The organism is Pseudomonas sp. Sample_21, from assembly GCF_004307525.1.
In the GTDB taxonomy this organism is placed as follows: Bacteria; Pseudomonadota; Gammaproteobacteria; order Pseudomonadales; family Pseudomonadaceae; genus Aquipseudomonas; species Aquipseudomonas atacamensis.
Map to the genome: position 1 here is coordinate 1 of NZ_RCNZ01000060.1, position 57,671 is coordinate 57,671.

The following is a 57,671-nucleotide window of genomic DNA, read 5'->3' on the forward strand; positions in this document are numbered from 1 at the left end:
GTTCTACGGCATGTCGACCTTCGAAGGGCCGATGATGGCGATCAAGACCGTCAACTCGCTCTCGCACTACACCGACTGGACCATCGGCCACGTACACGCCGGCGCCCTCGGTTGGGTAGCGATGATCTCGATCGGCGCGATCTACCACATGATTCCGAAACTGTTCGGCCGGGCGCAGATGCACAGCACCGGGCTGATCAATGCGCACTTCTGGCTTGCGACCATCGGTACCGTGCTCTACATCGCCTCGATGTGGGTCAACGGCATCACCCAGGGCCTGATGTGGCGTGCAATCAACGATGACGGCACCCTCACCTACTCGTTCGTCGAAGCGCTGCAGGCCAGCCACCCGGGCTTCATCGTCCGTGCGCTGGGCGGTGCTTTCTTTGCCAGCGGCATGCTGCTGATGGCTTACAACGTGTACCGCACCGTTCGTGCGTCGGATCCGGTTGAAGCCGAAGCCGCCGCCAAGATTGCCGTCGTTGGAGCTCACTGATGAAGCATGAAGCTGTCGAGAAGAATATTGGCCTGCTGGCCTTCTTCATGGTCATCGCCGTCAGCGTCGGTGGCCTGACCCAAATCGTTCCGCTGTTCTTCCAGGACGTCACCAACAAGCCGGTCGAGGGCATGAAGCCGCGCTCGGCGCTGGAACTGGAAGGCCGCGACGTGTACATCGCCAACGGTTGTGTCGGCTGCCACTCGCAGATGATCCGCCCGTTCCGCGCTGAAACCGAACGCTATGGCCACTATTCGGTTGCCGGTGAAAGCGTCTGGGACCACCCGTTCCTGTGGGGTTCCAAACGCACCGGTCCGGACCTGGCCCGCGTGGGCGGTCGTTACTCCGATGACTGGCAACGTGCGCACTTGTATAACCCGCGCAACGTGGTCCCCGAGTCGAAAATGCCGGCTTACCCGTTCCTCGTGGAAAACAAGCTCGACGGCAAGGAAACCGCGAAAAAAATGGAAGTCTTGCGCACCCTCGGCGTGCCTTACACCGACGAAGACATCGCCGGTGCACAGGATGCCGTGAAGGGCAAAACCGAAATGGACGCGCTGGTGGCCTATCTGCAAGGCCTGGGCACCATCATCAAAAGCAAACGGTGAATCTGATGGATATCGGGATGATTCGAGGCCTGGGCACCGTGGTCGTGATGGTGGCCTTCATCGGTCTGGCCTTGTGGGTGTTCAGCCCCAAGCGCAAGTCGGAATTCGACGACGCGACCATGCTGCCTTTTGCCGATGATCCCGAAGCCATCAAGCACGTCGAGCAAGCTTCTAGGAGTAACAAAGAATGACTACATTCTGGAGTCTGTACGTCACAGTCCTCAGTCTCGGTACGATCTTCGCCCTGACCTGGCTGCTGCTGTCGACCCGCAAGGGCCAGCGCAGCGAACAGACGGACGAGACGGTCGGCCACTCCTTCGACGGGATCGAGGAGTACGACAACCCGCTGCCGAAATGGTGGTTCATGCTGTTCGTCGGCACCATCATTTTTGCCCTGGGTTATCTGGTGCTGTACCCGGGTCTGGGCAACTGGAAAGGTTTGCTGCCGGGCTACAACTATCTGGATACCGAGAAGCAGACCGCGTTCGCCAACGGCCAGACCGGCTGGACCGGCGTCCACGAGTGGGAAAAGGAAATGGCCCGTTCGGACGCGCGCTTCGGTCCGATTTTCGCCAAGTTCGCGGCGATGCCGATCGAAGAAGTCGCCAAGGATCCGCAAGCACTGAAGATGGGCGGCCGTCTGTTCGCGTCCAACTGCTCGGTGTGCCACGGTTCCGACGCCAAGGGCGCCTATGGCTTCCCCAATCTGACCGACGCCGACTGGCGCTGGGGCGGTGAGCCGGAAACCATCAAGACCACCATCATGGGCGGCCGCCACGCGGTGATGCCGGCGTGGGCGGAAGTGATCGGTGAGCAAGGCGTGGCTGACGTAGCGGCCTTCGTGGTGACCAATCTCGACGGGCGCAAACTGCCGGAAGGCACCAAGGCCGACCCGGCCAACGGCCAGAAACTCTTCGCCGCCAACTGCGTGGCTTGCCACGGCCCTGCCGGTAAAGGCACCCCGGCCATGGGTGCGCCTGACCTGACCCATCCGGGCGCATTCATCTACGGCTCGAGCTTCGCGCAACTGCAGCAGACCATCCGCTACGGCCGTCAGGGCCAGATGCCGGCTCAGGAACAACTGCAGGGCAATGACAAGGTGCACCTGCTGGCGGCGTATGTTTACAGCCTGTCTCACGGTGAAAAAGCACCGGAGGCGAAGGCTGAGTAAGGCCAACGCTTGAAGCAAAAAAGGCCCCGCCAATGGGAATTGGCGGGGCCTTTTTTCATGCTGGCATTCACGATTCGAAACGCTTGCTCGATGGACCTGAGCTGAGATGCACGGTAGGTTTTTTTTCGCCCCGATAAGCCATATCGGCTCCACTTCAAGGATGAAGCCCCAATGTCGAAAGACGACCAAAGCACACTGCAAAATCAGCCTCAGCCCGGCTCGACCCATAGGGCAGGGTTCGAACGAATTGTGAAACCGTTACTCGAGGTATCGCAGAAAACCATTATCAGCCCCGGTAACGGTGGCGGACTCGACGGCCTCGGCGGCGGTAGATTGCTCTGACAAGGGCAGCAAAAAACACCGAATTTACGCCCTATATCCAGCGCCTCGCGTCTTGGCGGGAGGCATTTTCGCCGGTGCCCTTATGAAAGTGACAAACCGATCGTCCTCGACCCGCCTTTCCGATTGCAGGGGAAATCTCAAGGTAGTAACGTTCCTACATCAGAATTTCTGGAGGCCAAACATGATGGCCATCACCACTATTTCCAGCCGCGAGTTCAACCAGGACACCAGTGCAGCCAAAAAAGCCACGCATCAAGGTCCAGTGATCATTACTGACCGAGGCAGGCCTGCCCACGTGTTGCTCAGCATCGAGGAGTACCAGAAACTGACGGGTTGCCAGACCAGCATCGTTGAGCTACTGGCGATGCCGGATGCGCTTGAAATCGAATTCGAACCCGAGCGCGCCGTCATCACTCCTCGCAGCGTGGACCTTTCCTGATGTTTCTGCTGGATACCAATGTAGTTTCCGAGCTGCGGAAAAACCAAGCCGACAGGCATGTGGTGAAATGGGCAAACAGCATTTCCCCAGCCAGCCTGTATCTATCCGCAATCACTGTGCTGGAACTGGAAACGGGCGTCCTGCGTATCGAACGTCGTGACCCTTCACAAGGCCAACTGCTGCGCAACTGGCTGGAACATCACGTCAAACCGGCGTTCTCTGGCAGAATCCTGCCGGTCGATAGCAGCGTCGCCATCCGGTGCGCACGATTGCATGTTCCCGACCGCAGCAATGAATGCGACGCCTTGATCGCCGCCACCGCGCTTGTACACGGGCTTACGCTGGTAACTCGCAACATTGCGGACTTCCAACACAGCGGCGTCAATCTGATCAACCCATGGATCGCTGCCAACACCTGATTGATGAAGACCCCGCCCTATCAGCGGCGGGGCTTTTGTCAGGGGCGTTGGGCGAAGATTGAATGCACCACAGTGGTGTCGATCAACGTTCGATTGCGCCATTGGTTGTTCTTCACCAGGTACACCTGGAGTTGCTTGCGATCCTCAGTGAAACTGGCAATCAGATAGGTTTGCTGAGAGGTACTGCCGCTCAGGTACATGGGCACGTTACCTTGCTGATAGGCATCACCTCCGTCCTCGTGCAAATGGCCGGCAAAAATCGCCGTCACTCGATATTTGTTAACCATGTCGTAGAAGCGTTTCTGTTGCGCCTGGGTTCCCATGTGGTTCAACGGCTTATGCATGTTGATGATGATGGCGTAGCCCGACGCTCGCGCCAGCCTGAGATCCGTCTCGAGCCAGTCCAGAGCATCGTTGATTTCGAACGTCGTCGGGTTCAATGGATGAGCAATCCGGGCGGTATAGGTCGGTTCGTTGTTGAGCTGAACCATATGCACTTCACCGATATTTTTCGAATAGGCGAGACTGCCCGAATAGGTCTTGCTCAGAAAGCCACTGGTAATCTTCAGATCAAAGTTATCGACCTTACCCTCATGATGCTCCTTGAACTCGACGATACTTCCTGCCGCGCAGCTATTGCTAAAGCAATCATCGACATTGTTTTCATAGTCGTGATTACCAAGCCCGTAGAGATATTCGCCCTTGAAATGTTTATCCAGCAGATCCTTCATGAACGAGCGCTGCCAGCCATGTCCGAATGCGGTTATATCACCATTGATCATCAAGGGAACCTGCGCTTGAGAGCCGTGTTGATTTCTGAATTCGGCAATGCTCGCAAGTTGGGTTTCCACCAGCCATTTCGAGCGGTCCTTGAATTCGGAATCGGATTCGGGTATGCGGCGATCGGTCTTGTCCGTCCACGGATATTGAGTATCCGAAGCAAACACCATGTGTTTCGGCATGTCAGTAGCGGCCTGAGCGGTAATAGCCGAAGCTAACATCCAGGCACCCACAAAGATGCTCTTGAGATTATTCAAATTCATGCTTTTAAATTCCATTTAAGTTAACTATCAATACGCAAAAGAATTTCGCGAGAGCAAAACTTATGCGATCACAGCTAAAACTTCAAAGCATTCATAAACAACAATCAAGTTTATATATTTCAGACCCAACAACTTGTAACAGGCAGCCAATTCAATCTGTGGCTCTTGTAGCCGAAGTGGCAACGACGGACGGTTTGTCGTTCAACTTGCGACATCGACGGTTGTTGCTTGAACAAGCGATTGAAAAGATGAACTAGCCGCTTCGGCAAAACCGTCCATACTCAACAAGTCAATTGATCTGCGTCAGGCTTTTGCGCAATCGCTACACCATCCGCATTTTTTACCCAACGCGACCAAAGGTCGCACCCTTGAGCCAGAGCGGCAGGCGTATCATCACGCTACTGCAACAGCCCTTTTTGACTTCGGTTGGCACGTATCGACCGAGGCATTTTTCCACTGCCGTGGGATGCAATGATGAGCAATCAGATTCCGGTACACGACGTCACGCCGCCGAGCAAGAACGCGAACAACAGCGTCGACCTTTATGCCTCACGAGAAAAAATCTACACCCGTGCCTTCACCGGCTTGTTCCGCAATCTGCGGATGCTCGGCGGTGCGGCGTTGTTTCTGCTGTATTTCGGCACGGTGTGGCTGAACTGGGGCGGTCACCAGGCGGTGTGGTGGAACCTGCCGGAGCGCAAGTTCTTCATTTTCGGCGCGACCTTCTGGCCACAGGATTTCATCCTGCTCTCGGGGCTGTTGATCATTGCCGCGTTCGGCCTGTTCTTCATCACCGTGTACGCCGGGCGCGTCTGGTGCGGTTATACCTGCCCGCAGAGCGTGTGGACCTGGATTTTCATGTGGTGCGAAAAGGTCACCGAAGGCGACCGCAACCAGCGCATCAAGCTCGACAAGGCGCCGATGAGCGCCAACAAATTCCTGCGCAAACTGGCCAAGCATTCGCTGTGGCTGCTGATCGGTTTTGTCACCGGCATGACCTTTGTCGGCTACTTCTCGCCGATACGCGAACTGGTCATCGAATTTTTCACCGGTCAGGCCGATGGCTGGTCGTATTTCTGGGTCGGTTTTTTCACCCTCGCCACGTACGGCAATGCCGGCTGGTTGCGTGAGCAGGTGTGCATCTACATGTGCCCGTATGCGCGCTTCCAGAGCGTGATGTTCGACAAGGACACGCTGATCGTTTCCTACGACCCGCGCCGTGGCGAAAGCCGTGGGCCGCGCAAGAAAGGCATCGACTACAAGGCGCTGGGGCTGGGCGATTGCATCGACTGCACGATGTGCGTGCAGGTCTGCCCGACCGGCATCGACATCCGCGATGGCCTGCAGATCGAGTGCATCGGCTGCGCTGCGTGCATCGATGCCTGCGACAGCATCATGGACAAGATGGATTACCCGCGCGGGCTGATCAGCTACACCACCGAACACAACCTCTCCGGGCAGAAAACCCATAAACTGCGACCGCGCCTGATCGGCTACGCCGTAGTGCTGCTGGCGATGATCAGCCTGTTGGTCGCCGCGTTCTTCATGCGCTCACTGGTCGGTTTCGACGTCAGCAAGGACCGCGTGCTGTACCGCGAAAACGCTGAAGGCCGGATCGAAAACGTCTACAGCCTGAAGATCATGAACAAGGATCAGCGCGACCACACTTACCTGCTGCAAGCCGAGGGCCTGCCGGACCTGCGCCTGCAAGGCAAGCGCGAGATCAAGGTTGCTGCCGGCGATATCGTCAGCATGCCGGTCGAGTTGTCGAGCGCACCGGAACAACTGCCATCGAGTACCAATGAGGTGAAATTCATCCTCAAGGACGCCGATGACAACAGCGTCCACGTTGAAGCCAAGAGCCGATTCATCGGCCCACAAATCCGTTGAGAGAATTTTGAACATGCCCGCTGCAAACGCCGCAAGTCCCTGGTACAAGCACCTCTGGCCGTGGATCATCATCGCGATTCTGGCCTGCTCGGTGGCCTTGACCCTGTCCATGGTGACCATCGCGGTGAACAACCCGGACAATCTGGTCAACGACAACTATTACGAAGCGGGCAAAGGCATCAACCGTTCACTGGATCGCGAGCTGCTGGCGCAAACCCTGAAGCTGCGTGCGGCGGTGCATCTGGATGACGTGACCGGTGAAGTCGATCTGCGCTTGAACGGTGACAGCCAGCCGCAAACCCTGGAACTGAACCTGATCTCGCCGACCCAGCCGGAGAAGGATCGCAAGATTGTTTTGACCCGCAGTGGCAGCGAGAGCGGGCGCTACATCGGCCAGTTGAGCGACAAGGTTGAAGGGCGACGGTTTGTCGAGTTGCTTGGCAGCCAGGATGAGCACGTGTGGCGCATGTTTGAAGAAGAACTGGTCAGCCATGACAAGGAACTGCTGCTGGGTGATGAGCCATTGCAGGGTGCCGAAGACCTGAAAAACTAAGCCTTACTCTGATCGTTCCCACGCTCTGCGTGGGAACGCAGCCAGGGACGCTCCGCGTCCCAGCCGAAGCGGACGCGGAGCGTCCGGGGAGGCATTCCCACGCGGAGCGTGGGAACGATCATCGGAACGCGCACCATGACCAGCCCAACCCCCTGCTACCACTGCGCCCTGCCCGTCCCGTCCGGCAGCCGCTTCACCGCCGTCGTCCTCGGGCAGGCCCGCGAGTTCTGCTGCCCGGGCTGTCAGGCGGTGGCCGAAGCCATTGTCGCCGGTGGTCTGGAAAGCTATTACCAGCATCGCAGCGAAGCGTCGGCCAATCCCGAAGCGCTGCCGGTGCAACTGACTGATGAACTGGCGCTGTACGACCGCGCCGACGTGCAGCAACCCTTCGTGCGCCACGAAGGCGATCTGGCCGAAACCACCTTGTTGATGGAAGGCATCAGTTGCGCCGCCTGCGGCTGGCTGATCGAGAAACACCTGCGCACCCTCCCCGCCGTCGCCGAAGCGCGGTTGAACCTGTCCAACCATCGCCTGCACGTACGCTGGGCCGACGCACAATTGCCGCTGAGCCAGATCCTCGCCGAGCTGCGCCACATCGGTTACGCCGCCCACCCGTACCAGTCCGATCGCGCGAGCGAACAATTGGCCAGCGAGAATCGCCTGGCCCTGCGCCAGCTCGGCGTCGCCGGGTTGCTGTGGTTTCAGGCGATGATGGCGACCATGGCCACCTGGCCGGAATTCAACATCGATCTGAGCCCGGAGCTGCACACAATCCTGCGCTGGGTCGCGCTGTTTCTCACCACACCCATCGTGTTCTACAGCTGCGCGCCGTTCTTCAAAGGCGCAATGCGCGATCTGCGCACCCGCCACCTGACCATGGACGTCTCGGTGTCGCTGGCGATCGGCAGCGCTTACATCGCCGGGATCTGGACGTCGATCACCGGGGTCGGCGAGCTGTACTTCGATGCGGTCGGCATGTTCGCCCTGTTTCTTTTGGCCGGGCGCTATCTGGAACGCCGCGCCCGCGAACGCACCGCTGCTGCCACCGCGCAACTGGTCAACCTGTTACCGGCCTCGTGCCTGCGCCTGGATAGCGATGGCCAGAGCGAACGCATCCTGCTCAGCGAGTTGCGCGTGGGCGAGCGGATTCTGGTGCAGCCGGGCTCGATTCTGCCGGCAGACGGCAAGATCATCGACGGCCAGTCGAGCATCGACGAATCGCTGCTGACCGGCGAATACCTGCCACAGCCACGCACGCTCGGTGATGCGGTCACTGCGGGCACGCTCAACGTCGAAGGCGCATTGACCGTGCAAGTGCAGGCGCTGGGACAGGACACGCGTCTCTCCGCGATCGTGCGCCTGCTCGATCGCGCTCAGGCGCAGAAACCGCGTCTGGCGGAAATCGCCGACCGCGCCGCGCAATGGTTTTTGCTGCTGTCGCTGATTGCTGCGGCAGTGATCGGCCTGCTGTGGTGGCAGCTGGACTCAGCGCGGGCGTTCTGGATCGTCCTCGCCATGCTGGTAGCGACCTGCCCGTGCGCGCTGTCATTGGCGACGCCGACCGCCCTCACTGCCGCCACCGGCACCCTGCACAAACTCGGCCTGCTGCTGACACGCGGCCATGTGCTGGAAGGCTTGAACCAGATCGACACAGTGATCTTCGACAAGACCGGCACGCTCACTGAAGGCCGCTTGGTGCTGCGCTCGATTCGCCCGCTCGGCGCGCTCGACAGCGAGCAATGCCTGAGCCTTGCCGCTGCGCTGGAAAACCGTTCGGAACACCCGATTGCCCGCGCTTTCGGGCGTGCGCCGCTGGCCGCTGAGGACGTACACAGCACACCGGGGCTTGGCCTGGAGGGCGTGGTCGGTGAGCAACGCTTGCGCATCGGTCAGGCCGAATTTGCCTGCGCCCTGAGCGGCGCGGCACTGCCGTCAATGCCTGATGAAGCCGGACAATGGTTGCTGCTCGCTGACACCCACGGGCCGCTGGCGTGGCTAGTGCTCGATGATCGTCTGCGTGACGACGCTCCCGCCCTGCTCGCGGCCTGCAAAGCGCGGGGCTGGCGCACCTTGCTGTTGTCCGGCGACAGTTCGCCGATGGTCGCCAGCGTCGCCGCCGAACTGGGCATCGACGAGGCCCGTGGCGGCTTGCGCCCCGATGACAAACTGCAAGTGCTGCAACAACTGCACAAGGAAGGACGCAAAGTGTTGATGCTTGGTGACGGCGTCAACGACGTGCCGGTGCTGGCTGCGGCCGATATCAGCGTGGCCATGGGCTCGGCCACCGATCTGGCGAAAACCAGCGCCGATGCGGTGTTGCTTTCCAACCGCCTTGACGCTCTGGTGCAAGCTTTCACGCTGGCGCGACGCACGCGCCGGGTAATCATCGAAAACCTGCTGTGGGCAGCGCTGTACAATGGCCTTATGTTGCCGTTCGCCGCCCTCGGCTGGATCACTCCGGTGTGGGCGGCGGTCGGCATGTCGATCAGTTCGCTGACCGTGGTGCTCAACGCCCTGCGCCTGACTCGCCTGCCGAGCGCGCCGGCCGCCGGCAGCCCGACCCAAACCCGCCCGCTGCCGGCCTGAGCCGCGCGGGCCTGGAGTTACCGATGCCAGCTCTCTACGTGATGATTCCCGCTGCCTTGCTCATCGTCGCCATCGCCGTGTACATCTTCTTCTGGGCGGTGGACAGCGGTCAGTACGACGACCTCGACGGCCCGGCGCACAGCATCCTGTTTGACGATCAGGATCCCAACCACACCGCTGCGGTGGACGAAGCCAACGCCGGCAAACCGGACGACAAGGTGCCGCCCCATGCTTGAACTGGCGCCCCTGCTGGTCTCGGCGCTGATCCTCGGCCTGCTCGGAGGCGGCCACTGTCTGGGTATGTGCGGCGGCCTGATGGGCGCGCTGACCCTGGCGATTCCCAAGGAGCAGCGCAGCCGGCGCTTTCGTCTGTTGCTGGCGTATAACCTCGGGCGGATTCTCAGTTATGCCACGGCGGGATTGCTCATCGGCCTCGCCGGCTGGGCAGTCGCCAACAGCCCGGCGGCGCTGTTCATGCGCGTACTGGCCGGGTTGCTGCTGATTGCCATGGGCTTGTACCTGGCCGGTTGGTGGAGCGGGCTCACCCGTATCGAAGCGCTCGGGCGTGGCTTGTGGCGTTTCATTCAACCGGTGGCGAATCGCTTGCTGCCGGTTTCCAGCCTGCCGCGTGCCTTGCTGCTCGGCGCACTGTGGGGCTGGCTGCCGTGCGGGCTGGTTTACAGCACCTTGCTGTGGAGCGCGAGTCAAGGCAATGCGCTGGACAGTGCGTTGCTGATGCTCGCTTTCGGCCTCGGCACCTGGCCGGTGCTGCTCGCCACCGGGCTGGCGGCTGAACGGGTGACGGCGATCTTGCGCAAACGCAGCGTGCGCATGGCGGGGGGCTTGCTGGTGATTCTGTTTGGCTTATGGACCCTTCCCGGCCCGCATCAGCATTGGCTTATGGGCCATTAAATGTGTGACGCGGCCTTCGCGAGCAGGTTCGCTTTCACAGGTCTTGAGTACGCTGCAAATCCAATGTGGGAGCGAGCCTGCTCGCGAAGACGCCCGCACGAACAACACAAATCCTCGCCGTTGATGCAAATCAAGATGCCCTGTAACGCCCTCCCCTAGACTCGCCACACTGCCAGCCTATCCGGGGGAATGCCCGCATGCTCGACGCCATTCGTTGGGACTCTGATCTGATCCGCCGCTACGATCTGGCGGGGCCACGCTACACCTCGTACCCGACCGCCGTGCAATTTCACGGTCAGGTCGGCACTTTCGACCTGTTCCATGCCCTGCGCGACAGCCGCAAGGCGCAGCGGCCGTTGTCGCTGTACGTGCATGTGCCGTTCTGCGCGAACATTTGCTACTACTGCGCTTGCAACAAGGTCATCACCAAGGATCGCGGTCGCGCGCAACCGTATCTGCAACGGCTTGAGCAGGAAATCCAGTTGATTGCCTGCCACCTCGACCCGGCGCAAACCGTCGAGCAACTGCATTTCGGTGGCGGCACACCGACCTTTCTCAGCCACGACGAGTTGCGTCAGTTGATGGCGCACCTGCGCAAGCATTTCAACTTGCTCAACGATGATTCGGGCGATTACGGCATCGAAATCGACCCCCGCGAAGCCGACTGGTCGACCATGGGCCTGCTGCGCGAACTGGGTTTCAACCGGGTCAGCATTGGCCTGCAGGATCTTGACCCGGCGGTGCAGCGCGCGGTCAATCGCCTGCAAAGCCTGGAAGAAACCCGCGCGGTGATCGATGCGGCGCGCACTTTGCAGTTTCGCTCGATCAACATCGATCTGATTTATGGCCTGCCAAAGCAGACACCGGACAACTTCGCTCGCACCGTCGAGGAAGTGATCAGTCTGCAACCGGATCGCCTGTCGGTGTTCAACTATGCGCACCTGCCGGAACGCTTCATGCCGCAACGGCGGATCAACAGCAGCGACTTGCCGAGCCCGGCGCACAAGCTGGAAATGCTCCAGCGCACCATCGAGCAACTGACCGCTGCTGGCTACCGCTACATCGGCATGGACCACTTCGCCCTGCCCGATGACGAACTGGCGATTGCCCAGGAAGAACACACCCTGCAACGCAACTTCCAGGGCTACACCACCCACGGCCATTGCGACCTGATTGGCCTGGGCGTGTCGGCGATCAGCCAGATCGGCGATCTGTACTGCCAGAACAGCAGCGACCTCAACGCGTATCAGAACAGCCTCGCCAGCGCGCAGTTGGCGACCAGTCGCGGCCTAGTGTGCAACGCCGACGACCGCTTGCGCCGCGCAGTGATTCAGCAACTGATCTGCAATTTCAAACTTGAGTTCGCCGAGATCGAGCAGCAGTTCAACATCGATTTTCAAGGCTACTTCGGCGCGCTGTGGCCGCAGTTGCAAGGTATGGCCGAGGATGGCCTGATCAGGTTCGAGCGCGAGCGCATTGAGGTGCTGCCGGCGGGCCGATTGCTGGTGCGCTCGGTGTGCATGGTCTTCGATGCGTACCTGGAGCAGCAGAACCGCCAGCGTTTCTCGCGAGTGATTTAAGGCTTGGTCAGCAACGAGCCGACCTTGAGGTTCTGATCAGGGTTGAGCGCCGACTGGTTCATGACTTTCGACAAGGAAAGGTTGGCGGTGATCAGGCCGCTGTTGAGGGCGGCGATGGCGCCACGTAATGCGGCGAGCTTGTTGATCTTTTCCTCGTTGGAGAGGGTTCTGTCTGACATGACCGCCGCCATGCGGGCTTTTTTCTCGATGATTTCTTTTTGGATCTTGCGAATCATCTTCAGCAACTGCTGGATGTTCTCCGGCAAGCCACTGTTGTCGATGTCGCTGTTTTCGCCGCCGACAGCGGCGGATTTGGCGATGGCCGCGCCGGACAGCGACACTTTGACGCCCTCGACCAAGGTCGGGGTTGCCGTATTCGACAATGCGTCGTCGCGGTCGATTGCAGCGTCGGGACCGGTTACCTCCGGCGAAGCAGCAATGCCGCTGCTACCGGGGCTTAGCGTGCCAATGGCGGTCATCGGGGCCTTCCTTGGATGAGTACTGATAGTGGGTTATCGGCCGCCGGTGCTGCGGCTTTATGTCTGTAGGACAACGCCGCCGCGTGCTGGCCTGAATGTCCTTCCGTGGGTTACCCTTACGGCTTATGTGTGTTTTCCCACAAGGATTGAAGAAATGTCCGAGCCAGTCAAACTGCGCGCTCACAACCAGGCCCACTGCAAGGATTGCAGCCTGGCCCCGCTCTGCCTGCCACTTTCTCTGAATCTGGAAGACATGGATGCGCTCGACGAAATCGTTAAACGCGGCCGCCCGCTGAAGAAAGGCGAGTTCCTGTTCCGCCAGGGCGACACCTTCGATTCCGTTTATGCAGTCCGCTCCGGCGCGCTGAAAACCTTCAGCCTGAGCGATGCCGGCGAAGAGCAACTGACCGGCTTCCACCTGCCGAGTGAACTGGTTGGCCTGTCGGGCATGGACACCGAAAAACACCCGGTCTCGGCCCAGGCGCTGGAAACCACTTCGGTCTGCGAAATCCCCTTCGAACGCCTCGACGAACTCGCGCTGCAATTGCCACAATTGCGCCGCCAGTTGATGCGGGTGATGAGCCGCGAGATTCGCGACGATCAGCAAATGATGCTGCTGCTGTCGAAGAAGACCGCCGACGAGCGCATCGCCACTTTTCTGGTCAACCTGTCGGCACGTTTCCGTGCTCGCGGCTTCTCGGCCAACCAGTTCCGGCTGAGCATGTCGCGCAATGAAATCGGCAATTACCTGGGCCTGGCGGTGGAAACCGTGTCGCGGGTGTTCACCCGTTTCCAGCAGAACGAGCTGATTGCCGCCGAGGGCAAGGAGATCCACATCCTCGACCCGATCCAGTTGTGCGCGCTGGCTGGCGGGTCGATCGAAGGCTGATCACGACCCGCGGTTGAGCGAATCGTTTCAGCCGCGGGTATACTGCGCCGTTTGCAGCCCTGCCAGGACACCCCGATGGTCTTCGACTCCTTCCACATCAAATCCCTGATCCGCCCCGTGATCGACTTTCCGAAACCGGGCGTGATCTTTCGCGACATCACCCCGCTGTTCCAGTCGCCGACGGCCCTGCGCCTGGTGATGGACAGCTTCGCCCACCGCTATGTCGAAGCCGACTTCACCCACATCGGCGCCATGGATGCCCGTGGTTTTCTGATCGGTTCTGTACTGGCCTACCAGTTGAACAAGCCGCTGGTGCTGTTCCGCAAGCAAGGCAAACTGCCGGCGGACGTGCTCGCCGAAGGTTATGCGACCGAATACGGCGAAGCGTTTCTGGAAGTGCACGCCGACAGCCTGTGTGAAGGCGATTCGGTGGTGATGTTCGATGACCTGATCGCTACCGGCGGCACGCTGATCGCAGCGGCCAACCTGATTCGCCGCATGGGCGCGCGGGTGCATGAAGCGGCGGCCATCATTGATCTGCCAGAGCTGCAAGGCTCGCAGCGCTTGCAGGATATGGGTATTCCGACGTTTTGCCTGACGCAGTTTGCTTTGACCGATAAATAAGCAGCGTCTGACAGGCCGCTTTCGCGAGCAGGCTCGCTCCCACAGGGCAATGCATTACAACTGTGGGAGCGAGCCTGCTCGCGAAGGGGCCGGCAGCTACACCGCAAGATTTAAAGCCCCATCTGCTTGCTGATGATTTCATTCATCACTTCCCGCGTTCCGCCGCCAATCGACAGAATGCGGTTATCCCGATACAGCCGTTCCACCAGGCTTTCACGCATGTAACCGAGCCCGCCAAGAATCTGCACCGCTTCGGTGGTGATCCGGTCCGAGGTGTCGGTGGCGAAGTTCTTCGCCATGGAAATCTCCTTGATCACGCTCTGCCCCGCCGCCATTTTCGCCGCTTGCCGGTAAGTGAACTCGCGCGACACTTCCAGCGCCGTGGCCATTTCGGCGAGGCGATGTTTGATCACTTGAAATTTGCCGATGGGTTTGCCGAACGCCTCACGCTCGCGCGCCCACTTGAGGCTCTCCTCCAGCGCCAATTGCGCCGTCATGTTGGCCATCAGCGCCAGCGCCAGCCGTTCGCTCTGGAAATTGCCCATGATGCAGGCGAAGCCCATGTTCTCTCCGCCAATGAGGTTTCCTACAGGCACGCGGCAATCGTCGAAGAACAACTCAGCGGTGTCCGACGCCCACCAGCCCATTTTCTTCAATTGCCGACCGACACTGAAACCCGGCGTGCCCTTCTCGATCAGCAACAGGCTGATACCGCCGAACCCCTGCGCACCGGTACGCACCGCGACGGTGTAGAAATCCGCGCGCACACCGCTGGTAATGAAAGTTTTGCTGCCACTGACCCGGTAGAAGTCACCGTCACGCACGGCGCGGGTTTGCAAGTTGGCGACGTCGGAGCCGCCGCCGGGCTCGGTGACTGCCAGCGCGCTGATTTTCTCGCCGCTGAGCACCAGCGGTACCACCCGCTCGCGAACTTCAGGCCGCGCCCATTTGACGATCGGCGGCAGGCCGATATCCAGCGAACCCAGCCCCGCCACCAGGCCACCAGAGCCACAGCGCATCAGCTCTTCACTGGCGGCGACCTTGGCGAACAGATCGCCCTCATGGCTGCCGCCGAGCGCTTCGGGATAGCCGATACCGAGAATGCCCGCCGCACCGGCCTTGAGGTACAGCTCACGGGGAAAGCTTTCGGCTTCTTCCCACTGATCGATGTCCGGCAGGATCTCGCGTTCGACGAAACGTCTGACGCTGTCGCGGACCAATTGATGGCTGGGGTCGAAGTATTCCTGAAAGGCAGGCATGGGCGAGCTCCACGGAAGGGTTCGCCGACGTTAACCGAGCGCTTGCTTGGTTATCAATGAAATTGTGTGAATCAGATGGACCGCGGCGCGCCATTCGCGAGCAGGCTCGCTCCCACAGGGGATTTGTGAACGACACAAAACCAATGTGGGAGCGAGCTTGCTCGCGAAGGCGTCAGTTCAGACGCCGCAAATTCAGAGGGAAATCGGTTTACGCCCGGCAAACGAATGCGCCAGCGTGCCGCCGTCGACCAGCTCCAGCTCACCGCCCAGCGGCACGCCGTGGGCAATCCGCGAGGCGACCAGGCCTTTGTTGTTGAGCAACTGCGCGATGTAGTGCGCGGTCGCCTCGCCTTCCACGGTCGGGTTGGTGGCGAGGATGACTTCGGTAAAGGTCCCCGCCTCTGCTATCCGCGCCATCAGTTGCGGAATCCCGATCGCTTCCGGCCCCAGGCCATCCAGCGGCGACAAGTGCCCCTTGAGCACGAAATAGCGGCCACGGAAGCCGGTCTGCTCCACCGCATAAACATCCATCGGCCCTTCGACCACGCAGAGCAGCGTGTCATCGCGGCGCGGGTCGGCGCATTGCGGGCAGAGGTCGTCTTCGGTCAGCGTGCGGCACTGGCGGCAATGGCCGACGCCTTCCATGGCCTGGCTCAAGGCCTGGGCCAGACGGGTACCACCGCTGCGATCACGTTCGAGCAACTGCAACGCCATGCGCTGAGCGGTTTTCTGACCCACGCCCGGCAAGGTGCGCAGAGCGTCGATCAGTTGGCGAATCAAGGGGCTGAAGCTCATGGGTAAACAGTCCGACTAAACAACGAGACGCGGTTTATACCCGCGCCTCTGGCCAGCGTCAAATCCTCAGTCCTGGGCGACCCGGACCACCAGTTTGCCGAAGTTGCGCCCTTCCAGCAGACCGATGAACGCCTCGGGCGCCTGCTCCAGGCCTTCGACCACGTCTTCGCGAAATTTCACCTTGCCGTCGCGTACCCACGGCACCATGTGGCTGATGAATTCCGGCTGACGATCACCGTAATCGTCGAAGACGATGAAGCCCTGAATACGCACACGCTTGGTGAGCAAAGTGCGTTGCAGCATCGGCAGACGATCCGGGCCGGTCGGCGCTTCGGCGGCGTTGTAGCCGGCGATCAGGCCGCACAACGGAATGCGCGCCTTGGGATTGAGCAACGGCAAGACTGCGTCGAAGACATGGCCGCCGACGTTCTCATAATAAATGTCGATGCCGTTGGGACAGGCCTTGGCCAATTGCTCGGCGAAGTCGTCGGCCTTGTGGTCGATGCAGGCATCAAAACCCAGCTCCTCAACGACGTATTTGCACTTCTCGGCCCCACCGGCCACACCGACCGCGCGCAGACCTTTGATCTTCGCCACTTGCCCGACCACCGAGCCGACGGCGCCGGACGCCGCAGCCACCACCAGGGTTTCGCCTTCTTTCGGCTGGCCGATGTCCATCAGGCCCATGTACGCGGTCATGCCCGGCATACCCAGCACCCCGAGGGCCATCGACGGGCTCGGCAGGCCGGCCGGGATCGGCATGATGTTGCGACCGTCGCTGATGCTGTGGCTCTGCCAACCGGTGGCGCCAACCACCAGATCACCAGTGTGGAATTTCGGATGATTGGACTGCTCGACCCGGCTGACCGCGCCGCCAGTCATGACTTCGCCGATTTGCACTGGCGCAGCGTAGGACGGTGCGTCGCTCATACGTCCGCGCATGTACGGGTCGAGCGACAGGTACAGGGTTTTCAACAGCACCTGACCGTCCTGCAGATCCGGCAGCGCCTCGCGCTCGAGACGAAAGTTCTCCGGGGTCGGCGCGCCGGTCGGGCGCGAGGCGAGGACGAAGCGTTGATTGAGGGTGAGAGGGTCGGACATGTCAGCGTCTCCTGTGAATGGGGAATTCGGTGTATAGGGAGCAGACCTTGGTAGCGGTGGTGTGTTCGATGTTTCTGCAGTTTTGCCCGAGGCGCGCTCCCACTGATCGTTCCCACGCTCTGCGTGGGAATGCAGCCCGGGACGCTCCGCGCCCCAATCGCAAGCTGGAACGCGGAGCGTCCCCAGAGGCATTCCCACGCAGAGCGCAGGAACGATCCGCGCCGCGCAGAAACAAAAATGCCAGGCACAATGCCTGGCATTTTGTGTAGCTCATCTGCCGCCCAAAGGCGAATCAGAATGGCAGTTTCATACCCGCTGGCAGGTTCATGCCGGCGGTCATGCTGCCCATTTTTTCCTGGCTGTTGGCTTCGATCTTGCGCACGGCGTCGTTGACGGCGGCAGCGACCACGGCTTCCAGCATTTCTTTGTCGTCTTCGCTCAGGCCTTCGACCAGGCTTGGGTCGATGCTCACGCTTTTGACGTCGTGACGACCGGTCATCACCACGGTGACCATGTCGCCGCCGGCCTTGCCGGTGACTTCGGCGTTGGCCAGTTCTTCCTGCATCTTGGCCATTTTTTCCTGCATCTGCTGCGCCTGCTTCATCAGGCCGGCCATGCCACCTTTCATCATGGGAATCACCTCAAACGTACTTGGATAAAACAGCGCCCGGCCATCTTGGCCGAGCACCTTCAGTTATTAGCCTTGGGTGACCAAGGCGTCGACAGGTTCAATAGTATCGCTTCGCACCACCGCGCCGAACTGCTGAACCATCTGCTGGATGAACGGATCACCGTGGATCGATTCCTCCGCCTCACGCTGGCGATTGGCGCGGCGGCGCGAGGCGGCCTGGGCCGGGGTTTCCTGCTCAGGCTTGATCAGCTCGATGGTCAGGGTCAGCGTGCGCCCGTGGAACTGGTTCAACGCGTCGTTGAGACGACGCTGTTGCGTGGCGTTGAACAGGGCGCTGTGGGCCGGGTCAAGGTGCATCAGCCAGTGATCGCCATCGACCGCAATCAATGTGCAGTTGGCGGCGATGCTGCCGGTCATGCCGGAAATCGGCAGCTTCGGGAACAGCTCCAGCCATTGCAGGGCCAGACCGGTGGCCGGCGCGGCGGCAGGTTCCGGCTCGGGCTCAGGCTCGGGATCAGCGGCGTGTTCGCTGGCCAGTTCGTCGAGGTAGCTGTAGGCCGAATCCATGTCCGGCTCGATGTAGTCTTCATCCAGCGGCGGTTCGTCGTCCATGTCCATGCCCGGCGTAGCGGCATCGACCTCGGCGACGGACGGCTCGGGAATCGGCGCAGCGGCCCACTCCGGCGCATCCGGCACCACGCTGTCCGGGGTCGGCAGCGGCATCGGCGGCAGCTCGGGCTGCTCGCCAGCGGTTTCCAGCACTGGTTCGACGGCGGGTTGCTGAACGGGCGCAGGCTCGGCGTCGGCTTCCACCGGGTCGTTCCACGGCAGATCGACCGCGGCTTCGACGGCGACTGGCTCAGGCTCCGGTTGTGCTTCGACAACCGCAGCCACAGGTTCTGGCTCGGCAACCGGCGCCGCTACCGGTGCGGGCGCAGGTGTGGGCGCAACAGCCGCAGCGACCACCGGCGCAGGCTTCGGCGCGGCAGCCACTGAGTTTGCGGAATCAACTGTGGCCTGGCTGATCCCCACTGGCTTTAGCGGTTGCCTCGGTGCATCCGCTGTATCCGCCGGGCGGAACGCGAGCATCCGCAGCAAGACCATTTCGAAACCGCCGCGCGGGTCCGGCGCCAGCGGCAAATCGCGGCGCCCGATCAGGCCCATCTGGTAATAGAACTGCACATCTTCGGCCGGCAGTGCCTGGGCCAGGGCCAATACGCGATCACGGTCGCCGTGGCCATTGTCGACCCCTTCCGGCAGCGCCTGAGCGATGGCCACGCGGTGCAGCACGTTAAGAATTTCCGAGAGCACGCCGTTCCAGTCCGGACCTTGCTCGGCCAGATGCCGCACGGCTTCGAGCAGCGCCTTGGCATCGCCTTCGATCAGCGCATGCAGCACGTCATAGACCTGACCGTGATCCAGCGTGCCGAGCATCGCGCGCACGTCGGTCGCGAGGACCTTGCCTTCACCGAACGCGATGGCCTGATCGGTCAGGCTCATGGCGTCACGCATCGAGCCATCAGCAGCGCGGCCGAGCAGCCACAGTGCATCGTCTTCGAACGGTACGTTTTCTGCGGTCAGCACATGGGTCAAGTGCTCGACCACACGCTCGGGCGTCATGTTCTTCAGCGAGAACTGCAGGCAACGCGAAAGAATCGTTGCTGGAAGTTTCTGCGGATCGGTGGTCGCCAGGATGAACTTGACGTAGGGCGGCGGCTCTTCGAGGGTTTTCAGCAGCGCATTGAAGGAATGGCTGGAAAGCATGTGCACTTCGTCGATCAGGTAGACCTTGAAGCGCCCACGGCTTGGCGCGTACTGCACGTTATCGAGCAGTTCGCGGGTGTCTTCGACCTTGGTGCGGCTGGCGGCGTCGATCTCGATCAGGTCGACAAAACGCCCCTCATCGATCTCGCGGCACACCGAGCACTCGCCGCAGGGACTGGAGGTGATACCTGTCTCGCAGTTCAGGCACTTGGCAATGATCCGCGCGATGGTGGTCTTGCCGACCCCGCGCGTCCCGGTGAACAGGTAGGCGTGGTGCAGCCGTTGGCTGTCCAAGGCATTGATCAGAGCCTTGAGCACATGGGTCTGGCCGACCATTTCGCGGAACGAGCGTGGACGCCATTTACGTGCAAGAACCTGATAACTCATCGAAAACCGTCGCAGCGAAGGAAGCAGAAGCGGCTAATGCTAGCGGAGCAAGGGCAAAATTGCATCCGGTGTCCTCGTCTAATATGGCTAAGCTGCATCAGCAGAGGCTTTTATCAGCTCGGGATGGGGAATTACCGGAGCGTCTATGCGGTGGGCCGTGGCGGCATTGCTGGGTATCAGCCTCAACGCGATGGCAGCGCAAGCGCCGTTGCGCTTCGCCGTGCCGGACAGTTGGGCGATGCCGATGGTGCAACTGCAAGGCGGCAGACCGACCCAGGGCATTCTGCACGACGTCCTGCTCAGCCTGGCGACCCAGGTCGGCGCGCCAGCGCAGTTCGTCGTCCTGCCGCGCGCGCGGGTACAGAGCGCCATGGAGCACGGCGACATCGACGTGCGCTGCTATGCCGCACAGTCGTGGCTGCCGAATCAGTCCGGCGATTACATCTGGAGCGTGCCGTTGTGGTTTCAGCGCGACCTGCTGATCAGCCGCAAGGAACAACCGGCGCAGATCAATCCCGCCCAGCTACCGCGCCAGGCCATCGGCACCGTTCTCGGCTACAGCTACCCTACCCTGCAACCGCTGTTCGACGCCGACCAGTTGCAACGCGAAGACGCGCGCAATCAGGAACAGGTACTGGAAAAGCTGCTGGCCGGGCGATACCGCTATGCGGTGAGCAATCAGTGGACGCTGGACTGGATCAATCAGCGCCTGTTGCCGGAGCAGCAGCTGCAAGGGGTCGCGGTGCTGCAGGAACAGAATATCGGCTGCTATGTGAGGAACGACCCGAACGTGCCGGTGCAGCGGATCCTGCGCACGTTGCTGCGGATGAAAATGTCCGGCGAGATCGACGACATAATCCGGTTGTACACCGGCGCCTCTTCAACCACACCCTAACCCCATGTGGGCCGAGGTCAATAACCGTGCGATTCGCGGAATTTCGGCTCACGGCTGTGGTGATAATCGATCCACTCGACCACGTCGTAAGGCAGATAGAGCTGCTGCCGGGCACGAGACACGGCGATGTACACCGCGCAGATGCGCTGATCGAACTCGTAGGCATCCTTGAATTTCTCGTTACTGAGCAACGTCCGGGTCAACAGCACGCGCCTGAACTCCATGCCGCCAGCCCGCTCGGCCATCATCAACAGGCAGGCTTTGCCCGGCTCGATGATCTTTTGGCTCAGTCGCGTCAGGTCGGCAATCATGAAGCCGTTCTGCAGTTGCGCTTCGATCCACAAAAACGCCTCGTCGAAACGGTTGGCCTCACGCACCATCTGCCAATCAGCCATGTCGCTGAAATACGGGTGCGGTCCTTTCTCGCTGGACCCGGCATGGTAGAAATCGCGCCGGAACAGCTCGATGGCGGTGGTCATGAAATGCTTGATGTCGTCCTGCGCTTCCCGGTCGGGGAAACTGAAGGCGCAATTGCAATCGTGCAGGTGGATGGCCCACATCATCGTGTCCCACGGTGACGCGGTCAGCACCACGCAACCTTCGGGCGGCACGAAGGCTTGCGGGTAGTACTCGATATCGACGTCGGCGTGACGAGCGCCTTCGAACGGCACTTTGCTCTTGTGCGTGTGGCGCGAGATCAGCGGATTGACCAGGCGCTCGACATTGCGCCCCGAACGCACCGAATAGCAGATATCGCTCTGGCGGACTTCACGCTTGCGCTTGGGCGCCTCGCCCGTGGCCTGCTGATACTCATCGCCGAGGGTGATCAGTACCTGCTGCCCGCGCTCGATGATTTGCAGCAGCGACGCCGGCACGTCCTGGCTTTCGTCGATGATCACATGGGTGTAGCGCGGCGGGACGCGGCAACCGGCCAGACTGGCGCGCTTGATCATGAGCAACGTCGGAAAGCCGGTCTGGCTGGCCCAGGCCGGATTGGCCTCGAGATACACCCACAGGCGACTGGAGTATTCCAGCAGCGCCTGCGAGTCAGCGCCGGTCAAGGGCTGCTGAAAATGCGGCAAGTGCCTGGCGGACAGCGTGTGATCTCTTGAGGCGCAGTACAACTTGAGCACGCGCAGACAAACTTCGAGGGTGCCCGGCCCGTCGTGGTGGCGAAAGCCGAAGATATTCAGTTCCTGCGCCAGCGCCTGCTTGCTCGGGAGACGCGCCGGCGCTCTGGCCATAGGCAACCGGGGACCGAGCAGTTGAGCCTGGGCGAAATCGAAAAAGGTCTGGCCAACTTCCGTGTCGTGGACCTGAACGATGTGCTTGCGCAGCGTCGCCAGTTTCGCCGGGGTGCGCGCCAGTACCAGAGTGCGTTTCGAGCGCAGGCATTCGATCAGCGCGCTGAGCATGTAGCTCTTGCCGATGCCCGCATAACCCTGCACGTGCAGGTCTTCGTCGAGGTTGGCACGGAAGGTTCGCAACAGTTTGTCCTGCGCGGCGCTTAACCAGTGCTCGCGCTCACGTGGCGTGACCATTTGCTGGCGAAACGGGTTGTTCTGTTGCTGATGGCGGATCTTGTAGTCCGCATCCCACTGCCCGCCGGGCAACAGAAATGCCTGCGCGGCGACTTCATCGGCCATGAGAAAGCGCAGGTTCAGGCCTTTGAGCGCATTGAGGCCGAAATACAATTTGCGCGAATCGAACAGACGCCGCGCCTCTGCAAGCAGTCCCGCCGATCCGGTGCGCCGAGAGGTGACAGACCAGTCAATGAGTCTGGCGAGGATCTTCTCCGCTGCGCTGGCGCTCAAATCCTGTTCCGTGGCCTGGGCGAGGTTCTGGATGACCAGCACTGCCGCCAGTTCCGGGTCGCTCAGGCTGGCCAGTGTCGCGTCACCCTCGGGCTGCAACAGCGCCGTACACGCATCATGGGTGATGGGCAGAAATACCGGGGTGGCCAAATCAAAATGTTCCGGGTGCATACAACCTCGCCGCCTGGGCTTTAATACAACACCAGATCAGTCCTGGTCATTCTCGTCGTGCATTTCATGGGACTGCGGCAAGTTTCTCTCACTGCCGGACTCGGGGCTGATCCGCAGCTCGAAGGAGTAACCGCCGAGCGTGCCGGACATGCCGCGTCGATCTGCGCCGGCAGCCAGCGGCCCTGCTTCAATCTGCGCCCGCACTTCGTAGAGCGCCATTTCCAGCAGTTTGCGCAGGTGTTCAGGGTTTTGCGCGCTGGCGTGCAGTTGCAGGTCGTACTGGCCGGCCACCGATTCAGTGATGACGGGCTGGTCCTGCACCGCGAGCGGCTGCGCAGTTTCTTCAGCCGCGTTGAACACGGTCGAAGCCGCCAGAATCGCTGCGTGCTCCTCATCCATCAGGTCGAGCACTCGCGACAATTCCAGCGTGCGCTCGGGCTGATCCTGCATCTGCGTTTTGACTTCCAGACGCCGCATCTGCCATTCGCGCAGTTTTTCCCGGGTCAGATCGTCGATTTCACCCACTTGCCTTACCTCTCAATGCCAGGCGAGGGAGTATGCCACTGTTCGCCTTCAACAGCCGCACGGGTACCGGGGCGCTACGCGGCTGAGCCGCGCGTTTCTGATGGCGGATCAACGCCACTAGCCAAATCGCAGGCATAAAAAAACCGCAGTGGGCGAAACCCATGCAGTTCTCTTTGAATTCTCGGTAGGTTGGTTAAGGTGGTGCCCCCACCAGCCACACCCCGGCACACAATGTTCCCGCTGTGGCTGCTTCCTTCCGGATCTGACCAGGTTCACGGGTAATCGTTGCGGGGGGACCGATGGGGTCACCATAACGACGCTTGCCTGTCGGCGAGCCGCGCCATTGTACCTGTCTGAGATGAACTTACAACCGTTGGTTGCAGATAAAAAACCTGAACGGCTTCAAGGACATAAACATCACGGCCTGCGGCACCTACAAGGCCAGCACCTCATCCGCCCTGCCGCCCGCCTGCTGGATCACCAGATGAATGAAGTGCAGCTTGGCGATCGCCGCCGCCGGCAGTACGAACGGATAGAAATCCGGCTGGCCCATGCTGCGCGACAGTTCGTTGAGCATGCCGGCCAGTTCGATCCACGCATTGACGAACGACAGGAATGCCGTGCCGCCGGGGTGCTCCGGGTCGTACAGGGTGCTGGTGGGAAATGGCTGATAGTCGAAGTCCATTTCCCGCGCGCTCATGCCGAAGCCCAGCGCCGTGTCGACCGCATCCATCATGTGCAGGTAATGCGCCCAGGTTTCCGCCCAGTCTTCCCATGGGTGCATGGTCGCGTAGGCACTGACGTAGTGCTGCGGCCAGTCCAGCGGTGCGCCTTGCTGGTAATGCCGGTCCAGCGCCTCGGCGTAACTGGCGCGCTCGTCGCCGAACAGATTGCGGAACGCGTCCAGCCAAGGGCCGTTGGCGATGAGGCGATCCCAGTAGTAGTGGCCGACCTCATGACGAAAATGCCCGAGCAGCGTGCGGTAAGGTTCGTGCATCGCCGCCCTGACCTGCTCACGGTGAGCGTCGTCGGCCTCTTTGATGTCGAGGGTGATCAGGCCATTGGCGTGGCCGGTCATCGGCGCGTTGCCTTCCAGGTCGACACCGATGAAGTCGAACGCCAGCCCGGTTTCTTCATCCGTGGTTTTCGGGATGACCGGCAAGCCGAGGGTGATCAGTTGCGCGACCAGTCGACGCTTGGCGATTTCGACCTTGCGCCAGCGTTCGGGATTTTCCGCGACGGACAGGTCGGGAATGGTGCGGTTGAGGCTGCAAGCGATGCACAAGGTGTCGTGATCGTTGGCCGGTAGCAGCCAATTGCACGCGGCGGGCATGTCGAGGTTGGCGCAGCGGCGGAACAGTCCGGCCTCGGGATCGGCGTCGAGCGTCCAGGTGCCCTCTTCCGGCCCCGGCTGCAGCGAGGTCAGGCGACTTTCTTCAGGTTGATAGCCGAGCAAGGCGTTACAGGCCAGGCACTGACTGTTGCGAAAGAACAGCGACTGGCCGCAACGGCACGGCCAGACTTTGCTGTTGCGCGAGGATCCGGCCACGAACGGCGCGATGATGCGGGAACTGAGCTGCTCGAAAAAGCGGTGCATGGCGATCTCTCCCTGGGACTGGCCAAGACTAGATCATCCTGAAGACAACATCGTTCCCGAATATAGCCCGCTCCTGAATGACACCGCCGTTGTGGCGAGGGGATTTATCCCCGCTCGACTGCGCAGCAGTCGCAAAACACCGTACACGCGATACAGATGAAATGATCGGTCGCAGGGTTTTGGGGTCGCTGCGCAACCCAGCGGGGATAAATCCCCTCGCCACAGGTGCCCATCCGGACAGGGGTAAATCCCCTCGCCTCAGGGGTTCGTCCGGTCAGACAGGGACGCCGTGGGTTTTGAGGAAAGCGATAAACGCTTCTTCGTCCATGACCTTCACGCCCAGCTCGTTGGCCTTAGTCAGTTTCGACCCGGCACCCGGGCCTGCGACCACGCAATGGGTTTTCGCCGACACCGAACCGGCGACCTTGGCGCCCAGGCTTTCCAGATGATCCTTGGCCACATCCCGGCTCATCAACTCGACCTTGCCGGTCAGCACCCAGGTTTCGCCGGACAGCGGCAGACCTTCGACGACTTTTTTCTCGCTCTGCCAATGCATGCCGAAATCGCGCAGCTGCTGCTCGGCCCGCTCGGCCAGTTGCCGATGCTCAGGCGAGGCGAAGAACTCGCGCACCGAGTTGGCCTGCTTCTCCGGCAATGCCTGGCGCATGTCCAGCCAGTCAGCGTTCATCACCGCTTCCAGCGAACCGAAGCGATCGGCGAGTTTCTGCGCACCACCGGGGCCGACGAAGGGAATGTGCAGTTTGTCGAGCAAGCCGCCCAGGGTGGTACTGGCGGCGAATTCGGCGCCCAACTCGCCTTGATCCTGAATCTGCAAACCATGGCCGAGCAATTCGCTGATGACCTGCTGGTTGTGCGCATCCTCAAAGAAACTGTGGATCTCGTGCGCCACTTCCAGGCCGACATCTGGCAGGTAGGTCAGCACATGCGGCAAGGCCTGTTGCACGCGTTCCAGCGAACCCAGCGAACGCGCCAGCACCTTCGCCGTCTCTTCGCCGACATCGGGAATGCCGAGGGCATAGATGAAACGTGCCAGGCTCGGTTGCTTGCTGTCTTCAATGGCTTTGAGAAGCTTGTTGCTCGATACCTCGGCAAAGCCTTCCAGATCGACGATGTCGTCGAATTTCAGCGCATACAAATCAGCCGGCGAACTGACCAGGCCTTCGTCGACCAGTTGCTCGACGCTCTTGTCGCCCAAGCCTTCGATGTCCATGGCCCGGCGCGAGACGAAGTGAATGATCGCCTGCTTCAATTGCGCGCCACAGGCCAGTCGGCCGACGCAGCGATACACCGCACCTTCGCTGAAGGTTTCCTTGCCCTTGCTGCGCTTGACCAGTTGCGTGCGTTCGACGTGCGAGCCGCAAACCGGGCAGCTTTGAGGAATGGCCACCGGGCGCGCGTCATCGGGGCGACGCTCGATGACTACCTGCACCACTTGCGGAATCACATCACCGGCGCGGCGAATGATCACCGTGTCGCCGATCATCAACCCCAGTCGCGCGACTTCGTCCATGTTGTGCAATGTGGCGTTGGCCACGGTGACGCCGGCGACTTTCACCGGTTTCAGACGCGCCACCGGAGTCACCGCACCGGTGCGGCCGACCTGGAATTCCACGTCGAGCAGCTCGGTGAGTTCTTCCATCGCCGGGAATTTGTGTGCGATCGCCCAGCGCGGCTCGCGGGCACGGAAGCCCAGTTCACGCTGGTCGGCAATGCTGTTGACCTTGAACACCACGCCATCGATTTCATAGGCCAGCGAGTTACGGCGCTCGCCGATGTCGCGGTAGTACTCCAGGCACTCATCGATGCCCTTGGCCAGCTTCAGTTCGTGACTGATCGGCATGCCCCACTTCTGCAACTGCTTGAGGTTACCGATGTGGGTGTCGGCGATATCGTGAGACACCTGACCGATGCCATAGCAGCAGAATTCCAGCGGCCGATTGGCGGTGATCTTCGAATCGAGCTGGCGCAGGCTGCCTGCTGCCGCGTTGCGCGGGTTGGCGAAGGTCTTGCCGCCGATTTCCAGTTGCGAAGCATTGAGGCGCTCGAAACCGGCCTTGGACATGAACACTTCACCGCGCACTTCCAGCGTCGCCGGCCAGCCTTCGCCGTGCAGCTTCAGCGGAATATTGCGCACGGTACGCACGTTGACGCTGATGTCCTCGCCGGTGGTGCCATCGCCACGGGTGGCGCCGCGCACCAGCAAACCATCCTGATACAGCAGGCTCACCGCCAGGCCATCGAGCTTCGGCTCGCAGCTGTATTCCACCGCCGCGCCGCCACCGAACAGATCGCCGGCCGGCACGTCGAGGCCTTCGTTGACGCGGCGATCGAACTCGCGCATGTCGGATTCTTCGAAGGCGTTGCCGAGGCTGAGCATCGGGATTTCGTGACGCACCTGAGTGAACGCAGTCAGCGCCATGCTGCCGACGCGCTGGGTCGGCGAATCGCTGGTGATCAGTTCCGGGTTGGCCGCTTCCAGCGCCTTGAGCTCGTGGAACAAGCGGTCGTACTCGGCATCGGGAATGCTCGGCTCGTCGAGAACGTGATAGCGATAGTTGTGCTGATCCAGCTCAGCGCGCAGCTCTAGAATGCGGGTTTTGGCGGCGGTCATGGGTGTTCTCTCATAAAGCAAAAGAGCAGCCGAGGCTGCTCCAGTTTTATTCCATTATCGGCGGCGGTGCCAGAAGATCGCAGCCTCGTTGCACTCGTCAGCTCCTACAGTTATCGCGGTCCTCTGTAGGAGCTGCCGAAGGCTGCGATCTTTTGATTTGGCCTTAGCGCTTCTGGGTCAGGGCGCGGCGTTCGAATTCGACGATGCGCTGACGGTAGTGCTCAATCGTCTGCGCAGTCAGTACGCTGCGCTGGTCGTCTTTCAGTTCGCCGTTCAGTTCCTGGGACAGCTTGCGGGCTGCCGCGACCATCACGTCGAAGGCCTGCTTCGGATGACGCGGGCCTGGCAGACCGAGGAAGAAGCTCACCGCCGGGGTGCTGAAATGGTCGATGTCGTCCAGATCAAAAATGCCCGGCTTGACCGCGTTGGCCATGGAGAACAGCACTTCGCCGTTGCCGGCCATGCTTTCGTGGCGGTGGAAAATGTCCATCTCGCCGAAACGCAGACCGCTTTCGAGAATGTTCTGCAGCAGCGCCGGGCCTTTGAAGCCGGCCGGGTCGCGGCAGATCACGCTGATCACCAGGACTTCTTCGGCTTGTGGCTGATCTTTTTCCGCCACGGCCGCTGCAGGCTTGCTGTCTTCGGCGAAATCGTCATCGCGGCTGCTGAAGCTCGGGCCGCCGTCCAGATCGAGGTCGAGGTTCAAGTCGCCCTGCGCCGGGCCGTTGCTGCCGCGCTTGCCACGTTTCGAACCGGATTCACGCGGCTCGCGGGCTTCGCGGTTAGGCATGCTCACCGACGGCAGATCGTGCTCGTCCAGTTGCGGCTCTTTGTGCGTATCCAGGACGCGGGCCGGGCCCAACAGCTCGGCGCTGGTGTCCTCGTCCGGCAGATTGGACAGGCTCCGGTCGAGACGGAATTTCAGCTTTCCCTTGCCGCCGCGCATACGGCGCCAGCCATCGAAAAGAATACCGGCTATCACAATGATGCCGATGACGATCAGCCACTCGCGCAGACCGATTTCCATGTAATCCCGTGCCTCTATAAAAAATGCTGAAAAATAAGGGGTTTACACTGCGTAAACCGCTTTAAAACGTGGCGCCAACTCTATGTTCTGACAGGCGTTTTGCCCACGTATACGAAAAATTGACATTAAACTAGCACGATCAAAGGCTTCGCAGCTACAAGCTTTGAGCTCCAAGCCACAAGCCGTCCACTTGCAGCCTGGAGCTTGTAACCTGCAGCCGCGCCGCTAGGCGTCCACCATCGCCATCGCCTCCTCGACATCCACCGCCACCAGTCGCGAACAGCCCGGTTCATGCATCGTCACACCCATCAACTGCTCGGCCATTTCCATGGCGATCTTGTTGTGGGTGATGTAAATGAACTGCACGGTCTGCGACATCTCTTTGACCAGGCGTGCGTAGCGTCCAACGTTAGCGTCATCCAGTGGCGCGTCAACCTCATCGAGCATGCAGAACGGCGCCGGGTTCAACTTGAAGATGGCAAAAACCAGGGCCAGTGCAGTCAGGGCTTTTTCGCCGCCGGAGAGCAAATGGATGGTGCTGTTCTTCTTCCCGGGCGGCTGCGCCATGATCGTCACCCCTGTATCGAGTAGATCTTCGCCCGTCAGTTCCAAATACGCGCGCCCGCCACCGAAAACTTTCGGGAAAAGTGCCTGCAAACCACCGTTGATCTGATCAAAGGTATCTTTGAAACGGTTGCGGGTTTCCTTATCGATTTTGCGGATGACGTTTTCCAGGGTCTCCAGCGCCTCGACCAGATCGGCGTCCTGCGCATCCAGATAACGTTTACGCTCCGATTGTTGCGTGTATTCATCGATGGCCGCGAGGTTGATCGCACCCAGGCGCTGAATCCGTGCGTTGATGCGTTCGAGTTCTTCTTCGGCTTCGCGTTCACTGGCTTGTGCGGTCAATGTGGCGAGCACGCCGTTGAGATCGTAGCCATCTTCGAGCAATTGATCCTGCAAAGCCTTGCGCCGTACGGTCAGCGCCTGCCATTCCATGCGTTGCTGTTCGAGCTGGCCGCGAATCAACTGCGATTGCTGCTCGGCCTGGGTGCGGCGTTTTTCCGCGTCGCGCAATTCACGATCGGCGTCTTCCAGGGCGATCTGCGCAGTCTTGAGTTCTTCATCGACGGTCATGCGCTTGTCGAGCAGTTCTTCGAGTTTCAGACGCAGCTCTTCCAGCGGCGCCTCGCCCTCCTCCAGATTCAGACTCAACTGTTCGCGCTTTTCAGTCAGGCGCTCGGCCTGCATTTCCAGACGTTCCAGCGCCTGGCGCGTGGAGTCGTGCTGGGCGCGCAACGAGCCGAGACGCACGGCCAGTTGATGGGCGTGATCCTTGTGCTGCCGCGCTTCCTGACGCACGCGATCAAGGCGCTCGCGCAGGCTGTCGCGCTGGGCCAGCAGCAACTCGCGCTGCTCGGTGTCGAGCGCCATGGAATCCAGCGCTTCCTGCAAATTCATGCGCGCTTCGCCGACCTGCTCGTGCTCAAGCTCGCGCTGTTCGGCGAGTTCGACCAGTTCTTCATCGAGACGGGTGCGGCGCAATGTCAGTTGCTCGGCCTTGGCCTTGCCGGCGGACAATTGTGCTTTCAGTTCGCCTTGCTGGCGCGCTTCGTCCTGCAGCAAGCGGCGCAGATGTTCGCGGCCGTTTTCCTGCTGGCGCTGTTGCGCGCGCAGGGTTTGCAGGCGGGTTTCCATGGCCTCGACCGTGGCTTCGCGCTCTTCACGCTCCAGTTGCAGGTCTTCGATTTCCTGGCCACGGGCGAGCATGCCGCTTTCCGCTTCGCTGGCGCGACGTACGCGTAAAAAGTGTCGACCGACCCAGTAGCCATCGCGACTAATCAGGCTCTGCGCGGCGCTCAACTGACCGCGCAAGGCCAGCGCCTGTTCAAGGCTGTCGACCGGTTTGACCTGGCCGAGCCACGGCGACAGATCGATCTGCGCCTCGACTTTGTCCAGCAGACTGCCGGCCACCCGCACGCCATCGCTGGCCGGGCTGAGCAGGCGCAAATCGCCTTGAGTGAAACCGGACAGATCAAAACCGCTGAAATCGTCGACCAGCACCGCTTGCAGGTCGGCGCCAAGCACGGTTTCCACCGCCAGCTCCCAACCGGCCTCGACCTTCAGGCCTTCGGCCAGACGCGGACGCTCGGCGAGATTGTGTTCCTTCAACCATTCGGCGGTGCCGGTGCCCGGATCGAGCGCGGCCTGCTGCAAGGCTTCCAGCGACGCCAAACGCCCGTTGAGCCGCTGCAGATCGCCCTGCGCCTGCTGCTGTGCGGTCAACGCTTGCTGTAATTCCTGACGCAGTTGTTCAAGCTTTTCGACTTGCGCTTCTTCGCTGGTCTGTAAATCTTCGAGGGTCGCTTCGGACTCGGCGAGCTGCTCGTTGAGCGCCATGATCGCCGCGTCTTCCGGGTCGGCGGACAGCAACGCGCGCTCTTCAGCGAGACGTTTCTGCCGGTCGGCCAGACGCTCCATGCTGCTTTCCAGCTGCTGGATTCGCGACTGTTGCACTTCAGCCTGACGGCGCGGTTCGGCAGCGGTCAGGTTGAAAGCATCCCACTGCTCCTGCCAGCCGTGCATGGTGGTTTCGGCTTCTTCGAGGGCCGCAGCGGCTTCCTCGGCGGCGGCACTGGTGACTTCCTGCTCGGGGGTGAGCATGTCCAGTTCTTCGCCGAGGGTCAGCAGCAACGTGCGGTCGTGGCCCAGGTGCGACTCGGTTTCCAGACGCGCGCGCTCGGCTTCTTTCAGATCGTCCTGCAACTGGCGCAACCGCTGCTGGCCATGCTGAATGCTCTGCTCGACCCGGGCAATGTCACCGCCGACCGAATAGAAGCGGCCCTGCACCAGATTGAAGCGCTCGGACAGGTCGTGGTGACCGTCGCGCAGGCGTTCGATGGCCGCATCAGCGTTACGCTGTTCAGCGACCAGTGCTTCGAAGCTGACTTCCTGATTGCCGATGATCGACTCACGCTGGCCGACCTGCTCGTTGAGATCCTGCCAGCGCAGGGCCGACAGTTGCGCCTTGAGCTGACGCTCTTCGGCCTTGAGTTCCTGATACTTTTTCGCCGCCTCGGCCTGACGGTGCAGGCGCTCGAGCTGGCGCTCCAGCTCTTCGCGCAGGTCGGTCAGGCGGGCGAGGTTTTCGTGGGTGCGGCGGATACGGTTTTCAGTCTCGCGGCGACGCTCCTTGTACTTGGAGATGCCCGCCGCTTCTTCGATGAAATTGCGCAGGTCTTCGGGCTTGGATTCGATCAGCTTGGAGATCATCCCCTGTTCGATGATCGAGTAGCTGCGCGGGCCGAGGCCGGTGCCGAGGAAGATATCGGTGATGTCGCGCCGACGGCATTTGGTGCCGTTGAGGTAATAAGTGGTCTGGCTATCGCGGGTAACTTTGCGGCGGATGGAAATTTCCGCATAGGCCGCGTATTCGCCGAGCAGCGTGCCATCGGAGTTGTCGAACACCAGTTCGATGCTCGCCTGGCTCACCGGTTTGCGGCTGGTCGAACCGTTGAAGATGACGTCGGTCATAGACTCGCCACGGAGGTTCTTCGCCGAACTTTCGCCCATCACCCAGCGCACGGCGTCGATGATGTTCGACTTGCCGCAACCGTTCGGCCCGACGACCGCCGCCATGTTACTGGGGAAGTTCACCGTGGTCGGGTCGACGAAGGATTTGAACCCCGCCAGTTTGATGCACTTCAGCCGCACGCTCAGGCAACCGTCAGCGCAGACACCACCAGATCGCAGCTGCGCTGGGCATACGCCGTGAGCACGATGCGGATCTGCGGCAAATCACGGGCGAGTACGGCGGCGAGCAAGCGTTCGAACAGTTCGAGGAATTCGCTCATTTCCGCCTTGCGCTGTTCGAGGGCGAGGAAATACGCGCGGCTCATCGCCGGCTGGAGGTTCTCGACGGTTTCTTGCAGGTACGGATTGTTGGCAAACGGATAGGCGGCGCGCATCACCGCAAAGCTGTCATCGACGAAGCTGCGGATGTCGCCGCGTTCGTAATTGGCGGTCAGGCGCTGCTGGATCTGCACGAACGGCGCCATGTCCGACTGCACTTGCCAGCCATTGGCCACCGAATTGCCGAGCAGGATGTACAGCTCGCTCATCAGCGTGCACAGGCTCCGCACCTTGTGCGGCGTCAGCTCGGTAACGTGGGCGCCACGACGCGGCAGGATCGCGATCAGGTGACGGCGCTCGAGGATCAGCAAGGCTTCGCGGACCGAACCGCGGCTGACGTTGAGCGCCAGCGTGACCTTCTGTTCCTGGATGCGCTCTCCCGGCTTCATTTCGCCACGAATGATGCGCTCGGCGAGGTGGTGAGCGATTTGCTCGGCGAGGCTGTCCGGCGCCTTGAACGTCATGGTTGTCCTTCAAACTCTATCGATCTGCACAAGCGGCGCAGTGTAGCGCAAATGCGCGGTCATGGCGGAGTGCCCACTCAGCGGTTTTTGGCACGAATCCCGCAAAAAAGCGCCGTGACCGATGAAGGTCAATACTGAATAGACACGCTGTTGATCGACGAAACGGATTTTCCTGACCTTTAAGTCAGAAAACCATTGACCGAAAAGTCAGACCTGCTAAATTCGGTTCACGTCGGTTAACAACAATAATGAGTCTGCGAGGCCTTCCGTGATCCAGTTTTTACTTAACCAGGAACTCCGTAGCGAGCACGCCCTGGACCCGAATCTGACTGTGCTCAATTACCTGCGCGAACACGTGGGCAAGCCCGGCACCAAAGAAGGTTGCGCCAGCGGTGACTGTGGCGCCTGCACCGTGGTGGTTGGCGAGTTGCAGACCGATGACACGGGGCGTGAACATATTCGCTATCGCAGCCTCAACTCGTGCCTGACTTTCGTCTCGTCCTTGCACGGCAAACAACTGATCAGCGTTGAAGACCTCAAGCACAAGGGCGAACTGCACAGCGTGCAGAAAGCCATGGTCGAGTGCCACGGTTCGCAGTGCGGCTTCTGCACCCCCGGTTTCGTAATGTCGTTGTTCGCCCTGCAAAAGAACAGCGACGCGCCGGATCAGGCCAAGGCTCACGAAGCGCTGGCCGGCAACCTCTGCCGCTGCACTGGCTACCGCCCTATTCTCGCCGCTGCCGAACAATCCTGCTGCGCCAAGCCTGCGGATCAGTTCGACGCCCGCGAAGCCGAGACCATTGCCCGCCTCAAGGCCATCGCGCCGACCGATATCGGCGAACTCAACAGCGGCGACAAGCGCTGCCTGGTGCCGCTGACCGTCGCTGACCTGGCCGATCTCTACGACGCTTATCCACAAGCGCGGCTGCTCGCCGGCGGCACCGATCTGGCGCTGGAAGTCACCCAGTTCCACCGCACTCTGCCGGTGATGATCTATGTCGGTAACGTCGCCGAAATGAAGCGCATCGAAACCTTCGATGACCGCATCGAAATCGGCGCCGCCACCGCCCTCTCCGACTGTTACGAAGCGTTGAATGCCGAATATCCGGACTTCGGCGAATTGCTGCACCGCTTCGCCTCGTTGCAGATCCGCAATCAAGGCACCCTCGGCGGCAACATCGGTAACGCCTCGCCGATCGGTGACTCGCCACCGCTGCTGATCGCCCTCGGCGCGCAGATCGTGCTGTGCAAAGGCGAAACCCGCCGCACCTTGAACCTGGAAGATTACTTCATCGACTACCGCGTCACCGCGCGTCAGGAAAGCGAATTCATCGAAAAAATCATCGTCCCGCGCGCCAGCGCCGAGCAGTTGTTCCGCGCCTATAAAGTGTCAAAGCGCCTGGACGACGACATCTCCGCCGTCTGCGCTGCCTTCAATCTGCGCGTGGAAAATGGCGTGATCGCCGACGCCCGGGTGGCCTTCGGCGGCATGGCGGCGATTCCGAAACGCGCTGCGCACTGCGAAGCCGTGCTGCAAGGTGCACCGTTCAACAATGCCGTGATCGAACGCGCCTGCGCCGCGCTGGCCGAAGACTTCACGCCGCTCTCGGACTTCCGCGCCAGCAAGGAATATCGCCTGCTCAGCGCGCAGAACCTGCTGCGCAAATACTTCATCGAACTGCAAACACCGCACATCGAGACTCGGGTGACCGCTTATGTCTAATCATCACGCCGTAGAGAAGACCCAGGCTGAATTGGCCGAATTGTTCGCCCAGGACCTGACCACCGGTGTCGGCCGCAGCGTCAAGCACGACAGCGCCGCCAAGCATGTGTCCGGTGAAGCGCAGTACATCGATGATCGCCTGGAATTCCCCAACCAATTGCACCTGTATGCACGCCTGTCGGACCGCGCCCACGCGAAAATCCTCAGCATCGACACGTCGCCGTGCTACGCCTTCGAAGGCGTGCGCATTGTCATTACCCACGAAGACGTGCCGGGCCTGAAAGACATCGGCCCGCTGATGCCGGGCGACCCGCTGCTGGCCATCGATGACGTGCAGTTCGTCGGCCAGCCGGTGCTGGCGGTCGCGGCGAAAGACCTGGAAACCGCGCGCAAGGCAGCGATGGCGGCGATCATCGAATACCAAGATCTGGAACCGGTGCTCGACGTCGTCGAAGCCCTGCGCAAGCGCCATTTCGTGCTCGACAGCCACACCCACCAGCGCGGCGACTCGGCCTCTGCACTGGCCACGGCTGAACACCGTATTCAGGGCACGCTGCACATCGGCGGCCAGGAGCACTTCTATCTGGAGACACAAATCTCCTCGGTGATGCCCACTGAAGACGGCGGCATGATCGTCTACTGCTCGACGCAGAACCCGACCGAAGTGCAGAAACTGGTCGCCGAAGTGCTCGACGTGTCGATGAACAAGATCGTTGTCGACATGCGCCGCATGGGTGGTGGTTTCGGTGGCAAGGAAACCCAGGCCGCGAGCCCGGCGTGCCTGTGCGCGGTGGTCGCGCACCTCACCGGCCAACCGACCAAGATGCGCCTGCCGCGCGTCGAAGACATGCTGATGACCGGCAAGCGCCACCCGTTCTACGTTGAGTACGACGTCGGTTTCGACAGCAGCGGCCGTCTGCACGGGATCAACATGGAGCTGGCCGGCAACTGCGGCTGCTCGCCGGACCTGTCCGCCTCGATCGTTGACCGGGCGATGTTCCACTCGGACAACTCCTACTATCTCGGCGATGCCACCATCAACGGTCACCGCTGCAAGACCAACACCGCCTCGAACACCGCTTACCGTGGCTTCGGTGGCCCGCAAGGCATGGTCGCCATCGAGGAAGTGATGGACGCGATTGCCCGGCACTTGAAGCTCGACCCGCTGGCGGTGCGCAAGGCCAACTACTACGGCAAGACCGAGCGCAACGTCACCCATTACTACCAGACCGTCGAGCACAACATGCTCGAAGAGATGACCGCCGAACTGGAAGAAAGCAGCCAGTACGCCGAGCGCCGCGAAGCGATCCGTCGCTACAACGCCAACAGCCCGATCCTGAAAAAAGGCCTGGCGCTGACACCGGTGAAATTCGGCATTTCCTTCACCGCCAGTTTCCTCAATCAGGCCGGTGCGCTGATCCACATCTACACCGACGGCAGCATCCACCTGAACCACGGCGGCACGGAAATGGGTCAGGGCCTGAATACCAAAGTCGCTCAGGTCGTGGCGGAAGTGTTCCAAGTCGAAATCGATCGTGTGCAGATCACTGCGACCAACACCGACAAAGTGCCGAACACCTCTCCGACCGCTGCTTCCAGCGGCGCCGACCTGAACGGCAAAGCCGCGCAGAACGCAGCGCAGACCATCAAGCAACGCCTGGTCGAATTCGCCGCGCGGCACTACAGGGTCAGCGAAGAAGACGTCGAATTCCGCAACGGCCACGTGCGGGTGCGCGAGCAGATTCTGACCTTCAAAGCGCTGATCCAGCAGGCGTATTTCAATCAGGTCTCGCTGTCGAGCACTGGTTTCTACAAGACCCCGAAAATCTATTACGACCGCAGTCAGGCGCGTGGGCGTCCGTTCTATTACTTCGCTTTCGGCGCAGCCTGCTGCGAAGTGATCGTCGACACCCTGACCGGCGAGTACAAGATGCTGCGCACCGACATCCTGCACGACGTCGGCGCCTCGCTGAACCCGTCGATCGACATCGGTCAGGTCGAGGGCGGTTTCGTCCAGGGCATGGGCTGGCTGACCATGGAAGAGCTGGTCTGGAACAACAAAGGCAAGCTGATGACCAACGGCCCGGCCAGCTACAAGATCCCGGCGGTGGCGGACATGCCGCTGGATCTGCGAGTGAAACTGGTGGAAAACCGCAAGAACCCGGAAGACACGGTGTTCCATTCCAAAGCCGTCGGTGAACCGCCGTTCATGCTCGGCATCGCCGCTTGGTGCGCGATCAAGGACGCGGTGGCGAGCCTCGGTGATTATCAGCATCAGCCGAAGATCGATGCGCCGGCCACGCCGGAGCGGGTGTTGTGGGGCTGCGAGCAGATGCGCCAGCTCAAAGCGGTGAAAGCTGTCGAAGCTGAAACCGCGGTTGTTTGATGATCGTTCCCACGCTCTGCGTGGGAATGCAGCCCGCGACGCTCTGCGTCGCATCCTGAACAGCGGACGCGGAGCGTCCAGTGATGCATTCCCACGCAGAGCGTGGGAACGATCTGAGAGGTGTGTATGTACAACTGGATCGACGCCCTCGCCGACCTGCAGAATCAGGGCGAACCCTGTGTGCTGGTGACGATCATCGAAGAACTCGGTTCGACGCCACGCAACGCCGGCTCGAAAATGGTCGTCAGTGCCGACCGCCTGTTCGACACCATTGGTGGCGGGCATCTGGAATTCAAAGCCATGCAGATCGCCCGCGAGATGCTCGCCAGCGGCAAGCAGGACACCCATCTGGAGCGCTTCAGCCTCGGTGCCAGCCTCGGCCAGTGCTGCGGTGGCGCCACGGTGTTGCTGTTCGAACCCATGGGCCAGGTGCAAGCACAGATTGCCGTATTCGGTGCCGGGCATGTCGGGCGCGCCCTCGTGCCGCTGCTGGCCGGCCTGCCCTGCCGGGTGCGCTGGATCGATTCGCGCGAGGCCGAGTTCCCTGAACACATCCCCCACGGCGTGCGTAAAATCGTCAGCGAAGAGCCAGTGGACGAAGTCGATGACCTGCCCGCCGGCAGCTACTGCATCGTCATGACCCACAACCATCAGCTCGATCTGGAACTGACCGCGGCGATTCTCAAGCGCAACGATTTCACCTGGTTCGGCCTGATCGGCTCGAAAACCAAACGCGCCAAATTCGAACACCGCCTGCGCGATCGTGGTTTCGACCCGAGCGTGGTGCAGCGCATGCGCTGCCCGATGGGCATCGGCGAAGTCAAAGGCAAATTGCCTGTGGAAATCGCCATCTCCATCGCCGGCGAAATCATCGCCACTTACAACGCCAATTTCGGCCAGCACAGCGCCCGCGCCGAACCGATTGCCCGACTGCTGCCCGCCTCGCGCCGCAGTCAGGCCGCCAAACTCAAAGCCTCAAACTGATTAGAGAACCCTCATGCCTCTGACTCGCAAAGCCTACCGCGCCGCCATCCTGCACAGCACCGCCGACCCTGCCGAAGTCGGTATCGAAGCCTCCTATGAATATTTCGAGGACGGCCTGCTGGTGATCGACGATGGCAAGATCAGCGCCCTCGGCCACGCCAGCGAACTGCTGCCAACCCTGCCGGCAGATATCGAGATCAACCATTATCAGGATGCGCTGATCACACCGGGCTTTATCGACACACACATTCACCTGCCGCAGACCGGCATGGTCGGCTCCTACGGCGAGCAACTGCTCGACTGGCTGAACACCTACACCTTTCCCTGCGAAAGCCAGTTTGGTGATAAGGCTCACGCCGACGAAGTGGCCGATATTTTCATCAAGGAACTGCTGCGCAACGGCACCACCACGGCGCTGGTGTTCGGCAGCGTGCATCCGCAATCGGTGAATTCGTTTTTCGAGGCCGCCGAGAAGCTTGATCTGCGCATGATCGCCGGCAAGGTGATGATGGACCGCAATGCCCCGGATTATCTGGTCGATACCGCCGAATCCAGCTACGTCGACAGCAAGGCGCTGATCGAGCGCTGGCACGGCAAGGGTCGCTTGCACTATGCGGTGACGCCGCGTTTTGCGCCGACCAGCACTCCGGAACAACTGACCCTGGCCGGGCAATTGCTGACGGAATATCCGGATCTGTACATGCAGACCCACATCAGCGAGAACCTCAAGGAGATCGAGTGGGTCAAGGAGCTGTTCCCGGAGCGCAAGGGCTACCTCGACGTCTACGATCACTACCAATTGCTCGGCGAACGCTCGGTATTCGCCCACGGCGTGCACCTGTGTGACGAAGAATGCGCGCGCCTGGCGGAAACCGGCTCGGCGATCTCGTTCTGCCCGACCTCGAACCTGTTCCTCGGCAGCGGCCTGTTCAACCTGCCGATGGCCGAGAAACACAAGCTCAATGTCGGCCTCGGCACCGACGTCGGCGGCGGTACCAGTTTCTCGCTGCTGCAAACCCTCAACGAAGCCTACAAGGTCATGCAACTGCAGGGCGCGCGGTTGAGCCCGTTCAAGTCGCTGTACCTGGCGACCTTGGGTGGTGCGCGGGCGCTGCGCCTGGAAGACAAGATCGGTAACCTGCAACCGGGTTCGGATGCCGACTTCCTGGTGCTGGATTACAACGCCACGCCGCTGCTGAGCTATCGCTTGAAACAGTCGAATAACATCGCCGAGACGTTGTTTGTGCTGATGACCCTGGGCGATGACCGCACCGTGGCGCAGACGTATGCAGCGGGGGCGCTGGTGCATCAGCGCTAGGTTTTCCTGCACTGATCGTTCCCACGCTCTGCGTGGGAATGCAGCCCGTGACGCTCCGCGTCACTGGACGCGGAGCGTCCCTAGAGACATTCCCACGCGGAGCGTGGGAACGATCATCCCCGGTGGTGTTTACCCCGGGGGATTTTTATTGCCTGTCAGATCGCCTTCGCGAGCAAGCTCGCTCCCACCTTTGAAATGCATTCCCCTGTGGGAGCGAGCCTGCTCGCGAAAGCCGCGACTCGGTTTCAGATCAGAGCTTGGCCGCTGGACGCCCCGGCTTCTTGGTCTGCAACAAATGCGAGAACACCGCATGCAGATCATCCGACGCGCCTTCCTCGTCGAGGTTGAGCTTGCTGTCGATGTGATCCATGTGATGCATCATCAGGTTCACCGCCAGTTCGCCGTCGCGCTTTTCAATGGCGTCGATCAACTGGGTGTGTTCGTCGTACGAACAATGCGAGCGGTTGCCGCTTTCGTACTGGGCGATGATCAGCGAGGTCTGCGACACCAGGCTGCGCTGGAAGCTGATCAACGGTGCGTTCATTGCCGCTTCCGCCAGCTTCAGGTGGAATTCACCCGACAGACGAATACCGGCACCACGATCGCCACGGGAGAAGCTGTCGCGCTCGTCGTTGACCATCTGCCGCAGTTCGGCGATCTGTTCGGCAGTGGCATGTTGCACCGCCAGTTCAGTGATCGCCCGCTCGACCAGACGCCGGGCGAGAAACACCTGACGCGCCTCTTCAACGCTCGGGCTGGCGACGACGGCGCCACGGTTCGGCCGCAACAGCACCACGCCTTCATGGGCCAGACGCGACAGTGCGCGGCGAATGATGGTGCGGCTCACCCCGAAGATTTCCCCCAGCGCTTCTTCGCTCAACTTGGTGCCGGGCGCCAGACGCTGTTCGAGGATGGCCTCGAAGATATGCGCGTAGACAATATCGTCCTGGGTTCCGCTGCGGCCGGCTTTGCCTGCTCGCGGTTGTTTCTTGAGGGGTTGCAACTGTTCGTTCATGGGCACTCGAGTCGGGAAAACTGCGGCGAATAGACCGTGACTGTAATACGGCACAGTAGGTCGCTGGCAAGTATCGCGTAAAAAACAGCGCGATTGTACACAATGAATGGTGGCAACACGACTGTACGGCTGTTTGCGCCTGCGGCTGTATTGCAACGCTGGGTTACGTTTGAGTTTAGGCTTGATCGCAGAATCCGCTGCATGACCGCAATCCCTCGTGGGAGCGAGCCTGCTCGCGAAAGCCATTCCACATTCACTATGAATGTTGACTGACCTACCGCTTTCGCGAGCAGGCTCGCTCCCACAGAGGTTCTGTGTTGTGGCGGACATCTCCATTGGTATAAGGAACACCGCCGTCATGACCGACGCCACCCACGCCCGCCTGCGCCCTCTCGCCGACACCTCGCCTTCCGCCATCGTCGCCGGTTTCATCGCGATGATGACCGGTTACACCAGTTCGCTGGTGCTGATGTTCCAGGCCGGGCAAGCGGCCGGCCTGAGCAGCGGGCAGATTTCCTCGTGGATCTGGGCGATTTCGATCGGCATGGCAGTGTGTTCGATCGGCCTGTCGCTGCGCTATCGCACACCGATCACCATCGCCTGGTCGACCCCCGGCGCGGCGTTGCTGATCACCAGCCTGGGCGGCGTCAGTTACGGCGAGGCGATCGGCGCCTACATCACGTGCGCGGTACTGGTGACGATCTGCGGCCTGACCGGCAGCTTTGAACGGCTGGTGAAAAAGATCCCGGCCTCTCTGGCGGCGGCCTTGCTGGCAGGGATCCTGTTCAAGATCGGCAGCGAAATCTTCGTCGCCGCGCAACACCGTACCGGTCTGGTGCTGGGGATGTTCTTCACTTATCTGCTGGTCAAGCGCCTGTCACCACGCTATGCGGTGCTTGCAGCGCTGCTCATTGGCACTGCGCTGTCGGGCTTCATGGGGCTGCTGGATTTCAGCGGCTTTCACCTGGAAGTGGCCACCCCGGTGTGGACCACGCCGCACTTCTCCCTGGCCGCGACCATCAGCATCGGCATTCCGCTGTTCGTGGTGGCGATGACCTCGCAGAACATGCCCGGCATCGCCGTGCTGCGCGCCGATGGCTACACCGTCCCGGCCTCGCCGCTGATCACCACCACCGGCATCGCCTCGCTGCTGCTGGCGCCGTTCGGCTCCCACGGCATCAACCTCGCGGCCATCAGCGCGGCGATCTGCACCGGCCCGCATGCCCATGAAGATCGCAACAAGCGTTACACCGCAGCGGTGTGGTGCGGGGTGTTCTACGGGATTGCCGGGGTGTTCGGCGCGACGTTGGCGGCATTGTTTGCGGCGTTGCCCAAGGAACTGGTGCTGTCGATTGCCGCCCTGGCGCTGTTCGGCTCGATCATCAATGGCTTGAGCATTGCCATGAGCGAGGTGAAGGAACGGGAAGCGGCGTTGATCACCTTTATGGTCACGGCGTCGGGGCTGACACTGTTTTCCATTGGTTCGGCGTTTTGGGGGATTGTGGCGGGGGTTTTGACGCTGGTGATTCTGAATTGGCGCAGAGCTTAAGATCAAAAGCCCCTCACCCTAACCCTCTCCCAAAGGGAGAGGGGACTGACCAAGGTGCTCGGAAAATATACGCCGACGAGGGATACCAAGTCGAACTCACATCCCGAAAAGCCCACAAATCGGCCCCCTCTCCCTCGGGAGAGGGCTGGGGTGAGGGGCGAATCCACCACCAAACCCAAGCCGTACCACCCAAACCCCAGACGAAAAAAAACGGCGACCCTCAGGTCGCCGTTTTTTTCAGTATCACTTGGCCGCGTTGATCGGCTTTTCCGGATACCACACGTCCAGCAGCGGGCTGACTTCGTACTTGGTCAGCTCGGAGCGGTTTTTCAGCCAGGCTTCAACGGCAGCGCGCTGCTCTTCGTTGACCGAGCCACGCTTCTGCAGGCACACCAGACCGAAGTCGTCGCCGCCAACATAACCCAGACCGTTGGCTTCCATGGCTTCTTTGATGAATGCTTCGAGGAAAGCGTCAATGGCTTCTTCGGACAAGTCTTCTTTGAAGTCCAGGTTCAGTTCGAAACCCAGCTCTTGAAATTCATCAACGCACAGTTTTTTGCGCAGACGCTGGGAACGGTTAGTCGCCATTGGAACAATCCTCTTAAGTAATAACGGCCGGCACTTTACCAGTTTAAGCCGGCGATTGCCCGACTCTCTGGTCGCTGCGGCCGACCGCCTGTAAAAAAATAAGCGATTGGCCGGGCCTGACACGGCACAAGCTGTTACAGCTTGGGGCATAATGCCGACACTTTCATGACCACTGAGGGCCTTTTCATCCATGTCCTCGTCTTTTTTCCCCTCTTTTGCAGGGTTTTATTGCATATGATCAAATCGTTGCGTCCACTGTTTCTCGCCGGCCTTCTTCTGCCTCTGGCCCTGCCTGTCTCCGCTGCCACCATCAACACTTCCCTCACCCCGAACGTCGAAAAAGCCCTCAAGGCCAGCAAGTTGCAGCCCACTGCGCTGTCGCTGGTGATGGTGCCGCTCGACGGTCCGGGCACGCCGACCGTGTTCAACGCCGACGTCTCGGTCAATCCGGCCTCTACGATGAAACTGGTCACCACTTACGCGGCGCTGGAAATGCTCGGCCCCAACCATCAGTGGAAAACCGAGTTCTACACCGATGGCGACCTGAGCGGCGGCATTCTCAACGGCAACCTCTACCTCAAGGGTGGCGGTGACCCGAAGCTGAACATGGAAAAACTCTGGCTGCTGATGCGCGACCTGCGCGCCAACGGCGTGACCCAGATCACCGGCGACCTGATCCTCGACCGCAACTTCTTCGTGCAGCCGCAATTGCCGGAATTCAACGATGACGGCAACGACGACAACAAGCCGTTCCTGGTCAAACCCGACTCGTTGCTGGTCAACCTCAAGGCCCTGCGCTTCGTCGCGCGCAATGACGGTGGCCGCGTACTGATTTCGGTTGAGCCGCCGATTGCCAGCATCCGCATCGAAAACACCGTCAAAGCCCTGCCGTCCAAGCAATGCACCGGCGGCGTGCGCTACAACCCGGTGCCGCAGGCCGATGGCAGCGTGACCGTGACCGTCGGCGGCCAGTTGGGCGAAGGCTGCAGCTCGCAGACTTACCTGTCGCTGCTCGACCATGCGACCTACACCGCCGGCGCCGTAAGGGCGATCTGGAAGGAACTGGGTGGCAGCATCCAGGGCAAGGATCGTCTGGCACCGACGCCGAGCAGCGCCAAACTGCTCGCCCGCGCGTACTCGCCGGATCTGGCCGAGATCATCCGCGACATCAACAAATACAGTAACAACACCATGGCCCAGCAGCTGTTCCTCAGCCTTGGCCAGCGTTTCCGCAACGATGCCGACGGTGATGACGCCCGGGCTGCGCAGCGCGTGGTGCGTCAGTGGCTGGCGAAGAAAGGCATCACCGCGCCGCATCTGGTGATGGAGAATGGCTCTGGTCTGTCGCGGGCCGAGCGGGTCAGCGCGCGTGAGATGGCCAACATGCTGCAAGCCGCCTGGCACAGCCCGTACGCCGCCGAGTACATCAGCTCGCTGCCGATTGCCGGCACCGACGGCACCATGCGCAAACGTCTCAAAACCACGGCGATGCGCGGCGAAGCCCACGTCAAGACCGGCACCCTGAACACCGTGCGCGCGATCGCCGGTTTCAGCCGTGATGTGAATGGCAATACCTGGGCAGTGGTAGCGATCCTCAACGACAAGGCCCCGTTCGGCGCCTCGTCGGTGCTCGATCAGGTGCTGCTGGATCTGTACAAACAGCCGAAACTGCCGCAGACCGCTTCGGTGCTGTAACCCAATCCAAGCCACACCACAAAACCCTGTGGGAGCTGGCTTGCCAGCGATAGCGGACTGTCAGTCACCGAATATGCTGACTGGAATAACCCTATCGCTGGCAAGCCAGCTCCCACAGGCTTGTGGTGTATCGAGCATCAGCGGCTCAGCTCATCTCCCGCTCAACCCGATCCCGGCCATTCTGCTTCGCCGCGTAGACCCCTGAGTCGGCGCGCAGCAACAATGCATCTGCGCCCTCCCCCGGGCGCCAGCTGGCGATGCCGAAACTCGCGGTGACCAAGCCGACCACGTCCACCGGTGCGCTACGCAAACCCTCCCACAACTCCATCGCCAGCATGTAGGCGTGTTCACCGTCGATATCCGGGCACAGCACCATGAACTCTTCACCGCCCAAACGGCAGAACACGTCGGTGCGGCGCAGGCGATGGCCAATCCGCTCGCAGACTGCCTGCAGCACGCGGTCGCCGACGGCGTGGCCGAACTGATCGTTGATGCGTTTGAAGTGGTCGATGTCGAGCATGATCACCGACAACTCACCGCCGCCACGCTCGACCCGGGCCATTTCGGTGGTCAGGCGTTCCTGGAAATAGCGGCGGTTGTGAATGCCGGTCAGCGAGTCGGTGATCGACAACGCGCGCAATTCTTCTTCCACGCGCTTGAGATCGGAGATATCCGAGATATAACCGTGCCACAGCACCCCGCCGCCCGGCAGCTCTTCCGGTGTCGCCTCGCCGCGCACCCAGCGCAGACCGCGCTCGGGCAATTGCACGCGGTACTCTTCGCGCCAAGGGCTGAGGTTTTCCGCCGATTCGCGGATCGAGCTGCGCACGCGAATCGCATCCTGCGGGTGGATACGACTGAAGATCGCCTCGGAGTCGAGCAGCAGCACATCCGGCTCCAGCTCGTAGATTTCGCGGATGCCATCGCTGGCGTAGATCACGCTGAAGCGTCCGTCGAATTCCATCTTGAATTGGTAGATGCCACCGGGAACATGGGCGCTGAGCTTCTTCAGCAATGTGTCGCGTGCTGCCAGCACCTCGTGCACTCGCTTGCGTTCGGTGATGTCGATGCAGATCGCCAGATGACCGACCCACAGGCCTTGTTCGTCAAGCACCGGGGTGGCGAGCATGTTCACCGGCAGATGACTGCCGTCGCTGCGCACCAGCGTCCACTCGCGCGCTTCATGGCCGCCGACTTCGCCGCCCTCGACCAGCATCGCGTGGCAAGTCGGAATGCTTTTGCCGTAGCGCGCACTCAACTCGGCCGAACGCGCCGCCAGCTCGCGAGGCAAATGCAGATTCTCCAGGGTCATGCGCCCAACGACTTCGGCGCTGCTGTAGCCGAGCATTTGCTCGGCGCCGGGGTTGAAGGTGTTGATCACGCCGCGCAGGTCGGTGGCAATGATCGCGACCTGAGTGGCGGCATTCAGCACGCCGCGCAGTTGACCGTGGGTGCCGCGCAATTCCTGCTCGCGCTCGTGCAACTCCTGCGTGCGCACCTCGACCAGGCGCACCGCGCGCTGGCGCTGGCTGACCAGCACGTAAAGCAAGGCGCTGAGCAGTGCGCTGAGCAAGCCGCCAAGAATGATCACGCTGCCCACCGACGAATGGTTGGCCTGCATGAAGGCGTAGCTTGGCAGGATATCGACCTGATAGTCGTGATCGGCCATGCGCAGCAAACGCGTCGCCGCCAGATCGCCGGGCACCGCTTCGTTGCTCGATTCGAACAGCGCCTCGTGCTGATCCTGGGTCGACAGGTCGAGAATGCGCACCGACAGATAATCGTGCAGGGCATCGGGCAGTCCGTCGGCGAGCAACTGGCGCATGCTGATCACCGCCATCACATAGCCGAACGGCTGCGACTCTCCAGCGCGACTGACCGGCGCCAGCAGCAGCACACCACGCGCATACGACGGCTCGATCCCGACCAGATGCATCGGTTGCGACACCGCCATGCTGCCGAACTGGTCGGCGCGTTGCAGGGTTTCGCGGCGCAAGGGTTGGGCGAGCAAGTCGTAACCCAGCGGCGGCGCCAGTCGGCTCTGGGTTTGCGTGTAGAGCACCGGCACGTATTCGTCGCGCGGCGGCGCCAGTTGCAATTCGCCTTTGGCGTCCAGTTCGCGAATGGTGAATTCGCTCAGGCCTTCATCACGTACCTGCTGTTCAAAGGCGGCCCGTTCGGCACCGCTGACTCGCGGCGCGTAAGTGTAGGCTTGGGTGCGCAGCAATAACGGTCGAGAGTAACCATCGAATTCAGCGCGGGACACCGATTCGGAGTTGGCGAAGAACCGCCGCAGACTATCGAGACGTTGCTCCTGGTCCTGAAAACGTTCGGCGATGCGGCTGTAGCGTTCGTTGGCCAGCAGTTGGAAACGCTGACGCGATTGTTGCTGAAACTGGTTGAAGGTGCCCCATGCGAGCAGCCCGGTGAGAATCCCGCCGGCAAGCAACACCAGCAAAGCGACCAGCCAGGCTGAGACGTCTTCACTGATGAAACCGAGGATTTTCGGGCGCACGGGGTGCAACGGCATAAGCACGACTCACTCCGCCAGATTTGCGGGAAAACCCCATTGGCGGTGTGTGAGTTATAGCTATTAGCCACTAATTTAGCTAGCACCGCTGGATCCACCGAGCCGTTAAAAATCAACGCTCTGTGGATCCAACCAGTGAAAGCGTCAACGAGCCGTGATTTTCCAGGCGCGGTGGATCTTGGTATTGCGGGCGAAATCCGGATCAATGGTCTGCGCACTGATTTCCTCGACCGCATAACGCTCGGCGAGGTTTTCCTCCAACTGGAACTTGCGGAAGTTGTTGGAGAAATACAGCACGCCACCCGGTGCCAGCCGCGCCATCGCCAAGTCGATCAACTGCACCTGATCGCGCTGCACATCGAAGATGCCTTCCATGCGCTTGGAGTTGGAGAACGTCGGCGGGTCGATGAAGATCAGGTCGTATTCGTCACGGCTGCTTTCCAGCCACGCCATCACATCGCCCTGCTCCAGACGGTTCTTGTCCGAGAAGCCGTTCAGCGACAGGTTGCGACGCGCCCAGTCCAGATAGGTTTTCGACAGATCGACGCTGGTGGTGCTGCGCGCGCCGCCCTTGGCCGCGTGCACGCTGGCGGTCGCGGTGTAGCAGAACAGATTGAGGAAGCGTTTGCCGCCCGCTTCTTTCTGGATACGCATGCGCATCGGCCGGTGATCGAGGAACAGGCCGGTGTCGAGGTAGTCGGTGAGGTTGACCAGCAACTTCACGCCACCTTCATTGACCTCGACGAACTTGCCCTGCGCCGCCTGACGCTCGTACTGCTTGGTGCCGCTCTGCCGCTCGCGGCGCTTGACCACCACGCGGTTCTTGTCGACGTTCAACGCCTGCGGAATGGCCGCCAGCGCATCGAACATGCGCGCCGAGGCTTTTTCCGGGTCGATGGATTTCGGCGCGGCGTATTCCTGAACGTGCACCCAGTCGTGGTACAGGTCGATGGCCATCGCGTATTCCGGCATGTCGGCATCATAGACGCGGTAGCAATCGATGCCTTCGCGCTTGACCCACTTGCCCATCGCCTTGAGATTTTTCTGCAAGCGATTGGCAAACATCTGCCCGCCTTCACTCAAGCGCGGCTGCTCGACCACTGGCGCCGGGGCTGGCGTCGGCTTGATCGGGTTGCCGTTCTTGTTGAACTTGCGCTCTTGCGGCTCGTCCGGGGTCTGATCGTAAGCCGCTTGCTCGCGCTCGGCCTGACGCTGTTCCGGGGTGCGACGTTCGCCAGTGACGAACTGATCCGGCAGAACCTTGATCAGCAGCAGTTTGCACGGCAGCGCGCCGTTCCAGAACGAATACTGTTTATGGCTGCGGATACCCATGCGCTTGCCCAGATCCGGGGCGCCGGTGAACACCGCCGCTTCCCAGTTCAGGCAGGCCTGACGCAGACGCTCGCCCAGATTCTGGTAGAGATACAGCAGGCTGGCTTCGTCACCGAGACGCTCGCCGTACGGCGGGTTGCAGATCACCAGGCCTTTCTGGTTCTGGTCCGGGCGCGGCTCGAAGGTCGCCACTTCGCCCTGGTAGATCTTGATCCACTCGCTGAGGCCGGCGCGCTCAACGTTGTTGCGGCCTGGCTGAATCAATCGTGGATCGGCTTCATAACCACGAATCCACAGCGGCGGTTTGGCCAGACCGGCGGCGGCACGCTCGACGGCTTCTTCATGGAGTTTTTTCCACAGTGCCGGCACGTGACCGAGCCACGCGGTAAAGCCCCACTGCTCGCGACGCAGGTTCGGCGCCATGTCGGCGGCAATCATCCCGGCTTCGACGAGGAACGTACCGACACCGCACATCGGGTCAGCCAGCGCGCCGCCTTCGGCAGCAATACGCGGCCAGCCGGAACGGATGAGGATTGCCGCCGCGAGGTTTTCCTTCAGCGGCGCCGCGCCCTGCTGCAAGCGATAGCCGCGCTGGTGCAGGCTGTGGCCGGACAGGTCGAGGGACAGAATCGCTTCGCCGCGATCCAGACGCAGGTGGATACGCAGGTCCGGGTTGAGTTTGTCGATGGATGGACGATCGCCCTGCGGCGTGCGCAGTTTGTCGACGATGGCATCTTTGACTTTCAGCGCGCCGAAGTGGGTGTTGTCGATACCCGAGCCGTGGCCGCTGAATTCGACGGCCAGGGTGCCGTCGCTGAGCATGTGATCCTGCCAGTCGATGTCGAGCACGCCGTGGTAGAGGTCTTCGGCGTCCTTCATCGGGAAACGCTTGAGCACCAGCAACACGCGGTTGGCCAGACGCGACCAGAGGCACAGGCGATAGGCGGTTTCCATGGTCGCCATGCCACGCACGGCGGAGGTGTGCTCGCGCGCTTCTTCAAGGCCAAGCCCGACGGCTTCCTCGATGAGCAGGCCTTCAAGGCCTTTGGGGCAAGTGAGGAAGAGTTCGAAACGATCGGACATGGTAATTCCAGAGCCTTTGGCTAGTGGGCCGGCAACGCATTGCCGACCCGGTTTTCAATCAGGCGCTTTTCTGAAAGAGCGCCCGCGTGGCACGAAGGTGTGCCGTTCCATCCCCGCTGCTCGGGTTAAAAGAGCTTAGATGCCGGGACAGATAAAAAAGTTGGTGCAACAAAAAGACTGAAAGCGACCCTTCGTCGAATATTACCCAAGCGCAAACGTGGGTCATTCTCACTAAAGGATTAACCCCCTGAGTCAGCGGGGCGCCGATCATACCGGGGTTTGCGCATTGAACGTTGAATAAATACGCGGTTACTTATCGCCATAGCATCCTTTACGTTACGTGCTTATGACAAAACGATCATTCCCTCGGTGTGACTCATTGGTTAGAACTGAGCACAGGTTGACGTCGCAACGGCGTCAACACCTTGGCTCGCCACGCCGGCAGCGAGCCGCACGATGGCAGGTTTTTTCTGCCCGACCTCAATTGAGGTCAACGCGACACTACAGTCAACAAGTGAGGGAAACACCCTATGAGAAGACTTAAGCGTGATCCGTTGGAAAGAGCATTTTTGCGCGGATATCAATATGGCGTTGGTGGCAAATCCCGTGAGCTTTGCCCATTTACTCTACCGTCGGTACGTCAAGCCTGGATCAACGGCTGGCGAGAAGGACGCGGCGACAACTGGGACGGTATGACCGGCACTGCGGGAATCCACAGACTCAACGAACTTCACGCCGTCGGCTGACACAGGGCATTTATTCCGACACGACAATCTGAATTTGCAATGAATTAACCACGCACGTCCTTCCCGGACGGCGGGCTACGGCCCAGGGGCTCCTTCGAGGAGCCCTTTTTAATGCCTGCAAAAAGGGTTAACCGGGTTCCACGTGGCGAGGGGATTTATCCCCGCTCGGCTGCGCAGCAGTCGCGAAGTCGGAATTTCAATTTAACTGGCATATCAATGTGCAAGGTTTGGGGCTGCTGGGCAGCCCAGCGGGGATAAATCCCCTCGCCACAAAGGCCCCCCAACGCCTCGGCAATCCTCAGCGCAACGCGGCGATCGCATCCACCGATTCACGAATCAGCGCCGGGCCTTTGTAGATGAAGCCCGAATAGATCTGCACCAGGCTCGCGCCAGCAGTGATTTTCTCCGCCGCGTGTTTGCCCTCGGTAATCCCGCCCGCGGCAATGATCGGCAAGCGTCCGGCCAATTCGCCCGCCAGCACTTTCACGGTATGGGTGCTCTTCTCACGCACTGGCGCGCCGGACAGACCGCCCGCCTCGTCGCCATGCTCCATGCCTTCAACACCGACACGGCTCAAAGTCGTATTGGTGGCGATGACCGCGTCCATGCCGGTTTCGATCAATGCCTGGGCAACCTGCGCAGTCTCTTCGTCGGTCATGTCCGGCGCGATCTTGATCGCCAGCGGCACATGCTTGCCGTGACGCAGGGCCAGTTCGGCGCGACGAGTGGCCAGATCCGCGAGCAATTGCTTGAGCGAGTCACCGAACTGCAGGCTGCGCAGGCCCGGGGTGTTTGGCGAGCTGACGTTGACGGTGACGTAGCTGGCGTGGGCGTAAACCTTGTCCAGGCAGATCAGGTAATCGTCGACCGCACGCTCGACGGGAGTGTCGAAGTTCTTGCCGATATTGATGCCCAGCACGCCCTGGTATTTTGCCGCAGCGACCCGCGCCAGCAGGTTATCCACACCGAGGTTGTTGAAACCCATGCGGTTGATGATCGCCTCGGCTTCCGGCAGGCGGAAGATCCGTGGTTTCGGGTTACCCGGTTGTGGGCGCGGGGTCACGGTGCCGATTTCGACAAAACCGAAACCCAATTGTGCAAAGCCGTCGATGGCCGCGCCGTTCTTGTCCAGACCTGCCGCCAGCCCCACCGGGTTCGGGAACTCCAGCCCCATGACGGTCACCGGCATTTTCGCCGGCGCCTTGCACAGCAAGCCGTTGAGGCCCAAACGTCCACCCGCGCCGATCAGATCCAGCGACAGATCGTGGGAGGTTTCCGGGGAAAGTTTGAACAACAGCTGACGGGCCAGGGTGTACATGGGCGGCAATGACTCGGGCGGCGAAAAGAGGCGGCGATTATAGCCGGGCATCGTCCCCCGGCGCGAGGCGCCTGCGCGAATCAGGCGACTGGCATATGCCTTGCACCACCCCGCTCATCAGTCTGCCGACCAATGACGGCGCGCAGGCCAGGACAATGGCGTCGTCCCCGGGTTTTGCCTGCGCAGAATCCGGGACGACGTTTTTTTTGAGGTAGCGTATGAACGAAACGTCCTTGGGGCCTCTGGCCTGGGTCAATGGCAGCGATGCGCCGGAAAAGAGCGCGATCAATCTCGGCTTCATGGCGCTGAGCGACTGCGCCTCGGTGGTGGTCGCCGCCACCCAGGGCTTCGCCCAGCCCTACGGCCTGACCCTGAACCTCAAGCGTCAGGCGTCATGGGCCAACCTGCGCGACAAACTGGTCAGCGGCGAACTGGATGCCGCGCACAGCCTGTACGGACTGATTTACGCGGTGCACCTGGGCATCGGCGGCGTCGCCCCGACCGACATGGCAGTGCTGATGGGTCTGAACCAGAATGGCCAGAGCCTGAACCTGTCCCATGGTTTGCAACAGGCTGGCGTGAACAGTCCTGAAGCGCTCGATCGGCACGTGCACCAAAGCCGCGCAAAACTGACCTTCGCCCAGACCTTTCCCACCGGCACCCATGCGATGTGGCTTTATTACTGGCTGGCGAGCCAGGGCATTCATCCGTTGCAGGACGTCGACAGCGTGGTCGTGCCGCCGCCGCAAATGGTCGCGCACCTGCAAGCCGGGCGCATCGACGGTTTTTGCGTCGGCGAACCGTGGGCGGCCAGCGCCGTGCAGCAGGATCTCGGCTTCACCCTGGCGACCAGCCAAAGCATCTGGCCCGACCACCCGGAAAAAGTCCTCGGCTGCACCCGCGAATTCGTCGAGCAATATCCCAACACCGCGCGGGCGCTGGTCATGGCCATTCTTGAGGCCAGTCGCTTCATCGAAGAAAGCCCGGAAAACCGCCGCAGCACCGCGCAATTGCTCAGCGCCACCGAATACCTCGACACCCCCGCCGCGTGCATCGAGCCGCGTTTTATGGGTGACTACGCCGATGGCCTCGGTAATCGCTGGCAGGATCCGCATGCGCTGCGTTTTCATGGCGATGGCGAGGTCAATCTGCCCTACCTTTCCGACGGCATGTGGTTCATGACCCAGTTCCGTCGCTGGGGTCTGTTGCGCGAGGATCCGGATTATCTGGCCGTCGCCCGCCAGGTTCAGCGTCTGGATCTGTATCGCGAGGCAGCGAGCGCTGTCGGTATTGCGGCTTCGCACGCCGACCTGCGCAGCAGCCAGTTGCTCGACGGCAAGGTCTGGGACGGCAGCGATCCGGCGGGCTATGCGCGCAGTTTCAAACTGCATGCCCTGAACGACACCGCCCCCCTTCTCGCCCAGCGCTGACAGGAGACCGCGAACATGTTGCGCATTCTGCTGATCAACGACACCGCGAAAAAAGTCGGACGCCTGAAAGCGGCGCTGACCGAGGCCGGCTTCGAGGTAATCGACGAGTCCGGCCTGACCATCGACCTGCCGGCGCGCGTCGAAACGGTGCGCCCGGACGTGATCCTGATCGATACCGAGTCACCGAGCCGCGATGTCATGGAGCAAGTGGTGCTGGTCAGCCGCGACCAGCCCCGGCCGATCGTGATGTTTACCGACGAACATGACCCGGGGGTGATGCGTCAGGCGATCAAGTCCGGGGTCAGTGCCTACATCGTCGAAGGCATTCACGCACAACGGTTGCAGCCGATTCTCGATGTGGCGATGGCGCGCTTCGAGAGTGACCAGGCTTTGCGCGCGCAATTGCAGGCCCGTGACCAGCAACTGGCCGAGCGCAAGCGCATTGAGCTGGCCAAGGGTTTATTGATGAAGATGAAGGATTGCAACGAGGAAGAGGCCTATACGCTGATGCGCCGCCAGGCGATGAGCCGCCAGCAGAAGCTGATTCAGGTGGCGGAGCAGATCATTGCCATGAGTGAGTTGCTGGGCTGAAATTTTCGCTGCAAATCAAGAGCCCCTCACCCTAGCCCTCTCCCGGATATGGATTCACTCGAAATCGTTCAGATCGGCAAATGATTCGGCCATCCCCCGCTCGGTTCCCTCTCCCTCTGGGAGAGGGCTAGGGTGAGGGGCTTTTGCTTTTCAGCTGTTGGCACAAATCTCGCTAAGTAAACCGCACAGGTAACCAACGGCGGTTGCCCCACCTACGACAAAGACGTCGCTCACCCCGTTCGCCCCCCCGGCGAATCAGGTAGCGGCGTTTTTGCGTTTTGGCCCCACAGAGCGGGGCCGGTGGTGCGGCCGTGAGGCGCTCCACCTGCTGTGCATGACTCCTTTCGAGACTCTTTTCAGCCGAGGTGCGCGATGAATTCAAGCTTCTGGAAATCCGGCCATACCCCGACCCTGTTCGCGGCCTTCCTGTATTTCGACCTGAGCTTCATGGTCTGGTACCTGCTCGGCCCGCTGGCGGTGCAGATTGCCGCCGACCTGCACCTGACCACCCAGCAGCGGGGCCTTGTGGTCGCCACGCCGATTCTCGCCGGCGCGGTGTTGCGCTTCGCCATGGGCATGCTCGCCGATCGCTTGTCGCCCAAGACCGCCGGGCTGATCGGCCAGGTCATCGTCATCTGCGCGCTGTTCGGCGCCTGGAAACTGGGTATCCACAGTTATGAACAGGCGCTGATCCTCGGCCTGTTCCTCGGCATGGCCGGCGCGTCGTTCGCCGTAGCCCTGCCGCTGGCCTCGCAATGGTATCCACCAGAACATCAGGGCAAAGCCATGGGCATCGCCGGCGCCGGCAACTCCGGCACCGTGTTCGCCGCGCTGCTGGCGCCAGTGATTGCCGCCGCGTTCGGCTGGAGCAATGTCTTCGGGTTTGCCCTGATCCCGCTGGTCCTGACTTTGGTGCTATTCGCCCTGTTGGCAAAAAACGCCCCGCAGCGGCCAAAGCCGAAAGCCATGGCCGACTACTTCAAGGCCCTCGGTGATCGCGACAGTTGGTGGTTCATGTTTTTCTACAGCGTCACCTTCGGCGGTTTCATCGGCCTGGCGAGTGCCCTGCCCGGTTACTTTAACGATCAATACGGTCTGAGCCCGGTAACCGCCGGCTACTACACCGCTGCCTGCGTGTTCGGCGGCAGCCTGATGCGGCCGTTGGGTGGCGCGCTGGCCGATCGCTTCGGCGGCATCCGCACTTTGCTGGCGATGTACACCGTCGCTGCCATCTGCATCGCAGCGGTGGGCTTCAATCTGCCAAGTTCCTACGCGGCGCTGGCGCTTTTCGTCTGCACCATGCTCGGCTTGGGCGCCGGCAACGGTGCGGTTTTCCAACTGGTGCCGCAGCGTTTTCGTCTGGAGATCGGCGTGATGACCGGGCTGATCGGCATGGCCGGCGGTATCGGCGGCTTCGCCCTCGCGGCCGGCATGGGCGCGATCAAGCAAAGCACCGGCAGTTATCAACTGGCGCTGTGGTTGTTCGCCAGCCTCGGCGTGCTGGCATGGTTTGGCCTGCACGGCGTCAAGCGTCGCTGGAGAACCACCTGGGGTTCGGCGGCGGTGACGGCGGCGCGGGTCTGAGGCTCGAATGGCCCTGCAACTGAGCTTCGCCGAAGCCAGCGCCACCGGCCCGCGCGCGGAGAATCAGGACGCCCTGCGTTCGGTGACACCGGCGCCGGCACTGGCGGTGAGCAAGGGTTATCTGTTCGCCATCGCCGACGGCGTCAGCCAGTGCGCCGATGGCGGCCTCGCCGCGCGTTCGACCTTGCAGGCGCTGGCGCTGGACTACTACGCGACGCCGGAAACCTGGAGCGTGGCCCAGGCGCTGGATCGCCTGTTGCTCGCGCAAAATAGCTGGCTGCAGGCCAACGGCGGCGGGCAACCGCTGCTGACCACAGTCAGCGCGATGGTGATGCGCGGTCGACGCTTCACCCTTGCCCACGTCGGCGATTGCCGGGTCTATCGCTGGCACGCCGAGCGCTTGCAGCGCATCAGCGAGGATCACGTCTGGGAGCAACCGGGCATGCAACACGTGCTCAAGCGTGCGCTCGGGCTCGATCAGCATCTGGTCCTGGATTTCCTCGACGGCGAACTGCGTGAGGGCGAAAGCTTCGTGCTGCTCAGCGACGGCGTCTGGTCGACCCTGGGCGATACCGCGATCGCGGCAATTCTGCGCGATCAAGTGGATCTGCCCAGCGCGGCGCAAACCTTGGTCAACGCCGCGCATATGGCCGGCAGTCAGGACAACGCCAGTGCCCTGCTGGTGCGCGTCGATGCGCTGGGCGAAGCGAGCATCGGCGATGCGCTGGTGCAATTGCAGCAATGGCCACTGCCGCCAACGCTGAAACCCGGGCAAGCGTTTGAAGGCTGGCAGGTGCAAGGCATCATCGGCCAGAGCCAGCAATCATTGCTGTATCGCGTGCTCGATAGTCAGGGCCAGCCTTGGCTGTTGAAGACCTTGCCGACGCGCCTGGCCGACGATCCGCAAGCCGGGCAGGCGCTGCTGTCGGAAGAATGGTTCCTCAAGCGCGTGGCCGGCCGGCATTTTCCGCAAATCCATGCCTGCACTCAGCGTCAACATTTGTATTACGTCATGCGCGAATACGCCGGGACGACGCTGGCCGACGTGTTTCAACACAGCGGCCCGTTGCCTTTGGCGCAGTGGCAGGACATCGCCGAGCGGCTGTTGCGCGCGGTCGGGCTGCTGCATCGACGGCAGATTCTGCACCGCGACATCAAACCGGAAAACCTGCTGCTGGGGGATGACGGCGAGCTGCGCCTGCTGGATTTCGGTCTGGCTTACTGCCCCGGGCTGTCGGAGGACGCGCCGGCGACCCTGCCGGGAACGCCTAGTTTCATCGCCCCGGAAGCGTTTCGCGGCGAACCACCGAGTGCACAACAGGATTTGTATTCTGTCGGTGTCACTCTCTATTACCTGCTCACCGGGCATTTCCCCTATGGCGAGATCGAAGCGTTTCAGCGGCCCCGATTCGGCGTGCCGGTGAGTGCCAGTCGCTATCGCCCGGACTTGCCGGAATGGCTGGCGCAAAGTCTGGAACGCGGCGTCGCCGCCGATCCGCAGCAACGCTTCGAAACCGCTGAAGAGTGGCTGCTGGTGCTGGAACAGGGTGAGCGGCAAAGTTTGAGTGTGCGGTCCCGGCCTTTACTCGAGCGGGAGCCGTTGAAGGTCTGGCGGACCATGGCGTTGGTGGCGTTGCTGGGGAATGTGGTGCTGCTGGTTTTGTTGTTTCACAGTTAAACCGCGCCGCGCCATTCGCGAGCAAGCTCGCTCCCACAGGGATTTGTGAACACCACAGCCCCCTGTGGGAGCGAGCTTGCTCGCGAAGGCGGCAGCCCAATCACCACAACTCTATGTGCCTGAACGCTCCACGAACGGGCAACCCGCTTCGATTCGGTGCAAAAAATCAACGCTATAACCGCGCCTAACCAATAAAACCGCGCTTCGCGTAGTTGGCACAACCACTGCATTACCCTTTTCACCATACATAAAGCCCATCCTTCAACGACGAAGGCTGCGCTTCCCGAGAGAACGGGACCAGGACAAAGGCGTCCTCGCTAGGCAACTAGCGGGACGCCTTTTTTTGTTTGCGCAAAATTTGTCGAGCAAGGCCCGACGGCCCACCAGAGGCCAGCCGCAGCTCCCGGAGAACCTGATGAAAAAACTCAAACTGGTGATGATCGGCAATGGCATGGCCGGGGTGCGTACCCTGGAAGAACTGCTCAAGCTGAGCGACGAGCTCTACGACATCACCGTCTTCGGCGCCGAACCGCACACCAACTACAACCGCATCCTGCTGTCGCCGGTGCTGGCCGGTGAGCAGACTTTCGAAGAGATCGTCCTCAACGACCTCGACTGGTACCTGGAAAACAACATCAAGCTGCTGCTCAACCGCAAAGTGGTGGAGATCGACCGGGTCAAACGCCGAGTGATTGCCGAGGACGGCACCGAAGCCGAGTACGATCGCCTGCTGATCGCCACCGGCTCGACCCCGTTCATCCTGCCAATCCCCGGCAACACTTTGCAGGGCGTGATCGGTTACCGCGACATCGCCGACACCCAGGCCATGATCGACACCGCCAGGACCCACAAGCACGCCGTAGTCATCGGCGGCGGCCTGCTCGGCCTCGAAGCGGCCAATGGCCTGATGCTGCGCGGCATGCACGTGACCGTGGTGCACCTCGGCGAATGGCTGCTGGAGCGGCAACTGGACAAGACCAGCGGCCAGCTTCTGCAATCGGCGCTGGAATCCCGTGGCCTGCACTTTCGCCTGTGCGAACAGACCCAAGCCCTGCACGATGCCGGCAATGGCCGGGTCGGCTCGGTGCAGTTCAAGAACGGCGACATCATTCCTGC

46 protein-coding genes and 1 other RNA gene (1 of these 47 running past the window's edge) are annotated in these 57,671 nt (G+C 61.2%); 27 read left to right on the forward strand and 20 right to left on the reverse strand.

Annotated elements, in window-relative coordinates:
• From D8U71_RS09760 to D8U71_RS09785, 6 genes are all read left to right on the forward strand, one after another.
• Nucleotides 1-496 (forward strand): cbb3-type cytochrome c oxidase subunit I (locus tag D8U71_RS09760; RefSeq protein ID WP_177434894.1); only part of this gene is annotated, 496 nt, incomplete at its 5' end.
• Complete coding sequence (ccoO, locus tag D8U71_RS09765) at nucleotides 496-1,104, forward strand: cytochrome-c oxidase, cbb3-type subunit II (RefSeq protein WP_007917161.1); 609 nt, start codon at nucleotides 496-498, stop codon at nucleotides 1,102-1,104. The genes D8U71_RS09760 and ccoO, both read left to right, overlap by 1 nt.
• 5 nt (nucleotides 1,105-1,109) lie before the next feature.
• Nucleotides 1,110-1,295, forward strand: coding sequence for a CcoQ/FixQ family Cbb3-type cytochrome c oxidase assembly chaperone (locus D8U71_RS09770; RefSeq protein ID WP_016775513.1), 186 nt, complete (start codon nucleotides 1,110-1,112; stop codon nucleotides 1,293-1,295).
• Nucleotides 1,292-2,275, forward strand: coding sequence for a cytochrome-c oxidase, cbb3-type subunit III (gene ccoP / locus D8U71_RS09775; protein WP_024012333.1), 984 nt, complete (start codon nucleotides 1,292-1,294; stop codon nucleotides 2,273-2,275). Before D8U71_RS09770 ends, ccoP begins: the two co-directional genes overlap by 4 nt.
• Nucleotides 2,276-2,801: 526 nt before the next feature.
• Nucleotides 2,802-3,056, forward strand: coding sequence for a type II toxin-antitoxin system Phd/YefM family antitoxin (locus D8U71_RS09780; RefSeq protein WP_038861980.1), 255 nt, complete (start codon nucleotides 2,802-2,804; stop codon nucleotides 3,054-3,056).
• Nucleotides 3,056-3,475: a type II toxin-antitoxin system VapC family toxin gene (locus D8U71_RS09785; protein WP_110601377.1), complete on the forward strand. Its 420-nt coding sequence runs from the start codon at nucleotides 3,056-3,058 to the stop codon at nucleotides 3,473-3,475. The genes D8U71_RS09780 and D8U71_RS09785 overlap by 1 nt, the downstream gene beginning before the upstream one ends.
• 38 nt (nucleotides 3,476-3,513) lie before the next feature.
• Here the strand turns inward: D8U71_RS09785 and D8U71_RS09790 are convergent, their stop codons facing one another.
• Nucleotides 3,514-4,476, reverse strand: a complete 963-nt coding sequence (locus tag D8U71_RS09790; RefSeq protein WP_241664218.1) for a metallophosphoesterase — start codon at nucleotides 4,474-4,476, stop codon at nucleotides 3,514-3,516.
• A gap of 516 nt (nucleotides 4,477-4,992) precedes the next feature.
• Here D8U71_RS09790 and ccoG point away from each other — a divergent pair.
• The 6 genes from ccoG to hemN all read left to right on the forward strand — a co-directional run bounded on the left by ccoG (nucleotide 4,993) and on the right by hemN (nucleotide 12,039).
• Nucleotides 4,993-6,408, forward strand: a complete 1,416-nt coding sequence (gene ccoG, locus D8U71_RS09795) for a cytochrome c oxidase accessory protein CcoG (protein ID WP_041479087.1) — start codon at nucleotides 4,993-4,995, stop codon at nucleotides 6,406-6,408.
• 13 nt (nucleotides 6,409-6,421) lie between these two features.
• The gene (locus D8U71_RS09800; RefSeq protein WP_041479088.1) at nucleotides 6,422-6,961 is read left to right on the forward strand and encodes a FixH family protein; all 540 of its coding nucleotides are present in this window, start codon (nucleotides 6,422-6,424) and stop codon (nucleotides 6,959-6,961) included.
• 135 nt (nucleotides 6,962-7,096) lie between these two features.
• Entirely contained in the window at nucleotides 7,097-9,547 is a 2,451-nt protein-coding gene (locus D8U71_RS09805; protein ID WP_130887685.1) for a heavy metal translocating P-type ATPase, read from the forward strand.
• Nucleotides 9,548-9,570: 23 nt separating this feature from the next.
• Nucleotides 9,571-9,783, forward strand: coding sequence for a cbb3-type cytochrome oxidase assembly protein CcoS (gene ccoS / locus D8U71_RS09810; protein WP_016773869.1), 213 nt, complete (start codon nucleotides 9,571-9,573; stop codon nucleotides 9,781-9,783).
• Nucleotides 9,776-10,459: a sulfite exporter TauE/SafE family protein gene (locus D8U71_RS09815; RefSeq protein ID WP_041479091.1), complete on the forward strand. Its 684-nt coding sequence runs from the start codon at nucleotides 9,776-9,778 to the stop codon at nucleotides 10,457-10,459. Before ccoS ends, D8U71_RS09815 begins: the two co-directional genes overlap by 8 nt.
• A gap of 197 nt (nucleotides 10,460-10,656) precedes the next feature.
• A complete protein-coding gene (hemN, locus tag D8U71_RS09820) occupies nucleotides 10,657-12,039 on the forward strand; it encodes an oxygen-independent coproporphyrinogen III oxidase (RefSeq protein ID WP_125927757.1) in 1,383 nt (460 codons plus the stop codon).
• Here the strand turns inward: hemN and D8U71_RS09825 are convergent.
• The gene (locus D8U71_RS09825) at nucleotides 12,036-12,518 is read right to left on the reverse strand and encodes a hypothetical protein (protein ID WP_016773866.1); all 483 of its coding nucleotides are present in this window, start codon (nucleotides 12,516-12,518) and stop codon (nucleotides 12,036-12,038) included. The two genes, hemN and D8U71_RS09825, sit on opposite strands and share 4 nt — an antisense overlap.
• 154 nt (nucleotides 12,519-12,672) lie before the next feature.
• Here D8U71_RS09825 and fnr point away from each other — a divergent pair, with 154 nt between their 5' ends.
• Together fnr and D8U71_RS09835 are read left to right on the forward strand one after the other, a co-directional pair.
• Complete coding sequence (fnr, locus tag D8U71_RS09830) at nucleotides 12,673-13,407, forward strand: fumarate/nitrate reduction transcriptional regulator Fnr (protein ID WP_016773865.1); 735 nt, start codon at nucleotides 12,673-12,675, stop codon at nucleotides 13,405-13,407.
• Between the two features lie 75 nt (nucleotides 13,408-13,482).
• Nucleotides 13,483-14,031, forward strand: a complete 549-nt coding sequence (locus D8U71_RS09835; protein WP_130887686.1) for an adenine phosphoribosyltransferase — start codon at nucleotides 13,483-13,485, stop codon at nucleotides 14,029-14,031.
• A gap of 110 nt (nucleotides 14,032-14,141) precedes the next feature.
• On the opposite strand, the gene D8U71_RS09840 is transcribed toward D8U71_RS09835, so the two are convergent.
• The 5 genes from D8U71_RS09840 to dnaX all read right to left on the reverse strand — a co-directional run bounded on the left by D8U71_RS09840 (nucleotide 14,142) and on the right by dnaX (nucleotide 19,968).
• Nucleotides 14,142-15,290, reverse strand: coding sequence for an acyl-CoA dehydrogenase family protein (locus D8U71_RS09840; RefSeq protein ID WP_130887687.1), 1,149 nt, complete (start codon nucleotides 15,288-15,290; stop codon nucleotides 14,142-14,144).
• 192 nt (nucleotides 15,291-15,482) lie between these two features.
• Entirely contained in the window at nucleotides 15,483-16,085 is a 603-nt protein-coding gene (recR, locus tag D8U71_RS09845; protein ID WP_110601360.1) for a recombination mediator RecR, read from the reverse strand.
• 66 nt (nucleotides 16,086-16,151) lie between these two features.
• Nucleotides 16,152-17,186 (reverse strand): NADP-dependent oxidoreductase, encoded by a 1,035-nt coding sequence (locus tag D8U71_RS09850; protein WP_024012324.1) that lies wholly within the window; start codon nucleotides 17,184-17,186, stop codon nucleotides 16,152-16,154.
• A 292-nt stretch (nucleotides 17,187-17,478) separates the two neighbouring features.
• A complete protein-coding gene (locus D8U71_RS09860; RefSeq protein WP_003223337.1) occupies nucleotides 17,479-17,817 on the reverse strand; it encodes a YbaB/EbfC family nucleoid-associated protein in 339 nt (112 codons plus the stop codon).
• A 66-nt stretch (nucleotides 17,818-17,883) separates the two neighbouring features.
• A complete protein-coding gene (gene dnaX / locus D8U71_RS09865; RefSeq protein WP_130887688.1) occupies nucleotides 17,884-19,968 on the reverse strand; it encodes a DNA polymerase III subunit gamma/tau in 2,085 nt (694 codons plus the stop codon).
• 145 nt (nucleotides 19,969-20,113) lie between these two features.
• Here dnaX and D8U71_RS09870 point away from each other — a divergent pair, with 145 nt between their 5' ends.
• On the forward strand, nucleotides 20,114-20,863 hold the full coding sequence (locus tag D8U71_RS09870) for a transporter substrate-binding domain-containing protein (protein WP_073474002.1): 750 nt from the start codon (nucleotides 20,114-20,116) through the stop codon (nucleotides 20,861-20,863).
• 17 nt (nucleotides 20,864-20,880) lie between these two features.
• Here D8U71_RS09870 and D8U71_RS09875 read toward each other — a convergent pair whose 3' ends face one another.
• From D8U71_RS09875 to D8U71_RS09910, 8 genes are all read right to left on the reverse strand, one after another.
• Nucleotides 20,881-22,848, reverse strand: coding sequence for a hypothetical protein (locus tag D8U71_RS09875; protein WP_130887689.1), 1,968 nt, complete (start codon nucleotides 22,846-22,848; stop codon nucleotides 20,881-20,883).
• 36 nt (nucleotides 22,849-22,884) lie between these two features.
• Nucleotides 22,885-23,373, reverse strand: a complete 489-nt coding sequence (locus D8U71_RS09880; RefSeq protein WP_177434895.1) for a hypothetical protein — start codon at nucleotides 23,371-23,373, stop codon at nucleotides 22,885-22,887.
• 205 nt (nucleotides 23,374-23,578) lie between these two features.
• Nucleotides 23,579-23,675: signal recognition particle sRNA small type (gene ffs, locus D8U71_RS09885), an RNA gene on the reverse strand.
• Nucleotides 23,676-23,806: 131 nt separating this feature from the next.
• Nucleotides 23,807-24,970 (reverse strand): putative zinc-binding metallopeptidase, encoded by a 1,164-nt coding sequence (locus tag D8U71_RS09890; RefSeq protein WP_125927747.1) that lies wholly within the window; start codon nucleotides 24,968-24,970, stop codon nucleotides 23,807-23,809.
• A 274-nt stretch (nucleotides 24,971-25,244) separates the two neighbouring features.
• Nucleotides 25,245-27,602, reverse strand: a complete 2,358-nt coding sequence (ligA, locus tag D8U71_RS09895; protein ID WP_125927745.1) for an NAD-dependent DNA ligase LigA — start codon at nucleotides 27,600-27,602, stop codon at nucleotides 25,245-25,247.
• A 163-nt stretch (nucleotides 27,603-27,765) separates the two neighbouring features.
• The gene (gene zipA / locus D8U71_RS09900; protein WP_016773851.1) at nucleotides 27,766-28,629 is read right to left on the reverse strand and encodes a cell division protein ZipA; all 864 of its coding nucleotides are present in this window, start codon (nucleotides 28,627-28,629) and stop codon (nucleotides 27,766-27,768) included.
• A 225-nt stretch (nucleotides 28,630-28,854) separates the two neighbouring features.
• Nucleotides 28,855-32,343 (reverse strand): chromosome segregation protein SMC, encoded by a 3,489-nt coding sequence (gene smc / locus D8U71_RS09905; protein ID WP_130887690.1) that lies wholly within the window; start codon nucleotides 32,341-32,343, stop codon nucleotides 28,855-28,857.
• Between the two features lie 2 nt (nucleotides 32,344-32,345).
• Nucleotides 32,346-33,005 carry a GntR family transcriptional regulator gene (locus D8U71_RS09910; RefSeq protein WP_130887691.1) on the reverse strand — a complete coding sequence of 220 codons (660 nt, stop codon included), beginning with the start codon at nucleotides 33,003-33,005 and terminating at the stop codon, nucleotides 32,346-32,348.
• Nucleotides 33,006-33,273: 268 nt separating this feature from the next.
• Here D8U71_RS09910 and xdhA point away from each other — a divergent pair, with 268 nt between their 5' ends.
• From xdhA to guaD, 4 genes are all read left to right on the forward strand, one after another.
• On the forward strand, nucleotides 33,274-34,728 hold the full coding sequence (gene xdhA / locus D8U71_RS09915) for a xanthine dehydrogenase small subunit (RefSeq protein ID WP_122881599.1): 1,455 nt from the start codon (nucleotides 33,274-33,276) through the stop codon (nucleotides 34,726-34,728).
• Nucleotides 34,721-37,114 (forward strand): xanthine dehydrogenase molybdopterin binding subunit, encoded by a 2,394-nt coding sequence (gene xdhB, locus D8U71_RS09920; RefSeq protein WP_130887692.1) that lies wholly within the window; start codon nucleotides 34,721-34,723, stop codon nucleotides 37,112-37,114. Before xdhA ends, xdhB begins: the two co-directional genes overlap by 8 nt.
• A gap of 126 nt (nucleotides 37,115-37,240) precedes the next feature.
• Nucleotides 37,241-38,098, forward strand: a complete 858-nt coding sequence (gene xdhC, locus D8U71_RS09925; protein ID WP_130887693.1) for a xanthine dehydrogenase accessory protein XdhC — start codon at nucleotides 37,241-37,243, stop codon at nucleotides 38,096-38,098.
• A 13-nt stretch (nucleotides 38,099-38,111) separates the two neighbouring features.
• Nucleotides 38,112-39,416, forward strand: coding sequence for a guanine deaminase (gene guaD, locus D8U71_RS09930; RefSeq protein WP_130887694.1), 1,305 nt, complete (start codon nucleotides 38,112-38,114; stop codon nucleotides 39,414-39,416).
• A gap of 250 nt (nucleotides 39,417-39,666) precedes the next feature.
• Here guaD and D8U71_RS09935 read toward each other — a convergent pair whose 3' ends face one another.
• Complete coding sequence (locus tag D8U71_RS09935) at nucleotides 39,667-40,431, reverse strand: GntR family transcriptional regulator (protein WP_007918375.1); 765 nt, start codon at nucleotides 40,429-40,431, stop codon at nucleotides 39,667-39,669.
• Nucleotides 40,432-40,789: 358 nt separating this feature from the next.
• Here D8U71_RS09935 and D8U71_RS09945 point away from each other — a divergent pair, with 358 nt between their 5' ends.
• Nucleotides 40,790-41,980, forward strand: a complete 1,191-nt coding sequence (locus D8U71_RS09945) for a benzoate/H(+) symporter BenE family transporter (protein WP_125927611.1) — start codon at nucleotides 40,790-40,792, stop codon at nucleotides 41,978-41,980.
• 243 nt (nucleotides 41,981-42,223) lie between these two features.
• Here D8U71_RS09945 and D8U71_RS09950 read toward each other — a convergent pair whose 3' ends face one another.
• Nucleotides 42,224-42,568 carry a YggL family protein gene (locus D8U71_RS09950; protein ID WP_016773843.1) on the reverse strand — a complete coding sequence of 115 codons (345 nt, stop codon included), beginning with the start codon at nucleotides 42,566-42,568 and terminating at the stop codon, nucleotides 42,224-42,226.
• A gap of 234 nt (nucleotides 42,569-42,802) precedes the next feature.
• Here D8U71_RS09950 and dacB point away from each other — a divergent pair, with 234 nt between their 5' ends.
• Complete coding sequence (gene dacB / locus D8U71_RS09955) at nucleotides 42,803-44,263, forward strand: D-alanyl-D-alanine carboxypeptidase/D-alanyl-D-alanine-endopeptidase (protein WP_039763007.1); 1,461 nt, start codon at nucleotides 42,803-42,805, stop codon at nucleotides 44,261-44,263.
• Nucleotides 44,264-44,408: 145 nt separating this feature from the next.
• On the opposite strand, the gene D8U71_RS09960 is transcribed toward dacB, so the two are convergent.
• Together D8U71_RS09960 and rlmKL are read right to left on the reverse strand one after the other, a co-directional pair.
• Nucleotides 44,409-46,793 carry a diguanylate cyclase gene (locus tag D8U71_RS09960; protein ID WP_125927612.1) on the reverse strand — a complete coding sequence of 795 codons (2,385 nt, stop codon included), beginning with the start codon at nucleotides 46,791-46,793 and terminating at the stop codon, nucleotides 44,409-44,411.
• Nucleotides 46,794-46,937: 144 nt separating this feature from the next.
• Nucleotides 46,938-49,208 (reverse strand): bifunctional 23S rRNA (guanine(2069)-N(7))-methyltransferase RlmK/23S rRNA (guanine(2445)-N(2))-methyltransferase RlmL, encoded by a 2,271-nt coding sequence (rlmKL, locus tag D8U71_RS09965; RefSeq protein WP_130887695.1) that lies wholly within the window; start codon nucleotides 49,206-49,208, stop codon nucleotides 46,938-46,940.
• Nucleotides 49,209-49,738: 530 nt separating this feature from the next.
• Between rlmKL and D8U71_RS09970 the strand changes: the two genes are divergently transcribed.
• Entirely contained in the window at nucleotides 49,739-49,954 is a 216-nt protein-coding gene (locus D8U71_RS09970) for a ribosome modulation factor (RefSeq protein WP_003223300.1), read from the forward strand.
• Between the two features lie 298 nt (nucleotides 49,955-50,252).
• On the opposite strand, the gene D8U71_RS09975 is transcribed toward D8U71_RS09970, so the two are convergent.
• Complete coding sequence (locus D8U71_RS09975; protein ID WP_071171588.1) at nucleotides 50,253-51,272, reverse strand: quinone-dependent dihydroorotate dehydrogenase; 1,020 nt, start codon at nucleotides 51,270-51,272, stop codon at nucleotides 50,253-50,255.
• 218 nt (nucleotides 51,273-51,490) lie between these two features.
• Here D8U71_RS09975 and D8U71_RS09980 point away from each other — a divergent pair, with 218 nt between their 5' ends.
• The 5 genes from D8U71_RS09980 to nirB form a co-directional block, all read left to right on the forward strand.
• Nucleotides 51,491-52,702, forward strand: coding sequence for a CmpA/NrtA family ABC transporter substrate-binding protein (locus tag D8U71_RS09980; RefSeq protein WP_110601336.1), 1,212 nt, complete (start codon nucleotides 51,491-51,493; stop codon nucleotides 52,700-52,702).
• Between the two features lie 15 nt (nucleotides 52,703-52,717).
• Nucleotides 52,718-53,293 (forward strand): ANTAR domain-containing protein, encoded by a 576-nt coding sequence (locus D8U71_RS09985; RefSeq protein ID WP_007916390.1) that lies wholly within the window; start codon nucleotides 52,718-52,720, stop codon nucleotides 53,291-53,293.
• Between the two features lie 372 nt (nucleotides 53,294-53,665).
• Nucleotides 53,666-54,877 (forward strand): nitrate/nitrite transporter, encoded by a 1,212-nt coding sequence (locus D8U71_RS09990; protein ID WP_016773839.1) that lies wholly within the window; start codon nucleotides 53,666-53,668, stop codon nucleotides 54,875-54,877.
• A gap of 7 nt (nucleotides 54,878-54,884) precedes the next feature.
• Nucleotides 54,885-56,555 (forward strand): bifunctional protein-serine/threonine kinase/phosphatase, encoded by a 1,671-nt coding sequence (locus D8U71_RS09995; protein ID WP_130887696.1) that lies wholly within the window; start codon nucleotides 54,885-54,887, stop codon nucleotides 56,553-56,555.
• A gap of 415 nt (nucleotides 56,556-56,970) precedes the next feature.
• Nucleotides 56,971-57,671 carry the start of a nitrite reductase large subunit NirB gene (gene nirB / locus D8U71_RS10000; protein ID WP_016773837.1) on the forward strand. The gene runs 1,753 nt beyond the window's last position, so the window shows 701 of its 2,454 coding nt (coding positions 1-701); it begins with the start codon at nucleotides 56,971-56,973; its stop codon lies beyond the right edge, outside the window.

What these genes read in the sequence shown, in the direction of transcription:
- ccoO (WP_007917161.1), top strand. Translation starts at nt 496, where the DNA reads ATGAAGCATGAAGCTGTCGAGAAGAATATTGGCCTGCTGGCCTTCTTC.
- D8U71_RS09770 (WP_016775513.1), top strand. Translation starts at nt 1,110, where the DNA reads ATGGATATCGGGATGATTCGAGGCCTGGGCACCGTGGTCGTGATGGTG.
- ccoP (WP_024012333.1), top strand. Translation starts at nt 1,292, where the DNA reads ATGACTACATTCTGGAGTCTGTACGTCACAGTCCTCAGTCTCGGTACG.
- D8U71_RS09780 (WP_038861980.1), top strand. Translation starts at nt 2,802, where the DNA reads ATGGCCATCACCACTATTTCCAGCCGCGAGTTCAACCAGGACACCAGT.
- D8U71_RS09785 (WP_110601377.1), top strand. Translation starts at nt 3,056, where the DNA reads ATGTTTCTGCTGGATACCAATGTAGTTTCCGAGCTGCGGAAAAACCAA.
- D8U71_RS09790 (WP_241664218.1), bottom strand. Translation starts at nt 4,476, where the DNA reads ATGTTAGCTTCGGCTATTACCGCTCAGGCCGCTACTGACATGCCGAAA.
- ccoG (WP_041479087.1), top strand. Translation starts at nt 4,993, where the DNA reads ATGAGCAATCAGATTCCGGTACACGACGTCACGCCGCCGAGCAAGAAC.
- D8U71_RS09800 (WP_041479088.1), top strand. Translation starts at nt 6,422, where the DNA reads ATGCCCGCTGCAAACGCCGCAAGTCCCTGGTACAAGCACCTCTGGCCG.
- D8U71_RS09805 (WP_130887685.1), top strand. Translation starts at nt 7,097, where the DNA reads ATGACCAGCCCAACCCCCTGCTACCACTGCGCCCTGCCCGTCCCGTCC.
- ccoS (WP_016773869.1), top strand. Translation starts at nt 9,571, where the DNA reads ATGCCAGCTCTCTACGTGATGATTCCCGCTGCCTTGCTCATCGTCGCC.
- D8U71_RS09815 (WP_041479091.1), top strand. Translation starts at nt 9,776, where the DNA reads ATGCTTGAACTGGCGCCCCTGCTGGTCTCGGCGCTGATCCTCGGCCTG.
- hemN (WP_125927757.1), top strand. Translation starts at nt 10,657, where the DNA reads ATGCTCGACGCCATTCGTTGGGACTCTGATCTGATCCGCCGCTACGAT.
- D8U71_RS09825 (WP_016773866.1), bottom strand. Translation starts at nt 12,518, where the DNA reads ATGACCGCCATTGGCACGCTAAGCCCCGGTAGCAGCGGCATTGCTGCT.
- fnr (WP_016773865.1), top strand. Translation starts at nt 12,673, where the DNA reads ATGTCCGAGCCAGTCAAACTGCGCGCTCACAACCAGGCCCACTGCAAG.
- D8U71_RS09835 (WP_130887686.1), top strand. Translation starts at nt 13,483, where the DNA reads ATGGTCTTCGACTCCTTCCACATCAAATCCCTGATCCGCCCCGTGATC.
- D8U71_RS09840 (WP_130887687.1), bottom strand. Translation starts at nt 15,290, where the DNA reads ATGCCTGCCTTTCAGGAATACTTCGACCCCAGCCATCAATTGGTCCGC.
- recR (WP_110601360.1), bottom strand. Translation starts at nt 16,085, where the DNA reads ATGAGCTTCAGCCCCTTGATTCGCCAACTGATCGACGCTCTGCGCACC.
- D8U71_RS09850 (WP_024012324.1), bottom strand. Translation starts at nt 17,186, where the DNA reads ATGTCCGACCCTCTCACCCTCAATCAACGCTTCGTCCTCGCCTCGCGC.
- D8U71_RS09860 (WP_003223337.1), bottom strand. Translation starts at nt 17,817, where the DNA reads ATGATGAAAGGTGGCATGGCCGGCCTGATGAAGCAGGCGCAGCAGATG.
- dnaX (WP_130887688.1), bottom strand. Translation starts at nt 19,968, where the DNA reads ATGAGTTATCAGGTTCTTGCACGTAAATGGCGTCCACGCTCGTTCCGC.
- D8U71_RS09870 (WP_073474002.1), top strand. Translation starts at nt 20,114, where the DNA reads ATGCGGTGGGCCGTGGCGGCATTGCTGGGTATCAGCCTCAACGCGATG.
- D8U71_RS09875 (WP_130887689.1), bottom strand. Translation starts at nt 22,848, where the DNA reads ATGCACCCGGAACATTTTGATTTGGCCACCCCGGTATTTCTGCCCATC.
- D8U71_RS09890 (WP_125927747.1), bottom strand. Translation starts at nt 24,970, where the DNA reads ATGCACCGCTTTTTCGAGCAGCTCAGTTCCCGCATCATCGCGCCGTTC.
- ligA (WP_125927745.1), bottom strand. Translation starts at nt 27,602, where the DNA reads ATGACCGCCGCCAAAACCCGCATTCTAGAGCTGCGCGCTGAGCTGGAT.
- zipA (WP_016773851.1), bottom strand. Translation starts at nt 28,629, where the DNA reads ATGGAAATCGGTCTGCGCGAGTGGCTGATCGTCATCGGCATCATTGTG.
- D8U71_RS09910 (WP_130887691.1), bottom strand. Translation starts at nt 33,005, where the DNA reads ATGACGTTCAAGGCGCCGGACAGCCTCGCCGAGCAAATCGCTCACCAC.
- xdhB (WP_130887692.1), top strand. Translation starts at nt 34,721, where the DNA reads ATGTCTAATCATCACGCCGTAGAGAAGACCCAGGCTGAATTGGCCGAA.
- xdhC (WP_130887693.1), top strand. Translation starts at nt 37,241, where the DNA reads ATGTACAACTGGATCGACGCCCTCGCCGACCTGCAGAATCAGGGCGAA.
- guaD (WP_130887694.1), top strand. Translation starts at nt 38,112, where the DNA reads ATGCCTCTGACTCGCAAAGCCTACCGCGCCGCCATCCTGCACAGCACC.
- D8U71_RS09935 (WP_007918375.1), bottom strand. Translation starts at nt 40,431, where the DNA reads ATGAACGAACAGTTGCAACCCCTCAAGAAACAACCGCGAGCAGGCAAA.
- D8U71_RS09945 (WP_125927611.1), top strand. Translation starts at nt 40,790, where the DNA reads ATGACCGACGCCACCCACGCCCGCCTGCGCCCTCTCGCCGACACCTCG.
- D8U71_RS09950 (WP_016773843.1), bottom strand. Translation starts at nt 42,568, where the DNA reads ATGGCGACTAACCGTTCCCAGCGTCTGCGCAAAAAACTGTGCGTTGAT.
- dacB (WP_039763007.1), top strand. Translation starts at nt 42,803, where the DNA reads ATGATCAAATCGTTGCGTCCACTGTTTCTCGCCGGCCTTCTTCTGCCT.
- D8U71_RS09960 (WP_125927612.1), bottom strand. Translation starts at nt 46,793, where the DNA reads ATGCCGTTGCACCCCGTGCGCCCGAAAATCCTCGGTTTCATCAGTGAA.
- rlmKL (WP_130887695.1), bottom strand. Translation starts at nt 49,208, where the DNA reads ATGTCCGATCGTTTCGAACTCTTCCTCACTTGCCCCAAAGGCCTTGAA.
- D8U71_RS09970 (WP_003223300.1), top strand. Translation starts at nt 49,739, where the DNA reads ATGAGAAGACTTAAGCGTGATCCGTTGGAAAGAGCATTTTTGCGCGGA.
- D8U71_RS09975 (WP_071171588.1), bottom strand. Translation starts at nt 51,272, where the DNA reads ATGTACACCCTGGCCCGTCAGCTGTTGTTCAAACTTTCCCCGGAAACC.
- D8U71_RS09980 (WP_110601336.1), top strand. Translation starts at nt 51,491, where the DNA reads ATGAACGAAACGTCCTTGGGGCCTCTGGCCTGGGTCAATGGCAGCGAT.
- D8U71_RS09985 (WP_007916390.1), top strand. Translation starts at nt 52,718, where the DNA reads ATGTTGCGCATTCTGCTGATCAACGACACCGCGAAAAAAGTCGGACGC.
- D8U71_RS09990 (WP_016773839.1), top strand. Translation starts at nt 53,666, where the DNA reads ATGAATTCAAGCTTCTGGAAATCCGGCCATACCCCGACCCTGTTCGCG.
- D8U71_RS09995 (WP_130887696.1), top strand. Translation starts at nt 54,885, where the DNA reads ATGGCCCTGCAACTGAGCTTCGCCGAAGCCAGCGCCACCGGCCCGCGC.